47 protein-coding genes and 1 riboswitch are annotated in these 51,504 nt (G+C 73.2%); of the genes, 16 read left to right on the plus strand and 31 right to left on the minus strand.

Annotated elements, in window-relative coordinates; genetic code table 11:
- Positions 1 to 67: 67 nt before the first annotated feature.
- The 3 genes from AB0C78_RS40485 to AB0C78_RS40495 all read right to left on the minus strand — a co-directional run bounded on the left by AB0C78_RS40485 (position 68) and on the right by AB0C78_RS40495 (position 2,423).
- Entirely contained in the window at positions 68 to 730 is a 663-nt protein-coding gene (locus tag AB0C78_RS40485) for a choice-of-anchor P family protein (RefSeq protein ID WP_360758804.1), read from the minus strand.
- 122 nt (positions 731 to 852) lie between these two features.
- A complete protein-coding gene (locus tag AB0C78_RS40490) occupies positions 853 to 1,695 on the minus strand; it encodes a L,D-transpeptidase (RefSeq protein WP_360758806.1) in 843 nt (280 codons plus the stop codon).
- 254 nt (positions 1,696 to 1,949) lie between these two features.
- On the minus strand, positions 1,950 to 2,423 hold the full coding sequence (locus tag AB0C78_RS40495) for a MarR family transcriptional regulator (protein ID WP_360758807.1): 474 nt from the start codon (positions 2,421 to 2,423) through the stop codon (positions 1,950 to 1,952).
- A gap of 75 nt (positions 2,424 to 2,498) precedes the next feature.
- On the opposite strand from AB0C78_RS40495, the gene AB0C78_RS40500 reads away from it, so the two are divergent.
- A complete protein-coding gene (locus AB0C78_RS40500) occupies positions 2,499 to 3,782 on the plus strand; it encodes a PP2C family protein-serine/threonine phosphatase (RefSeq protein WP_360758809.1) in 1,284 nt (427 codons plus the stop codon).
- On the opposite strand, the gene AB0C78_RS40505 is transcribed toward AB0C78_RS40500, so the two are convergent.
- The 3 genes from AB0C78_RS40505 to AB0C78_RS40515 are packed head-to-tail and all read right to left on the minus strand — an operon-like array spanning position 3,766 to position 7,050.
- Positions 3,766 to 4,203 (minus strand): response regulator, encoded by a 438-nt coding sequence (locus AB0C78_RS40505; protein WP_151544042.1) that lies wholly within the window; start codon positions 4,201 to 4,203, stop codon positions 3,766 to 3,768. The two genes, AB0C78_RS40500 and AB0C78_RS40505, sit on opposite strands and share 17 nt — an antisense overlap.
- Positions 4,196 to 5,851, minus strand: coding sequence for an ATP-binding protein (locus AB0C78_RS40510; protein ID WP_360758812.1), 1,656 nt, complete (start codon positions 5,849 to 5,851; stop codon positions 4,196 to 4,198). The genes AB0C78_RS40505 and AB0C78_RS40510 overlap by 8 nt, the downstream gene beginning before the upstream one ends.
- Positions 5,851 to 7,050 (minus strand): fused response regulator/phosphatase, encoded by a 1,200-nt coding sequence (locus AB0C78_RS40515; protein ID WP_360758814.1) that lies wholly within the window; start codon positions 7,048 to 7,050, stop codon positions 5,851 to 5,853. Before AB0C78_RS40515 ends, AB0C78_RS40510 begins: the two co-directional genes overlap by 1 nt.
- Before the next feature lie 194 nt (positions 7,051 to 7,244).
- Between AB0C78_RS40515 and AB0C78_RS40520 the strand changes: the two genes are divergently transcribed.
- Complete coding sequence (locus AB0C78_RS40520) at positions 7,245 to 7,907, plus strand: sigma-70 family RNA polymerase sigma factor (RefSeq protein ID WP_360758816.1); 663 nt, start codon at positions 7,245 to 7,247, stop codon at positions 7,905 to 7,907.
- Positions 7,904 to 9,076, plus strand: coding sequence for a CU044_5270 family protein (locus AB0C78_RS40525; RefSeq protein WP_360758817.1), 1,173 nt, complete (start codon positions 7,904 to 7,906; stop codon positions 9,074 to 9,076). The genes AB0C78_RS40520 and AB0C78_RS40525 overlap by 4 nt, the downstream gene beginning before the upstream one ends.
- Positions 9,077 to 9,202: 126 nt before the next feature.
- Here AB0C78_RS40525 and AB0C78_RS40530 read toward each other — a convergent pair whose 3' ends face one another.
- Both AB0C78_RS40530 and AB0C78_RS40535 read right to left on the minus strand, forming a co-directional pair.
- Positions 9,203 to 9,424, minus strand: coding sequence for a hypothetical protein (locus tag AB0C78_RS40530; protein ID WP_360758819.1), 222 nt, complete (start codon positions 9,422 to 9,424; stop codon positions 9,203 to 9,205).
- Positions 9,425 to 9,647: 223 nt separating this feature from the next.
- Positions 9,648 to 11,198, minus strand: a complete 1,551-nt coding sequence (locus AB0C78_RS40535; RefSeq protein WP_360758821.1) for a pentapeptide repeat-containing protein — start codon at positions 11,196 to 11,198, stop codon at positions 9,648 to 9,650.
- Positions 11,199 to 11,391: 193 nt separating this feature from the next.
- On the opposite strand from AB0C78_RS40535, the gene AB0C78_RS40540 reads away from it, so the two are divergent.
- From AB0C78_RS40540 to AB0C78_RS40550, 3 genes are all read left to right on the plus strand, one after another.
- On the plus strand, positions 11,392 to 11,940 hold the full coding sequence (locus AB0C78_RS40540; RefSeq protein ID WP_360758823.1) for a hypothetical protein: 549 nt from the start codon (positions 11,392 to 11,394) through the stop codon (positions 11,938 to 11,940).
- A 114-nt stretch (positions 11,941 to 12,054) separates the two neighbouring features.
- The gene (locus tag AB0C78_RS40545; RefSeq protein WP_360758825.1) at positions 12,055 to 14,139 is read left to right on the plus strand and encodes an RNA degradosome polyphosphate kinase; all 2,085 of its coding nucleotides are present in this window, start codon (positions 12,055 to 12,057) and stop codon (positions 14,137 to 14,139) included.
- On the plus strand, positions 14,132 to 15,025 hold the full coding sequence (locus AB0C78_RS40550; protein ID WP_360758827.1) for an NUDIX domain-containing protein: 894 nt from the start codon (positions 14,132 to 14,134) through the stop codon (positions 15,023 to 15,025). Before AB0C78_RS40545 ends, AB0C78_RS40550 begins: the two co-directional genes overlap by 8 nt.
- Before the next feature lie 58 nt (positions 15,026 to 15,083).
- On the opposite strand, the gene AB0C78_RS40555 is transcribed toward AB0C78_RS40550, so the two are convergent.
- Positions 15,084 to 16,661 carry a CYTH and CHAD domain-containing protein gene (locus AB0C78_RS40555; protein ID WP_360758829.1) on the minus strand — a complete coding sequence of 526 codons (1,578 nt, stop codon included), beginning with the start codon at positions 16,659 to 16,661 and terminating at the stop codon, positions 15,084 to 15,086.
- Between the two features lie 109 nt (positions 16,662 to 16,770).
- Between AB0C78_RS40555 and AB0C78_RS40560 the strand changes: the two genes are divergently transcribed.
- The gene (locus AB0C78_RS40560; protein ID WP_360758830.1) at positions 16,771 to 17,469 is read left to right on the plus strand and encodes a haloacid dehalogenase-like hydrolase; all 699 of its coding nucleotides are present in this window, start codon (positions 16,771 to 16,773) and stop codon (positions 17,467 to 17,469) included.
- Here AB0C78_RS40560 and AB0C78_RS40565 read toward each other — a convergent pair.
- Positions 17,466 to 18,098, minus strand: a complete 633-nt coding sequence (locus AB0C78_RS40565; RefSeq protein ID WP_360758832.1) for a TetR/AcrR family transcriptional regulator — start codon at positions 18,096 to 18,098, stop codon at positions 17,466 to 17,468. The two genes, AB0C78_RS40560 and AB0C78_RS40565, sit on opposite strands and share 4 nt — an antisense overlap.
- 95 nt (positions 18,099 to 18,193) lie before the next feature.
- Here AB0C78_RS40565 and AB0C78_RS40570 point away from each other — a divergent pair, with 95 nt between their 5' ends.
- Together AB0C78_RS40570 and AB0C78_RS40575 are read left to right on the plus strand one after the other, a co-directional pair.
- Positions 18,194 to 19,123, plus strand: coding sequence for a zinc-binding dehydrogenase (locus AB0C78_RS40570; RefSeq protein ID WP_360758834.1), 930 nt, complete (start codon positions 18,194 to 18,196; stop codon positions 19,121 to 19,123).
- A 60-nt stretch (positions 19,124 to 19,183) separates the two neighbouring features.
- The gene (locus AB0C78_RS40575) at positions 19,184 to 19,585 is read left to right on the plus strand and encodes an ester cyclase (RefSeq protein WP_360758836.1); all 402 of its coding nucleotides are present in this window, start codon (positions 19,184 to 19,186) and stop codon (positions 19,583 to 19,585) included.
- Positions 19,586 to 19,594: 9 nt separating this feature from the next.
- Here the strand turns inward: AB0C78_RS40575 and AB0C78_RS40580 are convergent, their stop codons facing one another.
- Positions 19,595 to 20,059: a GNAT family N-acetyltransferase gene (locus AB0C78_RS40580; RefSeq protein WP_360758838.1), complete on the minus strand. Its 465-nt coding sequence runs from the start codon at positions 20,057 to 20,059 to the stop codon at positions 19,595 to 19,597.
- A gap of 108 nt (positions 20,060 to 20,167) precedes the next feature.
- Here AB0C78_RS40580 and AB0C78_RS40585 point away from each other — a divergent pair, with 108 nt between their 5' ends.
- Positions 20,168 to 20,494, plus strand: coding sequence for a hypothetical protein (locus AB0C78_RS40585; RefSeq protein WP_360758840.1), 327 nt, complete (start codon positions 20,168 to 20,170; stop codon positions 20,492 to 20,494).
- Positions 20,495 to 20,540: 46 nt separating this feature from the next.
- Here the strand turns inward: AB0C78_RS40585 and AB0C78_RS40590 are convergent, their stop codons facing one another.
- From AB0C78_RS40590 to AB0C78_RS40600, 3 genes are all read right to left on the minus strand, one after another.
- Positions 20,541 to 21,170, minus strand: a complete 630-nt coding sequence (locus AB0C78_RS40590) for an HNH endonuclease family protein (RefSeq protein WP_360758842.1) — start codon at positions 21,168 to 21,170, stop codon at positions 20,541 to 20,543.
- Positions 21,171 to 21,432: 262 nt separating this feature from the next.
- A complete protein-coding gene (locus AB0C78_RS40595) occupies positions 21,433 to 22,533 on the minus strand; it encodes an ATP-binding protein (protein ID WP_360758844.1) in 1,101 nt (366 codons plus the stop codon).
- A gap of 2 nt (positions 22,534 to 22,535) precedes the next feature.
- Complete coding sequence (locus tag AB0C78_RS40600; protein ID WP_360758846.1) at positions 22,536 to 23,189, minus strand: response regulator transcription factor; 654 nt, start codon at positions 23,187 to 23,189, stop codon at positions 22,536 to 22,538.
- A gap of 90 nt (positions 23,190 to 23,279) precedes the next feature.
- Between AB0C78_RS40600 and AB0C78_RS40605 the strand changes: the two genes are divergently transcribed.
- Entirely contained in the window at positions 23,280 to 24,044 is a 765-nt protein-coding gene (locus tag AB0C78_RS40605; protein ID WP_360758848.1) for an ABC transporter ATP-binding protein, read from the plus strand.
- Positions 24,041 to 25,072 (plus strand): ABC transporter permease subunit, encoded by a 1,032-nt coding sequence (locus AB0C78_RS40610; protein ID WP_360758850.1) that lies wholly within the window; start codon positions 24,041 to 24,043, stop codon positions 25,070 to 25,072. Before AB0C78_RS40605 ends, AB0C78_RS40610 begins: the two co-directional genes overlap by 4 nt.
- A 184-nt stretch (positions 25,073 to 25,256) precedes the next feature.
- Here the strand turns inward: AB0C78_RS40610 and AB0C78_RS40615 are convergent, their stop codons facing one another.
- The gene (locus AB0C78_RS40615) at positions 25,257 to 25,706 is read right to left on the minus strand and encodes a GNAT family N-acetyltransferase (RefSeq protein ID WP_360758883.1); all 450 of its coding nucleotides are present in this window, start codon (positions 25,704 to 25,706) and stop codon (positions 25,257 to 25,259) included.
- Between the two features lie 159 nt (positions 25,707 to 25,865).
- Between AB0C78_RS40615 and AB0C78_RS40620 the strand changes: the two genes are divergently transcribed.
- Positions 25,866 to 26,195, plus strand: coding sequence for a WhiB family transcriptional regulator (locus tag AB0C78_RS40620; RefSeq protein WP_151543281.1), 330 nt, complete (start codon positions 25,866 to 25,868; stop codon positions 26,193 to 26,195).
- On the opposite strand, the gene AB0C78_RS40625 is transcribed toward AB0C78_RS40620, so the two are convergent.
- A complete protein-coding gene (locus AB0C78_RS40625) occupies positions 26,192 to 27,118 on the minus strand; it encodes an NADPH:quinone oxidoreductase family protein (protein ID WP_360758852.1) in 927 nt (308 codons plus the stop codon). The genes AB0C78_RS40620 and AB0C78_RS40625 overlap by 4 nt on opposite strands.
- 106 nt (positions 27,119 to 27,224) lie before the next feature.
- On the opposite strand from AB0C78_RS40625, the gene AB0C78_RS40630 reads away from it, so the two are divergent.
- Complete coding sequence (locus tag AB0C78_RS40630) at positions 27,225 to 27,845, plus strand: rhomboid family intramembrane serine protease (protein WP_360758854.1); 621 nt, start codon at positions 27,225 to 27,227, stop codon at positions 27,843 to 27,845.
- Between the two features lie 51 nt (positions 27,846 to 27,896).
- Here the strand turns inward: AB0C78_RS40630 and AB0C78_RS40635 are convergent, their stop codons facing one another.
- The 11 genes from AB0C78_RS40635 to AB0C78_RS40685 all read right to left on the minus strand — a co-directional run bounded on the left by AB0C78_RS40635 (position 27,897) and on the right by AB0C78_RS40685 (position 42,403).
- Positions 27,897 to 29,300 (minus strand): hypothetical protein, encoded by a 1,404-nt coding sequence (locus AB0C78_RS40635; protein ID WP_360758856.1) that lies wholly within the window; start codon positions 29,298 to 29,300, stop codon positions 27,897 to 27,899.
- A 100-nt stretch (positions 29,301 to 29,400) separates the two neighbouring features.
- Positions 29,401 to 30,156, minus strand: a complete 756-nt coding sequence (locus tag AB0C78_RS40640) for an SDR family oxidoreductase (protein WP_360758858.1) — start codon at positions 30,154 to 30,156, stop codon at positions 29,401 to 29,403.
- A 53-nt stretch (positions 30,157 to 30,209) separates the two neighbouring features.
- Positions 30,210 to 31,679 carry a hypothetical protein gene (locus AB0C78_RS40645; RefSeq protein WP_360758860.1) on the minus strand — a complete coding sequence of 490 codons (1,470 nt, stop codon included), beginning with the start codon at positions 31,677 to 31,679 and terminating at the stop codon, positions 30,210 to 30,212.
- Between the two features lie 78 nt (positions 31,680 to 31,757).
- A complete protein-coding gene (locus AB0C78_RS40650; RefSeq protein WP_151543299.1) occupies positions 31,758 to 32,543 on the minus strand; it encodes a sporulation protein in 786 nt (261 codons plus the stop codon).
- A 98-nt stretch (positions 32,544 to 32,641) separates the two neighbouring features.
- Positions 32,642 to 32,965 carry a multidrug efflux SMR transporter gene (locus AB0C78_RS40655; RefSeq protein WP_151543275.1) on the minus strand — a complete coding sequence of 108 codons (324 nt, stop codon included), beginning with the start codon at positions 32,963 to 32,965 and terminating at the stop codon, positions 32,642 to 32,644.
- A 30-nt stretch (positions 32,966 to 32,995) separates the two neighbouring features.
- Positions 32,996 to 33,062: riboswitch (guanidine-III (ykkC-III) riboswitch) on the minus strand.
- An 85-nt stretch (positions 33,063 to 33,147) separates the two neighbouring features.
- Positions 33,148 to 34,476, minus strand: coding sequence for a UDP-glucose/GDP-mannose dehydrogenase family protein (locus tag AB0C78_RS40660; RefSeq protein WP_151543274.1), 1,329 nt, complete (start codon positions 34,474 to 34,476; stop codon positions 33,148 to 33,150).
- 50 nt (positions 34,477 to 34,526) lie between these two features.
- Positions 34,527 to 35,678 (minus strand): right-handed parallel beta-helix repeat-containing protein, encoded by a 1,152-nt coding sequence (locus tag AB0C78_RS40665; protein ID WP_360758863.1) that lies wholly within the window; start codon positions 35,676 to 35,678, stop codon positions 34,527 to 34,529.
- Positions 35,679 to 35,714: 36 nt separating this feature from the next.
- Positions 35,715 to 36,869 (minus strand): right-handed parallel beta-helix repeat-containing protein, encoded by a 1,155-nt coding sequence (locus tag AB0C78_RS40670; RefSeq protein WP_360758865.1) that lies wholly within the window; start codon positions 36,867 to 36,869, stop codon positions 35,715 to 35,717.
- A 57-nt stretch (positions 36,870 to 36,926) separates the two neighbouring features.
- Positions 36,927 to 38,912, minus strand: coding sequence for a right-handed parallel beta-helix repeat-containing protein (locus AB0C78_RS40675; RefSeq protein WP_360758867.1), 1,986 nt, complete (start codon positions 38,910 to 38,912; stop codon positions 36,927 to 36,929).
- Between the two features lies 1 nt (position 38,913).
- Entirely contained in the window at positions 38,914 to 41,133 is a 2,220-nt protein-coding gene (locus tag AB0C78_RS40680) for a right-handed parallel beta-helix repeat-containing protein (protein ID WP_360758869.1), read from the minus strand.
- Between the two features lies 1 nt (position 41,134).
- Positions 41,135 to 42,403, minus strand: a complete 1,269-nt coding sequence (locus tag AB0C78_RS40685; protein WP_151546779.1) for a glycosyltransferase family 2 protein — start codon at positions 42,401 to 42,403, stop codon at positions 41,135 to 41,137.
- 502 nt (positions 42,404 to 42,905) lie between these two features.
- On the opposite strand from AB0C78_RS40685, the gene AB0C78_RS40690 reads away from it, so the two are divergent.
- Positions 42,906 to 44,741, plus strand: coding sequence for an acyl-CoA dehydrogenase (locus tag AB0C78_RS40690; RefSeq protein ID WP_360758871.1), 1,836 nt, complete (start codon positions 42,906 to 42,908; stop codon positions 44,739 to 44,741).
- 155 nt (positions 44,742 to 44,896) lie between these two features.
- Entirely contained in the window at positions 44,897 to 46,375 is a 1,479-nt protein-coding gene (locus AB0C78_RS40695; RefSeq protein WP_360758873.1) for an OmpA family protein, read from the plus strand.
- Positions 46,376 to 46,387: 12 nt separating this feature from the next.
- Here the strand turns inward: AB0C78_RS40695 and AB0C78_RS40700 are convergent, their stop codons facing one another.
- The 4 genes from AB0C78_RS40700 to AB0C78_RS40715 form a co-directional block, all read right to left on the minus strand.
- Positions 46,388 to 48,274 (minus strand): serine/threonine-protein kinase, encoded by a 1,887-nt coding sequence (locus AB0C78_RS40700; RefSeq protein WP_360758875.1) that lies wholly within the window; start codon positions 48,272 to 48,274, stop codon positions 46,388 to 46,390.
- Positions 48,275 to 48,753: 479 nt separating this feature from the next.
- Entirely contained in the window at positions 48,754 to 48,972 is a 219-nt protein-coding gene (gene infA / locus AB0C78_RS40705) for a translation initiation factor IF-1 (RefSeq protein ID WP_360758877.1), read from the minus strand.
- A complete protein-coding gene (locus AB0C78_RS40710) occupies positions 48,969 to 49,745 on the minus strand; it encodes a GNAT family N-acetyltransferase (protein WP_360758879.1) in 777 nt (258 codons plus the stop codon). Before AB0C78_RS40710 ends, infA begins: the two co-directional genes overlap by 4 nt.
- Before the next feature lie 189 nt (positions 49,746 to 49,934).
- Entirely contained in the window at positions 49,935 to 51,281 is a 1,347-nt protein-coding gene (locus AB0C78_RS40715; RefSeq protein ID WP_360758881.1) for a lipase family protein, read from the minus strand.
- Positions 51,282 to 51,504 lie beyond the last annotated feature (223 nt).

Consider the following 51,504-nt stretch of genomic DNA (forward strand, 5'->3'; position numbering starts at 1 on the left):
CTACGCCCCCGCCCCGCCCCCCCCCCGGGGCGCCCCCCCCCCCCCCCCCCGTCGCCGTTGTAGGCCGTCAGCCGGTGACCGGCAGGTCGTGGTGCTTGACCGGCTTCGGCGCGGGCGCCTCGGCGGGACGCTGCGCGGGTTCGCGGCCGCAGGTGGCGGACGCGACGCGGAGCGCGCCCTTGCCGCCGGGCAGGTTCAGCTGCATGGCGGTGACGGCGAGCCGGCCGTTCGGCAGGCGCTGCTGCTTGTTGAGGACGAGCGAGGTGCGTCCGACGCCCTCGACGTCCACGGGGACGGTGGTGTTGGGCGGCGGGGTCGCGTCGAGGCGCTTGCCCGCGACGGTGGCCCGCGTCAGGTGCGCGCCGCCCTGGGCGTCGCGGCAGGTGGCGGTGACGGCGCCCGCCTTCAGCTTCGCGGTGGGGACGGCCAGGTCCGCGACGTTGGAGCGGGCGTTCGCGGGCGCCGCGGCGACGTTCAGCGCGGACGCGCTGACCGCCTTGAGCCGGTCCTCGTTGAGCAGGCTCTTGCGCGCGGGGCCGGCGTCGGACGAGACGGCGGGCACCGGCGGGACGGCGCCGAGCGGCCCGCCGCTGGACGCGAGCCCGAACGCGGAGCCGGAGCCGGCGGGATCGGGCGGGGCGGCGAGCGCGGGGCCGGTGGCCGCGGCGGCGCCGGCGGTGAGGCCGGCGGCGAGCAGGCCGGCGGCGGTCAGGCGGGTGAAGGCGTGCATGGATCGTCTCCGATCGTGTGGGTCTTGGGTGAAGGGACGGCGGAGCGCCGTCGAGCGGGGTTCGTGACGTCCCGGAAGCGCGGGCGGACGAGGGCGCCGGGCGCGGGCGGCCCGGCGCGGGCTCAGTCGTCGATGAACACGAGGCTTCCGAGCGGGACCTTGGCGAGGGCCTGCAGCGCGTCCGGGGGCACGCGCACGCAGCCGTGCGTGACGGCCTTGCCGAACACGGAGCGGTCGGGCCAGCCGTGCAGGGCGACCGTTCCGGGGCCGCCGCCGAAGGTGTCCAGGGTGGCCGAGTGCGTGCCGAGCGGCAGCACCAGCGGGCTGGGCGTCTTCTTGGCGGGGGCGAGGTTGGCCAGCATGAACGTGCGGCCGGTGGGGGTCGGGGTCTTGGCGCCGCCGACCGCGACGGGCCAGGCGCCGGCGGGCTTGCCCGCCTTGAGCAGGGTGAGCCGGCGGCGCGACAGGTCGACCTTGACGGTGTAGGGCGTGTGGGCGGTGAGCAGGCCGTCGGCGGTGCCGGCGATCCAGCCGGTGGCGCCGTTGGGGCGGCTGGGCAGCAGGACGCGCCGCCAGTCGCCGGAGCTCTCCACGACGGGCACCCAGGTGGGGCCGCCGAGTTCCTGGGCGGGGAGCGTGGCGACGGTCCGTCCGCCGGGCTTGTCGAGGACGGGGACGGCCTTGGCCGGGTGGACGACGAGGCCGCCGGTGGCGCCGCCCGGGGCGTCGTCGCGCGGGACGCCCTTGAGCCGCGCGTACGTGGTGGCCTCGGGCGCGCCGGCGGTGCCGGCGGGTGCCTGCGCCTGCGGCGGCCGCTTGGTGCCGCCGGCGGACGCGGTGTTGGCGGGCGAGGCTCCGCAGCCGCCGAGCACGATCCCCGCGCCGGCGAGCAGGGTGCCCGCCGCGAGGACGGCCGGGACGCGCGCCCGCGCGGCGGTGCCGGAGCGGGGACGGCGGGCGGTCATCGGGGCGCCCCCGCGGGTCTCCCGGCGGTCCGGCCGCGGTGATCGGGAAAGGCATTGTCAGTCGCCATGGAGCCGGATGCTAGTAGTGGTGGAGGCGTCCGTTCGGTAAACGGCGAAAATGAGCGCGGCGTGTCCGGGAAAGCGCCCGAATAATTGCCGTCTGATTTCCGTTTAGCGGGAGATTCGGCAAATACTCGGTTTTGTGGGACTGAAAGGATGTTTCGCGGGATGATGGAGCCGGGGGGGAAGGGGCATCAGGCCAGCATGGGGAACGAGCCGCCGCCGGTGTCGCGGCCGGACGCCGCCTCGTGGAACTCCGCGAGGCCCCACAGCAGCGCCGCGCGCGCGGGCGCCGGCATCGCGTCCAGCACGTCGGCGAGTTCCGCGCGCCGCCGCACGCGCAGCCGGTCCAGCAGCGCCTGCCCGTCCGCGGTGAGCCGGACGGTCACCTCGCGGCGGTCCCGGCCGGGGTCGCGGATCAGCAGCCCCGCCGCCTCCAGGCGGTCGCACAGCCGGCTCGCCGAGGACACCAGCGCGTCCAGGCCGGCGGCCAGGCTGCTGATGTTGACCGGCCCGCGCTCCAGGATGAACAGCGCCCGCAGCTGCGTGGACGGCACCGGGACGTCCGGCGCGTTGTGCGCGTGCGACCATACGCTCATCAGCGTGAACGCGGCGGCGTCGAGGGCGGCAGCGGATCGGGCCGCGTCCTCACCCGACGTGTCCACCATGCCCTCCACTGTTACACACGACGTCTTCTGCGGCATCCCGGGCCGGTTCCGTCCCGGAACGAGATGAGGGAACCTGTGCCTTCCCGTCCAGAGCGCGGCGATGCGTTCGCCTCGCTGGAGAAAGCGATCTGGTCGGCCCGGCCGGACGAGCTGGTCGCCGCGGCGACCGCGGAGCTGGCCCGGCACTGGCCGGGCGCGCGCGCCGAGGTGCTCCTGATCGACTACCGGCAGGCGTTCCTCGTCCCGGCCGTCCGCGGCGCCGCGGAGACGTTCGGCCGCGACCCCGCGACCGAGGACGTCCCGCTCGACAACACCGGGCCCGGGCGGGCGTTCGCCGGGCAGCGCCCCGACCGGGAGCGGTCCGGGCGGATCGGCGGCCGCCTCCTCCACCTCCCGCTCACCGTGCAGGGCGAGCGGCTCGGGGTGCTGACCGTCCGCGTCCCCGGGGAGGCGGGCGCGGAGGAGGCGGGCGCGGAGGAGGCGGAACCGGCGTGGCTGGTCCCGGCGGCGGAGGCCCTCGCCCGCGCGATGAAGATCGCCGAGTCGGCGACGGACCTGTTCCGGCGGATCCGGCGGCGGACGCGCCTGACCGTCGCCGCCGAGATGCAGTGGGACCTGCTGCCGCCGCTGTCCCGCCACACCACCGGGTTCAGCCTGGCCGGGCAGCTGGAGCCCGCGTACGCGGTGTGGGGCGACAACTTCGACTGGACCGCGTCCCGCGACCGGCTGACGCTGACCGTCAGCAACGGGATGGGGACGGGCACGTCCGCGGCGGCGCTCACCCACCTCGCGGTCAGCGCGCTGCGCAACGCGCGCCGGTCCGGCGCCGACATCGCCGAGCAGGCCGTCCTGGCCGACCAGTCGGTGTACGCGCTGCACCGCGGCGAGCTGAGCGTCGGGACGCTGCTGATGGAGTTCGAGCTGGCCACCGGACGGGTCCGGGCGGTCGACGCGGGCTCCCCGAAGCTGTACCGGATGCGCGGCAACCTCACCGAGGCGATCGAGTTCGACGAGCAGCTGCCGCTCGGCATGTTCGGCGACAGCCGCTACGTCGTCGAGGAGTTCGCGGTGGAGCGCGGCGACCGGCTGGTCATCGTCAGCGACGGGGTGCACCAGGCGCTGTCCCCGGACGGGCAGCCGTACGGGGCGGTCGCGCTGCTGCACGCGCTGCGCGACACCCGGCTGCAGAGCCCGCCCGAGGCCGTCCGCGCGCTGATCCGGCACTACCTCGCGTACTACGAGGGCGGCGAGCCGGCCGACGACGCGGTGATCGTCTGCGTCGACTGGGACGGCCCCGCCGCCGATGGCCCCGAAGCCGACGCCGACCCCGACCCGGGGCGCGTCAGCGGGGGAGCTTGACGACCGTCACGAAGAAGTCGTCGATCCGGCGGACCACCGACACGAACTGCTCGAAGTCGACCGGCTTGGTGACGTAGGCGTTCGCGTGCAGGTGGTAGCTGCGCAGGATGTCCTCGTCGGCCTCCGACGTCGTCAGCACCACGACCGGGATGCTGCGCAGGTCCTCGTCGGCCTTGACCTCGCCGAGCACCTCCCGGCCGTCCTTGCGCGGCAGGTTCAGGTCGAGCAGCATCAGGTCGGGACGCGGCGCGCCCTCGTACTCGCCCTCGCGGCGCAGGAACGCCATCGCCTGCTCGCCGTCGTTCACCACGTGCAGCTTGTTGGCGACCTTGTTGTGCTCGAAGGCCTCGGTGGTCAGCAGGACGTCGCCGGGGTCGTCCTCGACCAGCAGCACCTCGATGGGGCGCGCGCCGTCATTCATCGCCGTCTCCGATGGGAAGGGTCCAGTGGAAGGTGGTGCCGGGGTCGTCCTCGCCGCGCTCCTCGCCGGCCAGCCAGATCCGGCCCCCGTGGTACTCGACGATCTTCTTGCACAGCGCCAGCCCGATGCCGGTGCCGGTGTACTCGTCCCGCGCGTGCAGCCGCTGGAAGATCAGGAAGATCCGGTCGGCGTAGCGGGGCTCGATACCGATCCCGTTGTCGGCGCAGGTGAACTCCCATTCGTCGCCGTCGCGGCGGACGCCGATGGCGACCCGCGGCGGGGCGTCGGGGCGGCGGAACTTGATCGCGTTGCCGACGAGGTTCTGGAACAGCTGGGTCAGCTGGGTGCGCTCGCCCGGCACCACCGGCAGGTCGGCCACCTCGACCTCGGCGCCGGTCTCCTCGATCAGCGCGGCGAGGTTGTCGAGCGCCTGGCGGGCGACCTCGTTCAGGTCGATCGCGTCCTCGGGACGGGCCATCCGGCCGACGCGGGAGAAGCCGAGCAGGTCGTTGATGAGCGCCTGCATCCGCTTGGCGCCGTCCACCGCGAACTGGACGTACTGCCGCCCGCGCTCGTCGAGCTGGTCGCCGTAGCGGCGTTCGAGCATCTGGCAGAAGCTCGCCACCTTGCGCAGCGGCTCCTGCAGGTCGTGGCTGGCGACGTAGGCGAACTGCTCCAGCTCGGCGTTGGAGCGGCGCAGCTCCCCGGCCTGGTCGTCCAGCAGCGCCGCCCGCTCGGTGCTGGTCCGCCACTCGTCGATGATCCGGCGCCGCATCGCGTCGATGATCATGGCGAGCTCGTTGATCTCGGCGGGGCCGGACACGTCGAGGCGGTGCGCGAAGTCGCCCTGCGCGACCTCGCGGACCTGCTCGCCGAGCGACGCGACGGGCCGCACGACCGTCCGGCGGATCACCAGCGCCAGCGCGATCACCGCGACCGCGGCGATCACCAGCGCGGCGCCCACCGACCACAGCGCCGCGTTCGCGCGGTCCCGCAGCCGGCCGGACGCGTGGTCGTGCAGGGTGGTGATGCCGCTCTGCAGCGGGGTCATGCCCTGCCGGGCGCGGTCGAACAGCCCGCCCGCCTGCCGGCTCTGGCCGCCGCTGAGCCCGGCGCCGCCCCCGCCGGCCGCGATCCGGTCGGCGAACCGCGCCCGCCACTCCCGCGACCCCGCGGTCACCTGGTCGAGGAGGCGGATCACCCGGGCGCCGTCCGGCACGCCCGCCAGCAGCCGGCGCATCGTCGCGGCGGACGTCCCCTCCTGCGCGACGGCCGCCCGGTACTCGGTGATCCGGTCCGCGCCGCCCTCCTCGGTGTACCGGCGGATCGCGGTGTCCTGCGCGGCGATCGCCGAGGACAGCTTGTACTGCTCCAGCGCGACCGGGTCGACCCGGTCGACGAGCGTCTCGCGGGCCTTCCCCGCCTGGTACAGCGCCGTCCCGGCGACCGCGAACGCCGCGATCAGCAGGACGCCGAGGACCACGGACCCGATCCGGTAGATCTGGACGAGCCGGACGCGGCCGATCCCGTGCGGGGCGGGCAGCTCGGCGCCCTCCGGCAGGACCGGCGGCGCGAGCGCCTCGGGCGCCGCGTCCTCCGCCTCTTCGGGCGCTTCCTCCGGAGCCTGCCCGGGCTCGCCGTCCGCCATCACAGATCACCCCGGCTCAGCAGCAGCACCGCCAGGTCGTCGGACAGCACGTCCCCGTTCAGCCGCTCCGCCTCCGCGATCAGTCCGTCGACCAGCACGTCCCCGCGTTCGCCGCGGCCATGCGCGGCCCGCGCCAGCTCCTCAAGGCCGTCGAGGTCGAGGCGCTCGCCGCCCTCCCCGACGCAGCCCTCGATCAGCCCGTCGGTGAACAGCATCAGCCCCCACGCGTCGCCGAGCTCCACGTCGACGGCCGGCCAGTCCGCGCCTGGGATCAGCCCGAGCGCCGGGCCGTGCGGCCCCTCGGGGAGCGCCCGCACGCCCGACGGCCCGAACAGCAGCGGGCACGGGTGCCCGGCCCGGTACAGCCGGGCGGAGCGGCGGTCGGGCGCGATGGCGGCCATGCAGAGCGTCGTGAAGATCTCCTCGCCCCACCGCTCGTGCTCCAGGACGGCGTCGAGCGTGGACAGCAGCCGCTCGCCGGTGTGCCCGGCCAGCACCAGCGTCCGCCATGCCATGCGCAGCCGCACCCCGAGGGACGCCTCGTCCGCGCCGTGCCCGCTGACGTCGCCGATCACCGCGTGGACGGTGCCGTCCTCGGTCTGCACCGTGTCGTGGAAGTCGCCGCCGAGCAGCGCCCGGTCGCGTCCCGGCCGGTACCGGGTGAGGTGCCGCAGCGAGCCGTCGGCGAGGATCGGGACGGGCAGCAGCCCGCGCTCCAGCCGCGCGTTCTCCCGGCCGACCGCGCGCGCCTCGACCAGCTGCCGCTCCGACTCGTCGGCGCGCTTGCGCTCGATCGCGTAGCTGATGGCGCGGCCGAGCAGGGCGCCGTCGACGTCCTGCTTGACGAGGTAGTCCTGGGCGCCGGCGGCGACCGCCTGGACGCCGACGTGCGCGTCGGCGAGGCCGGTGAGCACCAGCACGGCGGTGGTGGGGGCGCGGGCGATCACCTGGCGCAGCGCGTCCAGCCCGGACGCGTCCGGCAGGGACAGGTCGACGATCACGCACTGGACCTCGGGGCGCAGCGACGCCAGCGCCTCGGCGAGCGTCGAGGCGACCGTGATCTGCACGTTCGGCTGGACCTCGGTGAGCAGCTCCTCGAACAGGAACGCGTCGCCGGGGTCGTCCTCGACGAGCAGGAGATGAGGGGAGCCGGCGACCCCCGGCAGACGCTCGGCACCGCGACTGTGCATCGCGGTCATAGCTCAGCTCCTTCGCCCCGGGAGGCCCCCGCAGGTGGGGGCGGCGTTGGTTGCCATCGAGCAAATGTTACGGGCAGTCCAGTAGTGGCACGACCGGCGCGGACACAATGGACACCCCATTGAGACGGTAACGATCGTCCTCCCCGGGCCACTTCCTGGTGATGGACACACCAGGACGGACGGAGGAGCACGCGGTGGCAGACCCAGCCCCCCGTGAGAGGGCCCCCGACGAGAGACGCTTCACCGCGATGTACGACGCCTGCCGGCAGCGCGTGTGGGCGTACGCCGCCGCGCGCGCGGGGCGGCAGATCGCGGACGAGGTGGTGAGCGAGACGTTCGCGGTGGCGTGGCGGCGGTTCGCGGACGTCCCCGATCCGGCGCTGCCGTGGCTGCTCGGCGTCGCGCGGAACGTGCTGCGCGACGGGTACCGCGCGGAGGCGCGCCGCGACGCGTGCACGGCCGAGCTGGCCCGCTGGGCGCCGCGGCCGTCCGGCGACATCGCCGAGGACGTCGCGGAGCGGCTCGCCGTGCTCCGCGCGATGGCGGCGATCCCCGAGGGCGACCGGGAGATCCTGATCCTCGTCGCCTGGCAGGGGCTCAGCCCGCGGGAGGCGGCGCGGGTCGTCGGCTGCTCGCCGGCGGCGCTGCGGGTCCGCCTGCACCGCGCCCGCAAGCGCCTGCTGCGCGCCGCCGACGCGGGCGCCGACGCGGCCGGCGGCGCCGCGACCGCCGGTGCCGACGTCGAAGCCGAGGTCGGCCCGGTGCGCGGCATGGCGCCCGTGGCGCCCGCGGCGGCCGAGGCGGCGGGACGTCCGGTGCGTCCGCAGATGGGAATCGTCAGGGAGGAGAGGGCATGAACGACGTGCTGCGGACGCTGCGCGAGGCGAGGCCGGCGGAGCTGAACCCGGACGCGCCGGTGGGCGACGAGGTCCGGCGGGCGGAGCTGGCGCGGGCGATGGCGGCGCCGGCGGGCTCGGGCGCGCGGGAGGCGCGGGCGCCGCGCCGGTCCCGGGTCCGGCCGATGTGGGGGCTCGGCCTGGCCGGTGCGGTCGCGGCGGCCTCGGTCGGCGTCGTGGCGGTGACGTCCGGCGGGGGCGGCGGCGGCCCGAAGGCACCGGGTCACCACCCGCAGGCCGGTCCGGTGCAGCCGCTCGACGCCCAGACGGTGCTGCTCGCCGCCGCCGAGAAGCTGGACGCCGCGTCCGAGCCGACCGGGCGGTACTGGCACAAGTCGACGATCGGCACCAGCTCGTGGCTGGCCCAGGGGCAGGGCGGGGAGCGCTACACCGTCCTGCTGATGGAGAAGTCGGACGAGTGGGCGCCCGGCGGGCCGGGCGGGAAGATGATCGGCAGCCAGCAGCGGCTCGGCGCGAAGCCCGCGTCCCCGGCGGACGCGGCGGCATACCGGCGGGCCGGGTCGCCGGCGACGCTGTCGCTACAGGTGCCGATCCAGCCGAGCGGCAAGGGCGGCTACAAGGCCATGAAGGTGCCGACCGGGCCGGGGCCGGTGGAGACGAGCAGCACCCCGCTCGTCGACGGGAACAAGGTCTACTGGCTCGGCCGTAACGTGACCATGAAGCAGCTGCAGAGCCTCCCGGACGACCCGAAGCGGCTGAAGAAGGAGGTCCTGCGCTGGTACGGCGGGCACGACACCGAGTCGTCGAGCGTGCCGATGGCGGCGGACGCGTGGCTGTTCCGGGTCGCGGGGAGCCTGGTCACCGAGCTGCCCGTGCGGCCGAAGGTGCGGGCGGCGGCGTTCCGGATGCTGGCCGGGCTGAAGACGGTCGACTCCGCCGGCCGGGTCACCGATCCGCGGGGCCGCACCGGCGACGCGATCGGGATGAAGGAGAAGGACGCGAGCGGGGTGGTCCGGCATCTGCTGGTGATCGACCCGGCGACCGGAAAGGCGCTCGCCGACGAAAGGGTGCTGGTGACCCCGTCGGCGAAGGAGCCGCGGCCCGCCGGAACGGTGCTCAGCTCCAGCTCCGTGATGACCATGGAATGGACGGATTCCGCGCCGGAGTGACGCGTTGACGATGGCGCGCGCCGGTATCGGGCGCGCGTTCGGGGAGGGACGGTGCGGTGGCCTTCGCGGGCCGTGCGCCGTCCCTTCCGCCGCTTCGGGAATCGGGCCGCCGTGATCGGGACGTGATCAGGCGCTTTTCGGGGTCCGGCGGGCGGTTCTCTGCGCGGCCCGGCGCTGCGCGGCGGCGGTGCGGGCGCGGTTCAGGCTGTCGCGGACGCGGGCGGCGCCGCGCATTGCGGTGGCGGAGTCCTTGACGCGTCCGGCATAGGCGGCGAGGACCTCCGCGACGGGCGGCGGCTGCCATTCCTCCTTGGCGGCGACCGGCGGCACGGACGCCGGAGCGGGCACTGGTGCGGGCGATGCTGTGGGCGGTGCTGCGGGCGGTGGAGAGGGCACCGCCGCGGGGGCGGTATTTCCGGGCACGGGGACGAGCGCGAGATGGGAATGGCAGTGCGGGCACTGCACCCCCGGATGGCTGTCTCTGCTCATAACAAGAATCATTACCCAAAGCACTGACAAAACAGTGGCGCGCCCTTTTGACGATCATCCGGGGGCGGTGGGCGCGCCGCCGTCAGCGGGCGAGGGGCCGCACGCCCTTGCGCGGGGCGGGATGCGCGGAGCGCCGTCCGAACGAGGAGAACGGCTGGTGGGGACGGGTGCGGCCGGACGCCACCGGGTGCTGGTGGCGGACGAGCAGCAGCCCGCAGCACACCAGCGCGATCGCCACCGCGAGCCACACCGCCATCCGGCCGGCGCGCAGCCCGTACCCGCTGGTGATCCACAGCAGGTGCAGGAGCCAGCGCCGCCACTGGTGCGGCTCGCTGCGGCGCCGCATCTCCAGCGCGCTGTAGCGGAAGTCGCGGGCGAGGCGGGCGCGGTCGGAGCCCGCCGTCGCGCGGGCCAGCTCCCGGTAGAGGGCCTCCAGCCGGTCCTCGCCGCACGCCGCGTCGTCGGCGTTGCGGGCCAGGTCGTCGGCCAGCACGGCGCGCCCGGCGCCGCCGTGCCCCCAGGGCCGCCAGCGGCGCCGGTCCGGGACGGTCGCGAACGGGCAGTCGCCGCTGATCCGCAGCCGGTCGGGGTGGACGAGCCCGAGGAAGCTGCACCCGCTGAGGTCGACGTCGGCGAGGTGCAGGTGCGCCGCGTCCACCCGGCGCAGCGACACCAGCCGGACCGCCGCGGGACCGGTCCACGACTCCGGCTCGGCGAGCCCCTGGATCGGGTTCGGCAGCGACCGGACGTTCACCGCCGCGTCGAAGCAGGCGCCCTCCAGGTCGAGTTCGGCGCGGCGCAGCCGGAACTCGGCCTCGCCGCGGACCGTGACGGCGCGGGCGTCCACCAGCGGCGCCGCCGCGTGTACGCGCAGCCCGCCGCGCGCCGCGGCGTCCGCGAGGCCGATCCGGCCGCCGGCGACGAGCGGGCCGAGCCACAGCCCGCGCCGGAACCGGGTGCGCTCGAACCGGGCGTGCCGGGCGACGCGGACCCGCCGGAACGAGACCGCCGCGCCGAAGCACGCGCCCTGCATCGCCGCGTCCCGGCCGAACTCGGCGCGGTCGAAGCAGGCGGCGCCGAAGAACACCGCCTTGGGGAAGGCGGCGTCGGCGTGCCAGACGGCCTCGCCGAACAGCGCGTCGCCGGTGAAGACGGCCTCCTCGAACGAGGCGTGCCGGTGGAACCGCGCCTCGTGGAAGGACGCGTTGCCGCCGAACCGGGCGCCGCGGAAGGAGACGTGGCCGAAGAACCGGGCGTCGAAGAACGAGGCGCCGCCGAGGAAGCAGGCGCCGTCGAACGAGCTGTCGCCCTCGACGCACACGCCGCGCAGCACCGCGTGGGACGGCAGCACGGCGCCGTCGAAGCGGGCGCGGCCGAGGTGGGGGCGCCCGTCGGGGCCGGTGACCGCGTCGAGCACCGCGTCCAGCAGCCACGGCGGGACGGTGACGCCGCGCAGGTCGAGGTCGCCTCCGGGGCGCAGCCCGGCCGCGAACCGCTCGAACTCGGCGGGCCGCAGGTGGGCGGGGCAGCCCGCGAATCCGCCGGCGGCGCGCCCGCTGCATCCGTGGACGGCCGAGCACCGCGGCCACAGGACCGCGGTGGAGGACGGATGGGAAGGCTCGTGAGGGGTCACGGTCCCGTTCTACCTACAGCGGGTTCCGCCGGGAAGCTCTCCCGGCGGTCAGGTCGTTACTTCCGCATGGTTACTGTACGCATGGGAACGGCCACACTAGGACGTTGATTGGCTGTTTACCTCGTCTGTCACCGGTTTCGCGCAAGTCCCTCGTTCTTCTTCGGGTTTGTCCGCGTCGTCGTACTGTGAGCGCATGGGGGAACGGAGCCGCTGGATCGCCGACCTCGACGCCCTTCCGGACGAGGCGCCGGACCTCGCGGACCGGATCCTGACCCGCCTCGTGGACGCCGGGATCGTGCTGGCCGAGCGGACCGACTGCGTCCTCGGCGACGTCCCCGGCGGGTACGCGCCCGGCCCGGCCGCCGCGTCGGCGGCGATGGGCGACCCGGCCGGCTTCCCGGACGTGTGGCCGAACGGCCTGGAGATCGACGTCGGCCGCGGCGCCTACTACGGGACGATGCGCGAGGACGACCGGGTGCGGTGCCCGCGCTGCGGGGCGTGGCTGCCGTTCGAGACCGTCCTGGACGCGGTGGAGGAGTGGCTGGAGGGCGGCCCGGACGCGCTGGTCTGCGCGCGCTGCGGCGAGCGGACGGGGTTCAACGGCTGGCGGTGGCCGGTGCCGTGCGCGTTCGCGGAGCTGGGCCTGCGCTTCTGGAACTGGCCGCCGCTGGCCGACGGGTTCGTGGCGTCCGTGGCGTCCGCGCTGGACCACCGGGTGGTGGCGGGCTCCTGCGGAACCTGACGTCCGAACCGTCGAGTGATCAACGGGAACCGCGGGCATGATCGACGTATCTGACTCTTCGCCGAAACACCGGCGTTCCACCGTTGTTCACCTTGGTCAGGGAAAATTGGGGACATGACCGTCAATCCAGGACATCTTCCTCGTGCCACCGAAGCGCTGCCCGACGACCGCTTCCTCGACCGCGAAGAGAGCTGGCTGCGCTTCAACCAGCGCGTCCTGGAGCTGGCGGAGGATCCGGAGCTGCCGCTGCTGGAGCGCGTCCGGTTCCTGTCGATCTTCGCGAGCAACCTCGACGAGTTCTTCATGGTCCGCGTCGCCGGCCTCGCCCGCCGGATGGCGACCGGCCTCGCCGTCCAGTCCGCCAGCGGCCGGCAGCCCCGCGAGGTGCTGGAACGCACCGGCGAGGTCGCCCACCAGCTGATGCGCCGGCACGCCGCCGTCTTCCGCGAGGAGGTCCTGCCCGACCTCGCCAAGGAGGGCATCGACATCCTGCGCTGGGACGAGCTGGCCGAGACCGAGCAGGAGCGGCTGCGCCGGCTGTTCCGCGACCGGATCTACCCCGTCCTCACCCCGCTCGTCGTCGACTCCGCGCACCCCTTCCCCTACATCTCCGGCCTCTCGCTGAACCTCGCCGTGATCGTCCGCGACCCGGAGACGGACGCGACGATGTTCGCCCGGGTCAAGGTGCCGCCGCTGCTGCCGCGCTTCATCGAGGCGTCCCCCGACCGGTTCACCCCGCTCGAGGACGTGATCGCCGCGCACCTCGGGCAGCTGTTCGTCGGGATGGAGGTCGTCGAGCACCACGCGTTCCGCGTCACCCGCAACCAGGACCTGGAGATCGACGACGACATCAGCGAGGGGCTGCTCCAGGCCCTGGAGCGCGAGCTGCTGCGCCGCCGGTTCGGCCCCGTCGTCCGGCTGGAGGTCGAGGAGTCGATCTCCGAGGGCGTGCTGGAGCTGCTCACCACCGAGCTCGCCATCGAGGAGCGGCAGATCTACCGGCTCGTCGGGCCGCTCGACCTCGCCGGGCTCGGCGCCATCGCCGACCTCGACCGGCCCGAGCTGAAGTACCCGCCGTTCGTCCCGTCGAAGGAGGCGCTGCCCGAGGACGTGGACATCTTCTCCGCGATCCGGGAGGGCGACGTCCTCGTCCACCACCCCTACGACTCGTTCACCACCACCGTGCAGCGGCTGATCGAGGACGCCGCGACCGACCCCGGCGTCCTCGCGATCAAGCAGACGCTGTACCGGACGAGCGGCGACTCCCCGATCGTGGACGCGCTGATGAGCGCCGCCGAGGCGGGCAAGCAGGTCGTGGTCGTCGTCGAGCTGAAGGCCCGCTTCGACGAGCGCGCCAACATCGCGTGGGCGCGCAAGCTGGAGACGGCCGGATGCCACGTCGTGTACGGGTTCGTCGGGCTGAAGACGCACTGCAAGCTCGCCCTGATCGTGCGCGAGGACCCGGACGGCTCGCTGCGCCGCTACTGCCACATCGGCACCGGCAACTACCACCCGAAGACGGCCCGCCTCTACGAGGACTTCGGCCTGCTGACCTGCGCGCCCGACGTCGGCGAGGACGTCAGCGCGCTGTTCAACCACCTCACCGGCTACTCCCGGCAGGGCTCCTACAACCGGCTGCTGGTCGCGCCGAACAGCCTGCGGTCCGGGCTCGTCCAGCGGATCGAGCACGAGATCGACAACCACCGCGCCGGGCACCGCGCGCGGGTCCGGATCAAGTGCAACTCGCTGGTCGACGAGGTGATCATCGACGCGCTGTACCGGGCGTCGCGGGCCGGGGTGCCGGTGGACGTGTGGGTGCGCGGCATCTGCGCGCTGCGGCCGGGCGTGCCGGGGCTGTCGGAGACGATCCGGGTCCGCAGCGTCCTCGGCCGGTTCCTGGAGCACTCCCGGGTGTTCGCGTTCGAGAACGGCGGCGAGCCGGAGGTGTGGCTCGGCAGCGCCGACCTGATGCACCGCAACCTCGACCGGCGCGTCGAGGCGCTCGTCACCGTCACCGACCGGACCCAGCGCGACGAGCTGATCGCGCTGCTCGACCGGGCGATGGACGCGGGCACGCACGCCTGGACGCTCGCCGGCGACGGCGCCTGGACGCGCGGCGAGCCCGGCCCCGGCGAGACCCTGCTGGACATCCAGACCCACCTGGTCCGGAGCCGCCGGTGGAGGACCGTCGATGACTGACGCCGGTGAGCCCGCCCGCCCGATCCGCGCGGCGGGCGCGCTGCTGTGGCGCGACGGCCCGGACGGCCCCGAGTTCGCGGTCGCGCACCGCCCCCGGTACGACGACTGGTCGTTCCCGAAGGGCAAGCTCGACCGGGGCGAGCACGCGCTGCGCGCCGCCGTCCGGGAAGTCGAGGAGGAGACGGGCCTGGTGCCGCGCCTCGGCCGGCGCCTGCCGACCGCGAAGTACCAGGACGGCGACCGGCCCAAGCGGGTCGACTACTGGGCGGCGCGGCCCGTCGCGGAGGCCGCGTTCACGCCGAACGAGGAGGTCGACGAGCTGGCGTGGCTGCCGGCCCGCGAGGCGGAGGCGCGGCTGAGCTACCGGCACGACGCCGACCTGCTCCGCGCGTTCCTGGACGGCCCGTCCCGCACCTGGCCGCTGATGATCGTCCGGCACGGGTCGGCGGGGGAGAAGCACGCGTGGCGCGAGCCCGACGAGCTGCGCCCGCTGGACGCGCGGGGCCGGGCGGAGGCGGCGGCGCTCGCCGCGCTGCTGCACGCCTACGGCCCGGCGCGGGTGCTCAGCTCGGCGACGGCCCGCTGCCTGGAGACCGTCCTGCCGTACGCGCGCCGCGTCCGCGCCGGCGTCGTCACCGACGCCGCGTTCACGGTCGGCGAGACCGGCCCTGACCGGGCCCGGGAGCGGCTGCTCGGCCTGCTGGGCGACGGCGTCCCGACGGTCGTGTGCACGCACGGCGAGAACGTGTCCGAGCTGGTCACGGGCCTGTGCCGGGAGCTGGGCGAGAAGGTCCCGGACGACCCGAGCCTTCGCAAGGGCGAGTTCTGGGTGGCCCACATCGGCGAGGGGTCGCTCGCCTCCCTGGAGCGCCACACCCCTCGTTGAGGCGCGGCGCGTCGCCGTTATCGGTGGCTCATAACGGCAACACGTCGCGACTCGATGTTCAGAAGGCGGGGCCGAGGGTCTGCGACCAGGTCACCGACAGGCGGTCGCGTGCGGTCTCCGCCTCGCAGCGCTCCCAGCCGTACAGGACGCCGAGGTCGAACGCCTCGGAGGTGTTCCGTGTGCGCGCGGCGGCGGTCTTGAGGTGCTCCATCGCGATGACGCCGTCCTGGTAGCCGCCCAGCACTTCCTGGATGCGCTTGGCGTCCTTCGCCACCCGCTTGGCCGCCACCCCTAGCACGGGCATGGCGAGCTCGGCGGCGTACCGCGCGCGCTTGGCCGCCTTACGGGTCTCGTGACGCGCGACCTCCGCGTCTTCGGCGATCGCAATGGACGCGTACGCGCGCGCCATCCGGTCCCACGATCGGGTCACCAGGTCGGGCAGATCCTTGCGCGCCTTGCGGTCGGCGGCCCGCCCTAGCGGCGGCTCCGCGATGAGACGGTCCAGCTCGTCCAGCAACGCGAAATACCGGGGCTCCTTGAGCGCCGCGTTCATCCGCCTGTAGGCGGTGCGCTCCTGGCGGGCCAGGTCGTCCAGCCAGGCGGGAGCGGCACCGCCGAGCCGCTCCTGGAACCGCATCCGCAGCACCTCCAGGTCGCGGACCTCGCCGAGCACCGCCGCGAGCCATCGCAGCTCCGGCCCGAGCGGCTCCGTGCGCTCATCCTCCAGGACGGGCCGGTACGCCTTCAGCGTGCTGCGGATTCTGCGGACCGCCACGCGCATCCGGTGCACGGCGTCCTCCTCGCCCAGCCGTGCCTTCGGATCGAACCTCACGACCGCCTCGACCTGCTCCGCGAGGTACGCCATCACCGCGTCGCCCGTCGTCGCCGGGCCCTTCCCGTTGTCGATCGCCGCCACCAGCCGCGCCTTGCACGCCGCCCGCGCGCGCGCCGCCTTCGGCGGCTCGATCGCCCCGCCCAGCAGCCGGCCCAGCTTCGACGACGACTTCGACCGCCGCGCCCCCGCCTTCCGCAGCCGCTTGCCCGCCGCCTTCAGCAGCTCGGCCGCCCCGTCCCCGAGCTCGACCTCGATTTCCCGCCAGCGCCGCGCCGGGGCGTCCGCCGCCGGGGTGCTCGCCGCCGGGGTGCTCGCCGCCGGGTCGTTCGCCGCCGGGTCGTTCGCCGCCGGGGCGTCCCGGACGTCCCGGCCCGTCACCAGGTCGTCGGCGACCTCGGCGAGCATCGCGCCGTCGCCCGCGTACAGCCGGACGACGGTCCGCCGCGTCTCCAGCGTCGCCACCGGGCGCAGCGGCTCGCCGCGCGTGTACGCCGCGACCAGCGCCGCCAGCCGCGCGGGCACGATCGCCGGTCGTCCGAGGGGAGCCCGCAGCTCCTCCTTGCCGTCCGGGCCGGCGGGCATCTTCAGATGCCAGCCCGCGTCCGTCCCGCCGCGCCGCCGCCGCAGGGTGATCCCGTGCGCGGCGAGCCGCAGGTCGGCCGTGTCGAAATAGCTCGCATGGAGGTCGAAGGCCTCGGGTTCGCCCGCCGACGCCACGCCCGGCAGCCCGCCGAGCTCCGGAAGGACGAAATCGGCCCGGGCGTCGTACTTCTGCTCGATCTCCAGCTGCCTTTCGGCCACGACCAGCTCCTTCGGGGGACGGTGTTGTCGGCGGCGGGCACACCCAGATGACCACCATTTCACGCGAAGATGAACGGAAGCGGAAATGTCGGCGGCCTACGATGCGTCCGTGCGCACCCTGGTCCTCTGGGACATCGACCACACCCTCCTTAACGCGGGCGGCCTGTCCGTGGACATCTACGCGCAGGTGTTCCACCGGGTCGTCGGGCGCCCGGCGGAACGCGTCGCGCCGATGGCCGGACGCACCGACCGGGCCATCACGACCGACACGCTCCGCCACCACGGCATCGACCCGACGCCCGACGTCCTCGCCGCCTTCACCGACGCGCTCGCCCTGGCCTTCGAGGCGCGCGCGCACGAGCTGCCTTCCCGAGGCCGGACGCACGACGGCGCGCGCGCTGTGCTGGAGGCCCTCGCGGCCCGTCCGGACGTGATCCAGTCCGTCCTGACGGGGAACATGGAGCGGATCGCCGCCTGCAAGCTGAAGGCGTTCGGTCTCGACGCGTACCTCGACCTGGAGATCGGCGCCTACGGGATGGACGGCGTCGAGCGGCCGCCGCTGGTGGAGCTCGCCCGCGAGCGCACCGCCGCGAAGTACGGGGAGCGGTTCGGGCCGTCGAGCACCGTGCTGATCGGCGACACCCCGCACGACGTCCGCGCGGGCCACGAGGGCGGCGCCCGGGTCGTCGCGGTGGCGACGGGCGCCACGTCCGCCGCGGACCTGCGGCTGTCCGGCGCCGACACCGTCCTGCCGGACCTGACCGACACCGCCCAGGTCGTCGCCCTGATCCTCGGCGCCGGAGGCTAGAGCGCGCGGGCCGTGGCGGGGAGCGTGAGGCTGCCGGGCAGGGCGGCCATGGCCTCGCGGACGCGGGCGGCGAGGTCGGCCACCGAAGGCGGGTCGTCCGCCTCGGCGGCCCATCCGCCGAGGGCGTGCCGCCACGCCGCGACCAGCATGTCGCCGGCGAGCCGGGGCCGCGCGTCGTCCGGCAGGTCGAGCCGCCGGTGCAGGATCTCCAGGACGGACCGGAGGGTGTCCTCGCAGAAGTGCAGGCCGTGCGCGTCCATCGACGGCGTCACCTGCAGCAGCCGGTAGCTGCGCAGCGCCCGGCTCGCCCACGTCCCGTCCGCCACCCGGTCCAGGGCCGTGAGCAGCACCGATTCCAGCAGGTCGAGCAGCGGGCGGCCGTCGGCCGGGCACGTCTCCAGCCCGTCGAGGAAGGCGCGCCACATGTCCTCCAGCGGCGCCATCGCGACGGCCTCCTTGCCGGTGAAGTACCGGAAGAACGTGCGCTTGGAGACCTCGACCTCGGCGCACACCTCGTCCAGCGTGACCCCGCCGAAGCCGTGCTCGCCGAACAGGGCCAGCGCCGTGTCGATCAGCGCCTGGCGGGTGCGCTCCTTCTTGCGCTCGCGCAGCGACGGTGCCGTGGTCATGCCCTGGAGTGTATCCGGGCGGCGAACGCCACTTGCAGGCTTATGCCACTGAGTGGCATAAATGGGGGATCGCTCTCTCCCGGAAGGCGGCACCCATGCGTGCTCTGCTCATCGACCCTTCGACCGCGTCCGGCCTGCGCCTCGGCGAGACCGCCGCCCCCGACCCCGCGCCGCACCAGGCGCTCGTCCGGGTCACCGCGACCTCGCTCAACTACGGCGAGGTCGCGCACGGCATCGCCGGAGCACCGGGCGGCGCCGTGCTCGGCTGGGACGCCGCCGGCGTGGTCGAGCGCGCGGCCGCCGACGGCTCCGGCCCGGCCGCCGGCACCCCCGTCGTCACGCTCGGCGCGGACGGCGCGTGGGCGGAACTGCGGGCCGTCGACACCGCGCTGCTCGGCGCCGTCCCGGCGGGCGCCGACCTCGGCGCGATCAGCACCGTCCCGGTGGCGGCGGCGAGCGCGCTCCGCGCACTGCGGCGCATCGGGCCGCTGCTGGGCAAACGCGTCCTGGTGCTGGGCGCCACCGGAGGCGTCGGCCGGTACGCCGTGCAACTCGCCCGCCTAGGCGGAGCCCAGGTCGTCGCCTCCACCGGAAATCCCGCCGCACACGGCGACGCGCTGCGCGCGCTCGGCGCCCACGAAGTGGTCGCCCACCCCGAGCAGGTCACCGACCCCGTCGACGGGGTCGTGGACAACGTCGGCGGCGCCCAGCTCGTCGCCGCGTTCGGCAGGCTCGCGCCGCACGGCACCCTGATCGCGGTCGGCCACGGAACCGGCGAGGCGGAGACGTTCCCGTTCGGCGACCTCTTCGGCAACGACGGCCGGCACGACCGCTCCCTCGTCACCTTCTACCTCCTCGACGGCGCCGACCTCGCCGCCGACCTGACCTGGCTGGCCGCCGAGGTCGCCGCCGGGCGCCTCGACCCCGGGATCTCCTGGCGCGGCGGCTGGGAGCGGGCGGACGAGGCCGTCGCCGCCCTGCTCGAACGCCGCCTGCACGGCAAGGCCGTCCTCGAGATCGGCTGACCGCCCGGCGCGGGCACGGCCGCCCGGCGGCCGTGCCCGCGCACGTTGCACCATGGGCTCATGGATGCGAACACTCTGTACCGGCGCTGGCTGTTCGACGCGTGGTCCGGCGACTACGGCGTCCTCGACGAGATCCTCACACCCGGCTTCGCCGGCCACTGGCCCCGCATGGACGTCCACGGACCGGACGGCGCCGCCGAGCAGATCCGCCAGTCCCGCGACTACTTCGCCGACATCGCGAACACCCTGGACGTCGGCCCGCTCGTCGACGGCGACCTGGTGGCCGCGCGCTGGACCTTCCACGGCTCCTACCAGGGCGGGATTCCCGGCGCCACCGCCGAACCCGGCACCCGGATCTCCTTCGCCGGCCACGACCTCTTCCGCATGGAGAACGGCCGCTTCGCCGAGTACTGGCCCGTCTCCGACGCCCTGGGCATGATGCAATCCCTAGGCGCCCTCTGACCTGCGCCGCTACCGGGTTCCTGCGGGGTGAAGGGGGAGTTTGAAGCCTTCGTGGCTGGGGGTGAAGCCCAGGGACGCGTAGAAGCGGTGCGCGTCGCCACGCCTCTTGGCGCTGGTCAGCTGGACGAGCGCGCAGCCCCGGGCGCGGGCCCGTTCGATCGCGCTCTCCATCAGCGTCCGGCCGAGGCCGCCGCCCCGACGGTCCGCCCGGACCCGCACCGCCTCGATCAGCGCCCGCTCGGCGCCGCCCTTGCCGAGCCCCGGAATGTAGGTCGCCTGGAGGCAGCCCACGACCGTCCCGCCGTCGTCCAGCACCAGGATCTCGTTGCGCGGGTCGCGGTCGATCGACGTGAACGCCCGCTCGTAGGCGGCCGTCACCACGACCGACGCCGGATCCACGACCTTCTCCTCGTCCGCGAGCAGGGCCAGGACCGCGGGCAGGTCGGCGCGCGTCGCCGGGCGCATATGGGGCATGGCGCCGACGGTAGCGAGGCGCGCGGAAAGTCGCCGCCCCCAGGCCGGTCACTTCGCCGGGTCCGCCGTGTCAGTACAGGTGACAGCGACCCGAAGAAGGGACCACCGATGCAGAAGATCAACATCGTGCGGTACCAGGCCCGTCCCGAGCGGGCCGACGAGAACCAGCGGCTCATCGAGGACGTCATGGCCGAGCTCGGCCGCGACGACCCCGGCGGCGTCCGCTACGCCGCGTTCCGCCTGGACGGCGACACGTTCCTGCACATCGTGGTGAGCGAGGACGGCCGCGACGTCCTGCCGTCCGTCCCCGCCTTCCAGGAGTTCCAGCGGGAGCTCGGCGACCGTCTCGTCCCCGGCACCCTCAGCCGCACCCCGGCGACCCAGGTGGGCGCCTACGGTTTCGCCGCCGCCGAGGCGACGGCCACCGCCGGCTGACCGCGGGGTGCGGGCCTCCCCGGCGGAGGCCCGCACCCCCGTGCGGTCAGCAGGTGTTGAGCATCGAGGTGAGCGCGCTCTTCTCCGCGCTGTCCACGGTGAGGTCGTAGTACCACTTCACCTGGACCCAGGCGCGCGCGTACGTGCAGCGGAAGGCGGTGCGGGACGGCTGCCACTCGGCGGGGTCCTTGTCGCCCTTGGCCTGGTTGACGTTGTCGGTGACGGCCCACAGCTGGGGGCCGCCGAGGTCGTTGGCGAAGTCCTGGCGGTGCGCGGTCGTCCAGGCCCAGGCGCCGGACGCCCACGCCTCGGCCAGCGGCACCATGTGGTCGATGTCCACGTCGGCCGGCGACGTCCAGGTGGCGCCGTCGTACGGCGAGTACCAGGACCCGGACGTCGGGTAGCAGGCGGAGTCGGTGCTCACGTTCGTGCCGTCCCGCTTGAGCACCATCTCCCGCGTGTTGCAGGTGCCGGAGACGGTGATCCAGTGGGGGAACAGCGAGCGGTCGTAGGTGCTCGCGTGCGATTCGGCGGCCACGGTCAGCTCGCCGAGCCGGGTGCGGGCGGTGCTGGCGGACGGGATGTTCGGCGGGGTCGCGGACGCCGGTGCCTGCACGGCGACGAGCAGTGCGCCGAGCAGCGCCGCCGGCAGCAGGAACAGGAGCAGACGTCGCATCGAGGATGCCCTTCTGCGGCCGCCCGCCGGCGGGGATCGGACTCCCCGAACAGGGCACGGGGACGACAGCCCCGATACCGTGACATTCAGGACAACTCAGCGAAATATCACTGATTGCCCAGACGTCACCCTCGCCTTGGTCGGAACCTGTCGACGGTCCCGCCCCACCTGCGGCGCGCGGCGGCGTCCTGCGAGCGCCGCCGCGAAGTGTTCACCGGAAACAACCGCGCATTAACCGGACGGCGCGGGATCGCCTGAACGGCTATTCGCCCTGAGGCGTGGTGAAGGTGATCTGGACGGTGAGGCCGCCGTGGGGGCGGGCGCGGGCGGTTAGCGTGGCGCCATGGGCGGTGGCGATGGCCCGCACGATGGACAGCCCCAGCCCCTGGTGACCGTCGTCGGCCGTGCGGTGCAGGCGCTGGAAGGGCTCGAAGAGCCCGTCCACCTTCTCCGGCGGCACCACCGGGCCCGTGTTGGTGATACGCAGCACGGACGTGTCGCCGCTGCGTCCTGTGCTGATCTCCACTCGGCCTTGGGGCACGTTGTAGTGGAGAGCGTTGTCGCACAGGTTGGCCACGAGACGGTCGATCAGGGCCGGGTCGCCGGCGACCGGCGCCGGATCGAGCACCGCGTCGATCTCCACGTCCTCGCGGCCGCGGCCCTCCAGCGTCCGCGCCGCCACCGACGCCAGGTCGAACGGCTCGTCGCCGGCGCGCACCTCGGCGCTCCCGGCCAGGGTCAGCAGCGACTCCAGCAGCCGGGTGCGCTGCTCGTTGACGGCCAGCAGCCGTTCGAAGTTCGCGCGGAACGCCGCCGCGTCCGCGTCCGGGTCGATGAGCGGCTCCTCCAGCAGCGCGTGCTCGACGGTCAGCGGCGTGCGCAGCTCGTGGGCGGCGTTGGCGACGAACCGCTTGTGGGCGTCCAGCGCCGCTTCGAGGCGGCCGAGCAGCCCGTCGACGGTGTCGGCGAGGTTCTTCAGCTCGTCCTGCGGACCGGTGAGCGAGAGCCGCTCGTGGACGTTGTGGTCGGAGATCCGCCGCAGCCGCTCGGTCATGGTGCGCACCGGGCGCAGCGTCCGGCCGGCGACCAGCCAGCCCAGGGCCAGCGAGGCGAGCCCCACGATGAGCAGCGCGAAGGTCGGCAGGGCCAGGTCGATCCGGTCGCCGGCCGTCTGGGGCCCGACGCGCACCGGTGCTCCGGGCTCGGGCGCGAAAGGACCGATCGGGCCGGGGCGGGTGGCGTAGCCGAGGTGGCCCGGCAGCTGCCGCGCGAGCCCGTACATGACCAGCAGGAGGAGCGTCCCCGAGGCGACCGCCATCAGGCAGTGCAGGAGGGTGAGCCGCAGGCGCAGGCGGTACGGCATGGTCAGATCCGGTAGCCGGCGCGCGGCACGGTCTCGATGAGCGGGGGATCGCCGAGCTTGGCGCGCAGCCGGTTGATCGTCGCCTTGACGGTCGTGGTGAACGGGTCGGCCGCCTCGTCCCAGACCCGGTCGAGCAGCTCCTCCGCCGAGACCGCGCGGTCCCGGTTGGCCAGCAGGTACTCCAGCACGGCGAGCTCCTTCGGGCTCAGCGGAAGGCGCGCGCCCGCCCGGGTGGCGGTGCGCTGGGCCGGGTCGACCCTGAGCTCGCCGTGGACGAGCACGGGCGGCGTCGCCCGCCGGGTGCGCCGGCCGACCGCGCGGACGCGCGCCACCAGCTCGGCGTACGCGAACGGCTTGGGCAGGTAGTCGTCGGCGCCGAGGCCCAGGCCCTCGACCCGCTCGGCGACGGTCCCGGACGCGGTGAGCATCAGCACGCGGGCCGGCGGCTCCGCCGCGACGAGCGCGCGGCACACCTGGTCGCCGTGGACCACCGGCAGGTCGCGGTCGAGCACGACGACGTCGTACTCGACGACCGCGGCGCGCTCCAGCGCGTCGCCGCCGTCGTAGGCGACGTCGACGGCCATGCCCTCGCGGCGCAGCACCCGCGCCACCGAGTCGGCGAGGTCCCGCTGATCTTCGACAACCAGTACCCGCATCGGCTTCGAGGGTAGCCCGGCCGCCCGTCACAGCCCGGTCACAGCGGCGCGGACCCCGGCGTGACCGCCGGCCGGTTAGAAACGGTCGCCATGACACCGGTCATCGAAACCGAGGGGCTCGGCATGCGGTACGGCCGCCGGGTCGCCCTCACCGACTGCACCCTGCGCGTCCCGGCCGGGAAGGTCGCGGGCTTCGTCGGGCCGAACGGCGCCGGCAAGTCCACGTTCCTCGGCATGGTCGCCGGCCTGCTCGCCCCGACATCCGGGCGGATCGCCGTGCTCGGCCACCGGCCCGGTGGCGGTGCGGCCCGGCTCGCCGACGTCGCGTTCGTCGCCCAGGACGCGCCGCTGTACCCGTACATGACCGTCGCCGATCACCTGCGCTTCGGCGCCCGGCTGAACCCGCGATGGGACGGGCCGTACGCGCGGGCGCGGATCGATCGGCTCGGCCTCGACCCGGCGCAGAAGGCCGGACGGCTCTCCGGCGGGCAGCGCGCCCAGCTCGCCCTGACCCTGGCCGCGGCCAAGCGCGCGCGGCTGCTGGTCCTCGACGAGCCGGTCGCGTCCCTCGACCCGCTGGCCCGCCGGACGTTCCTGGAGGACCTGCAGGAGACCGTCGCCGAGGTGGAGGTGAGCGTGATGCTGTCCTCGCACCTGCTCGGCGACCTGCAGCGGGTCTGCGACCACCTCATCGTGCTGTCCGCCGGGCGCGTGCAACTGGCCGGGGACGTGCCCGCGCTGCTGGCCGGGCACTCGCGAAGCGACGGCGAACGCATCGTCCCCCGGCCGGACGGACGGCCGGTGGACCTGGAGGACCTGGTGCTCGCCTACATGGCCGGGGAGGTCGTCCGATGATCTGGGTGACGTGGCGGCAGTTCCGCACGCCGGCGCTGGTCATGCTCGCGGGATGCGCGGCGTACGCCCTGGCCCTCGGCTGGCTGGGCTACTCGACGCGCCACGCCTACGACAAGGAGATCCTGGGCTGCAGCCTGGCGGACGGCTGCCGGCTCACCGATCAGAAGAGGGCGTTCCTCAGCGAGTTCACCCCCACGGTGAGCGCGGCGCAGGCGGTCCTGCTCCTGCTGCCGGCCCTCATCGGCGCGTTCTGGGGCGCGCCCCTGCTGGGTCGCGAGTTCGAGGCCGGGACGCAGCGGCTGGCCTGGACCCAGAGCGTCACCCGGCGGCGCTGGCTGGCGGCGAAACTGCTGCTGCCCGGCCTCGCGACGGTGCTGCTGACCGCCGCGCTCAGCTTCCTGCTGACCTGGGCCGCCGACCGTTTCGACGAGGTGGAGGGCACCCGCTTCACCGCGCTGTCGTTCGCCTCGCGCGACGTCGTGCCGGTCGGCTACGCGCTCTTCGCGTTCGCGGCCGGCACCGCGGCCGGGCTGTTCCTACGCCGCACCCTGCCGGCGATGGCGGCGACGCTGGCGGTGGTCGCGGCGGTGCTGTTCCTGTGGCCGAGCCTCGTCCGCCCCCACCTGCGCCCGCCGGTGACCGAATCGGTCGCCTTCGACCAGAGCGTCCGCGACCACGACGCGAACGTGTCGTTCGGCCACGACCGTCCCGCCTTCGTCGCCGGCTACCAGGTGCCCGGCGCCCTCATGCTGAGCAAGGTCACGTACCTGCGGACCTCGTCCGGTGCGCTCGTGCAGCCGTCGACCGTCCAGGACTGCCTCGCCAAGCCCCCCGCACCGATGCCCGGAACCGACGGCGCGGGCACCGTCGACCAGTGCATGACCTCCAAGCACCTGCACTTCGACGTGACCATGCAACCGGCGGACCGGTACTGGTCCTTCCAATGGATCGAACTCGGCGCCTACACACTCCTGGCCGCCCTCCTGGCCACCCTCGCTTACCACCACATAACCCAAGCCCGCGCCTGACCCCACAGCGCGGCGGGCGGGACGTGCGGCGCAGAAGCTCAGCCGTCGCGCGGGCGCGTTGTCTGAGCGGCGGGGCGAAGCCGGAGGCGAGCCCCGCCGCGAAGCTCGCGAAGCGAGGCCGCGCCCGCCCAAGACCGGTCAAGGGCCGAGCCGCCAGGCGAGCCCTCTGGGCCGGGCTTGCAACCTACAGGTGGTACTTCATGCCCATGTGGGAGGGGCGGAAGCCGATCTTCTGGTAGAAGCGGATCGCGTCGGGGCGCTGGCGGTCGGTGGTGAGCTGGACGACGCGGCAGCCGCGGGCGCGGGCCTGGTCGATCGCCCAGGTGATCATGGTCTGGCCGAGCCCGCGGCCGCGCTCGTCGGCGGCGACGCGGACGCCCTCGATCTGGGCGCGCTCGCCGCCGGTGTAGGTGAGGCCGGGGATGTAGGTGAGCTGCAGCGTGCCGGCGACGGTGCCCGCGACGTCCGCCACGACGAGGTGGTTGTTGGGGTCCTTCTCGATGGCGGTGAAGGCGGCGAAGTAGGCCTCGGGGATTTCCTCGGCGAGTGTTTCGCGGGTCGCGCCCAGGGGATCGTCGGCCAGGAGCCGGACGATCTGGGGCAGATCGTCGACCGTCGCCTCGCGAAAGGTCACTTCTTGATCACGCTGCACGTCACAAGGTTATCCGGGCGCTAAGTTGCAATGCTCACAACGACTTGTAGTACTACCGCACGTAGTACTACGTTGAGTGGAGACCACCCCAGAGCGAACCGCCGGTGGCCTCCTCACCCCATGCCCCGCAGGGAGAAAGCCATGCACAACGACGAGAACGAGGAACACTGGACCGACCACGCCATCTGCCGCGGCGCCGACCCTGATCTGTTCTTCCCGATCGGCTACTCCGCGCCGGTGCTCCAGGCTCAGATGGACGCGGCGAAGGCGATCTGCGCGAACTGCCCGGTGAAGGCGGAGTGCCTCGCGTGGGCGCTGCGGGTGGGCGAGCCCGACGGCATCTGGGGCGGGACGACCCCGGAGGAGCGGCGCTACCTGCGCCGGACGGCCGAGGCCCCCGCGCGGCGGCGGCTGCCGGTGATCGTGGTCCGCGGCGACGCGTCCGAGTCGGAGCACGCCTCCGCCGCCTAGGGCAGCAGGGCGACCTTGCCCACGACGCGCCGGTTGAGGAGGTCGTCCAGGACCCGCGGCGCGGACGCGAGGGGCTCCGTGCGCGGGGCCACTGGGTCGAGCCGGTCCTCGGCCACCATCGCGAGCAGCTCGTCGAGGAGCGCGCGCTGCTCGGCGGGGTGCGTCATGGACCAGGCTCCCCAGTCGACCCCGACGACGGAGCGGTTGCGCAGCAGGACCTGGTTGAGCGGGAGGGACGGGATGTCCCCGGACGCGAAGCCGATCACGACGTAGCGGCCGCGCTCGCGCAGGGCGCGCAGCGCGGGGTCGGCGAGGGCGCCGCCGACCGGGTCGTAGACGAGGTCGACGCCGCCGTCCGACCAGGCGCGGGCCGCGGCCTTGACGTCGGTGGGGCCGGCGGCGGAGTCGGCGCCCGCGGCGAGGGCGGCCCGGCGCTTCTCCTCGGACGAGGCGACCGCCAGGACGCGGGCGCCGAGGGCCGTCGCGACCTGGACGGCGGCGAGGCCGACGCCGCCGCCGGCGCCGAGGACGAGGACGGTCTCGCCGGCGGCGAGGGCGGCGCGGTCGCGGAGCGCGAAGAGCGCGGTGCAGTAGCTCTGGGTGAAGGTCGCGGCGCGCGGGGCGTCCAGCTTGTCGGGGATCGGGACCGCGGCGGCGGCGGGGACGGCGACGTGGGACGCGAACCCGCCGAGCCCGCACATCGCGAGGACGCGCGTCCCGTCGGGGAGGGTGCCGGCGACCTCGCTGCCCGGGACGAACGGGAGCGGCGGCTTGATCTGGTACCGGCCCTGGACGAACAGGGCGTCGACGTAGTTGACGCCTGCCGCCTCGACGGTGAGCAGGACCTGGCCGGGCCCGGGTTCGGCGGGGGCGGTGTCCTTGACGACGACGGAGCCGAGCTCCTCGCAGATCGCAGCGCGCATCCGTCCACTATGCCGGAAACCGAATCGGGTTCACCATCGGGCACCTTCCCGGGGGCGCGCGCGTTGACCCGGTGACGGCAGGATCGATCGGTCATACGGTGGCGACATGAGCTACACCCCCGACAGGCAACGCTCCGACGGGCTCGTCAAGGCCGGCACGCGCGCGCTGTCGGCGGCGGTGCTCATCGGCTCGGTGACGGTCGTGATGTGGATTCTCGAGGGCATCGACGTGCTCGACAACGGCGCGCTCGACCAGTTCGGCATCCAGCCCCACGACGTCGACGACCTTCCGGACATCTTCACCGCGCCGTTCATGCACGCGGGCTTCCCGCACCTGATGGCCAACACGATCCCGTTCGTGATCCTCGGGTTCATCGCGGCGGCGCGCGGCATCGCGAAGTTCCTCGCCGCGAGCCTGATCATCATCGTGGTCGGCGGGCTCGGCGTGTGGTTCTTCAGCTCGGCGAACACGCTCGGCTCCAGCATCCTGATCTTCGGGTTCTTCGGCTACCTGGTCGGGCGCGGGATCTTCGAGCGGCGGGTGCTGGACGTGGTGATCGCGGTGCTGGTGGTCGCGGTCTACGGGACGATGCTGGTCGGCGTGGTCCCGAACGACCCGACGATCTCGTGGCAGGGCCACCTGTTCGGGCTGATCGGCGGCGTGCTGGGCGCGTGGTTCCTGCGCCGGGGCCGGGTCGAGCCGCCGGCGGTCACCCGCGGCATCTGAGGCCCGCGGTCACCACTGCCCGCGGTCACCGGCCGGGAGCGAGCGCCGCGGTCACCGGCCGGGGGTGAGGTCGGCGGTCTCCGCCTCGACGCGCCGGGGCCGGGCGGCGACGGGCTCGTCGAGCCGTTCGGCGGCGGCCGGGGCGGTGAGGGCGGCCAGGCCGAAGGCGACGGGGATCCACGCCGCCACGGCAAGCCGCGGCATCTCGTCGACGAGCGGGTGCATCGACGCGACGGCCGCGCCCGTGAGTCCCGCGGCGGCGAGCGGCCAGGCGGCGTCCCAGCGGACGCGGGCGACCAGCCCGGCGGCGGCGAAGAGGAACGCGGCCGGGATCAGCGGGTTCTCGAGCATCGCCGGGCCGATGTCGCCGCTCCACAGGTCCCCGGCGGCGTCGGAGAGCCGGTGCCACGGGTCGGGCACGTCCGGATGCCGGAAATGCCGGGTGAAGGTGTCCTGGAGCGTCTCGTGGACGCCCGGCAGGTGCAGGGCGGAGCTGATCCACAGGTTGCCCACCAGCACGACTGCCGCGACGCCGGCGACGGCCAGGAACGTCCGCCGCGACGCGAAGACCGGGAGCAGGAGCACGGCGCCCGCGGCGAGCGCGGCGGCCAGCGCGACGCCGTTGGCGGGCTTGACGACGCACAGCAGCGCGAGCGCGCAGGCCAGCAGCGCCGATCCCGCGATGACGGCGCGTCCGCGCAGCACCAGCACGGCGCCCGCCAGCGCGGCCGTCACGCAGAGCAGCATGGGCGCCTCGGCCAGCAGGCGGCTGGCCCAGAAACCTGTCGGCAGCAGGTAGAACAGGGCCTCCGCCGCCAGGGCCTGGACGGGCCGCAGCCCGATGGCGAGCGCCAGCAGGACGGCCGCGACCCCGCACGCCACCCCCAGCGCGGCCGTCCCGGCGGCGACCCCGGACAGCCCCATCATCCGCACGAACGGGGCCGTGAGCAGCGGGTATCCGGGACGCGAGGTGAAGATCCGCTGGAAGCGGTCCGGTGCGACGCCGGGCAGCGCGGTCCGGTACTCGACGCAGTCGGCGCGGCTCCCCGCCGGGCGCGGGGTGCCCCGCATGAGGGCGTCGCAGGTGATCTCCGCGGCGCCGCGGTCGGCGGCGGGTGCGGACCAGCCCGCGTACCGGAGCGCGTCGCGCGCGTACCAGAAGGTGTCCGGTGTGGCGGTGGCGGCGCTCCCCGACCAGCGCAGCAGCCACAGGCCGGAGCCGAGCAGCACCGCGACGGCGATGAGCAGCGTCATCCGCGTCCGGGGCCGGTCGAGCGGGCGCGGCGCGGCGACGTCCGCGAACCGCACCCGCCGGGACGGCCACACCGCCGGGAGCCATCGGCGGCGCCAGGTCCGCGGCATGCGGGGCGGCGGCAGGTGCGTCCCGCCGGGTTCGGGGCCGTCGCCGGGGATCCGGCGGTCGGCGTCCTCTGGCCGTGAGTAACTCTGCGTCACGACCCGAGCACTGCCCGCCCGCCCGCACGGCAAGCGAGTTATGCGGATCTATCGGAAATAATTGGACATCCCTATAGGTCCCGGGTCGTCCGGAAAACCGCTAGTTCGGCCGGACGGTCACGTCCGACACGACCGCGTCCCGCGGCGTCTCCAGCGCGGCGACCAGCACGCGCGCCACGGTGCCCGGCGCGGCGAAGTCGTCCTCGGCGTACGGGTGGCCCTCCTGCGCGCGCACCTTCCGCTGCATCTCCGTGGCCGTCCGCCCCGGGTAGACCGTCGTGACGCGCAGCGACGGCTCCTCCGCCCGCAGCGAGTCGGCGAGCGCGCGCAGCCCGAACTTGCTCGCCGCGTACGCCGACCACTCCGGATTGGCGCGCAGCCCCGCGGTCGAGTTGACGAACACCACGTGCCCCCCGGCCGCGCGCAGCGCGGGCAGCAGCAGCCGCGTCACCTCGGCGGCGGACACCAGGTTCACCGACAGGTGGTCCATCCACTCGTCCGCCTCCAGCTCGGCGACCGGCGACAGATGCACGACCCCCGCCGCGTGGATCACGCCGTCGAGCCGCCCCGGCAGCTCCGCGCCCGCGAGCACCGCCTCGATCCGCCGCGGCTCGGTGAGGTCCAGCGGGACCGTCGTGATGGACGCGCCCGACGCGGCGGCGGGCGGCGCGCCCGGCGCGATCGCGATGGACTGGGTGGCGGCGTGCGCGGCGCCGGTGCGCAGCTTCCCGGCCAGCTCGCCCAGCCGGTCGGCGGAGCGGCCGGTCAGGACCAGGTCGTGCCCGCGCTCGCGCAGCAGCTCCGCGACCGCGGTCCCGATGCCGCCGGTCGCCCCCGTGATCAGATACGTGCCCATGGGGCCCCATTCTCCTCGATCTCCCTACCCCGATGGACGCGCGGGGCGGGGCGTCAGTTCGGGCGGAGGACGCGGGTGACGCCGGCGATGAGCGCGGTCGCGAGCACCCACCCGGTCGCGATCAGCGCGTAGGCGACCCACCGGGACCAGTTCTGCGGGTCGAACGCCTGCTGCTGCCCGAACGTGTCGATCGGGATCAGCAGGTCGAGGCTGTAGACCAGCGCGTGGAAATGCGGCTGCTCCGCCGGCTGCTTGATGCCCTTCGGATGGTCGAGGGAGAACACGACCGTCCCGACGGCGAGCAGCACCGCGAACCACGCGAACGCCAGCCACGGCCGGTACCCGTAGCCGACCGTCCAGTCCAGGACGTGGTTCCACACCCGCCCGACCGGGTTCGCCTTGCGGCGGCGGGCGCGCAGCTTCGCGAGCTGCACCCGGCGCGCCAGGTCGTCGTGGCCGATGCCGTGGTACCAGGCGGCGAGCTGCTCGTACGGCTGGAGATGGAACTCCGGGTCGCGGGACACCCAGCTCAGCCGGTCCTTGAACTCCCCGCCGCGCAGCGTCTGGTACGTCGTCCCGTTGAGGTACAGCTCGTCCGGCCAGATCGACGGATGGTCCATGATCAGGTCGATCCGGGAGAACGACAGCGACACCCGGCCCCTGATCTTCTCCGCCGGCCACAGCAGCAGCTCGTCGCAGACCATGTGGCTGGCGTGCAGCGCCATCCGCCCCGGGTCGGCCGAGTCGAGGACCGCCTTGGAGAACGACAGGATGCCGTTGAACCTCGCGCTGCGCAGCCGGACCGTCCCGACCGCGTGGAAGCCGGCGCTGAACTCGGCGGTGTTCTCGACCACCATGTTCTGCGCGTCCAGCGCGATCCGCCCCGGGTTGGACAGCGTCGTGCCCTGCATGAACAGCCCGCCGTTCATCTTCGCGCCGACGAGCCGGACCCCGCCGGTGATGTGCGCGTGCTGCGCGAACATCCCGACGTCGACGACGAGCCCGCCGCTGAACAGCGCCCACTTGTCCGGCGCGGACGCGGTGATGCGGGTCCCGTTCATCCGGAAGCCGCCGAGCAGCTGCGCGCGCGGCAGCCGCACCTCGCCCTCGATCTCCGAGCCGGACAGGCTGAGGTACCCGTCGGCCTGCAGCCCGCCGCCGTCGAAGCCCGGCATCCGGCAGTCGCCGAACCGCAGCTGCCGGGTGCGGGCGTTGGCGAACCGCGGCTCCTCGACGAGCCGGCACCGCTCCAGCCGCAGCTCGTGCTCGACGGTGCCGCCGGACACGTCCAGCCGGCCGGTGACGTACGCGCCGCGCAGCCGGACCGCCGCGACGGCCCCGGACCGCGTCTCGCCCGCGCCCAGCAGCAGCCGGTTGATGACCTCCGCCCGGACGATCCGCTCGGGCAGCGGCCCGGCGGGACGGTCGTCGCCGAGGACGACCCGCGCGCCGGTCGGGAACGCGGCCCACAACCGCCGCTCGGCGGCGCTGAGGCCGGGAGGTTCGCTGGGGGGCTGGGGCACGGGAACCCTTTCTACGCGGAGACCCCCTCCGCGATCAACACCGCGGAGGGGGCCCGCGTCGTCCCCCCAGCTCAGGGCCTAGAAGAAGCCGCGGCGGCGGCCGGCCTCCTGGAGGAAGCCGTCCAGCTCGCGCTCCCAGTCGGTGTGCTCGACGGTCGCGTAGTCGACGGTGAAGCGGCTGAACGCGTCGTGGCCCTCGGTGAAGACGCCGCCGCGCTTGTCCAGCTCCAGGACGACCTCCATCGACTGCGGGTACGACACGAACGTCACTTCGAGCTGCTTGATGCCGTGCCCGTACTGGTGCGGCGGGTGGAACTCGATCTCCTGGTAGAACGGCAGCTCCTGGTGCACGCCCCAGATGCGGCCCTTCTCGCAGTCGGCGTTGCGGAAGTGGAAGCCGAGGTTCGAGAACGCCGCGAGGATGCGCTCCTGCGCGGGCAGCGGGTGCACGGCGATCGGGTCGAGGTCGCCCGGGTCGAGCGCGCCCGCGACCTCCAGCTCGGTGGCGATGCCGACCGTGGTGCCGTGCAGCGGATGCCCGTACATGTGGGTGAGCGGCGCCTCCCACGGGATCGGGAACTGGAACGGGACGCTGTGCCGCATCCCCTCCTCCAGCTTGAACCCGCCCGCGACCGGCATCTTCGCGTACTCGATGTTGGAGGTGTACTCGCTGTCGTCGGTCTCGACCTCGACCCGGGTGCGCAGCGCGAGGTTCACCGACTTGATGTCGGAGTTGTACTGGCCGCCGATGATGACGACCTCGCCCGTCACGACCCCGCCCGGGGTGGTGTTCGGGTCGTGCAGCGTCGTCTCGATCGAGGGCCCGCCGATGCCCATCGCCTGCCGCAGCTTCTTGAAGACCAAGGTCCGTCCTCCTGTGTCCGAGCACCCCCGGTGCTCCCGTCGTCCCATAGACGCGCTTACGGGAGAGTACGTTCCTTAATGGCAGGTCGTAAGGCGAATCAGTGGCCCCCACCGGCCAGGTTCAGGCCGACGACGCCGACGATGATGCAGAGCAGCGCGCCGATCTTCACCGCGGACACCTGGTCGCCCATCACCAGCATGCCGAGCGCCGCGGTGCCGACGGCGCCGATCCCGACCCAGACGGCGTACGCGGTGCCGACGTCCAGCGTCCTCAGCGCATGGCTGAGCAGGCCGAAACTGGTCACGGCGAACACGAGGAACCCGGCGGACGGCAGCCACTCGGAGAAATTCTTACTGGCCTTCAGGCACAGCGCCATCGCGACCTCGAACAGGCCCGCGAGGATGACGAGGATCCACGCCATGGTGACTCCCGGATGCGTAGACGGCACGGTCACGCGTCGTCTTCGCTTTCCGGGTACGGCGCACCTCGTCCGGGAGGGCCCGCTCGGGGGCCCTCGTCCGCGTCAACGGCCCCGCGGTGCGGGGTGTTCCCGCCGGTGGCCCATGTCACCGGCGGGAACGTGCGGGCGCGCGGAACGCGGCCTCAGGAGCGTCCCAGCGCGCGGTACTCCCAGCCCGCCGAGCGCCACTTCGCGGCGTCCAGCGCGTGCCGGCCGTCCACGATCCGCTTGTGCCGGACGACCTGCGCCAGCGCGTCCGGCTCGATCTCCTTGAAGTCCGACCACTCGGTCAGCAGCACGACCACGTCGGCGTCCTGCGCGACGTCCAGCGCGCTGTCGCCGTAGCGCAGCTCGGGGAACGCGCGCCGCGCGTTGTCGAGCGCCGCCGGGTCGAACACGCGGACGTGCCCGCCGAGCCCGTGCATGGTGCGCGCCACGTCCAGCGCGGGTGCGTCCCGGATGTCGTCGGAGTTCGGCTTGAACGCCGCGCCCCACGCCGCGATCCGCTTGCCGGAGATCCCGCCGAGCATCTCCCGGACGAGGTCGACGGTGCGGGCGCGCCGCCGCCGGTTGATGTCGTCGACCTCGCGCAGGAACGACACGGCCTGCCCGACGCCGAGCTCCTCCGCGCGGTGCGCGAACGCCCGGATGTCCTTCGGCAGGCAGCCGCCGCCGAAGCCGAGGCCCGGCTTCAGGAACTTGCCGCCGATCCGGTCGTCGAGGGCGAGCGAGTCGGCGAGGTGCTTGATGTCGGCGCCGACCGCCTCGCAGACCTCCGCCATCGCGTTGATGTAGGAGATCTTCGTGGCGAGGAAGGAGTTCGCGGCGACCTTCACCAGCTCCGCGGTCGCGAGGTCGGTGCGGACCACCGGGGTGCCGAGGTCCAGGATCGGCTTGAACGCGGCCTCCAGCCGCTCCAGCGCCCAGTCGGACGCGACGCCGAACACCAGCCGGTCCGGGCGCATGGTGTCGTCCACGGCGAAGCCCTCGCGCAGGAACTCGGGGTTCCACGCCAGCTCGACCTCCTCGCCCGCCGGGGCGAGGTCGTGGATGACGCCGGTGATGCGCTTCGCCGTGCCGACCGGGACCGTCGACTTCCCGACGACCAGCGCGCGCCGGGTCAGGTTCGGGGCGAGCGCCCGTACCGCCGCCTCGACGTAGGTGAGGTCGGCGGCGTCCGACCCCGGCTGCTGCGGCGTGCCCACGCACAGGAAGTGGACGTCGCCGAACTCGCCGGCCTCCTCGAAGGAGGTGGTGAAGCGCAGCCGCCCGGACTCCAGCGCCTTGGTGAGCAGCTCCGGCAGGCCGGGCTCGAAGAACGGCACCTCACCGGACGCGAGCCTGTCGACCTTGCGCTGGTCGACGTCCACGCCGAGGACCTCGAAGCCCAGCACGGCCATGCAGATCGCGTGCGTGGCGCCGAGGTAGCCGGTGCCGATGACGGTGAGCCGCGGGGACTCCGTCGGGTTCATTTGCACTTCTCCTTCTTCACAGCTGACGGAAGAGACGACTCCCGATGGCTCTAGGAGCACTTGCCCTTGTTGATCAGTTCGCCGCCGGAGACCCTGTTGTCGCAGGCGACCGTGTTGCCGTCCGAACCGAGGAAGATCCCGACGCCCTTGGCGCCGCCCAGGTCGATGACGTTGCGGCGGAAGACGTTGCCGGTCCCCCAGCCCTTGTACTCCTCGTGGGTCTGGAAACCGTCCTTGACCGTCCTGGTCCCGCGGTTCCCCTCGATGACGTAGCCGTTGCCCTTCGCGTCGACCCACGAGTCGTTGACGCCGCCGCCCGAGAGCTGCGAGCCGTCGAAGACGTTCCCGACGAGGCGCCCGCCGGACGTGCCCTCCTTGATGTCCACCGCCTCCGCGGTGGCGGTGATCCGGTTCCCGGCGACGAGGTTGGCGTCGCTGGCGTCCGGCTTGCCCTGGGTGAGCTGGCCCCAGTTGTTGTGCGACGAACCGAGGTACACGCCCTCGCCGAAGCGCGGGTTGCCGCGGCCCGTGCGGGTGATGGTGTTGTACTGCACCGCGTTTCCGGTGCTGAAGTTGCGCAGGTGGATCGCCTCGTCGCCCACGTCGTGGACGTTCAGCCCCTGCACGACCGTCCCGCTGGTGCCGTCGAGCATGACGCCCTTCTGGCTGCGGGTGACGGTGAAGCCGATGAGCCGCCAGTGCGCGGCGTTCTCCAGGTGGAAGCCGTAGCCCTTGGTGACGGCGCCGCCGTCCAGCACGGACTGCGGCGTCCCGCACACGAAGATCGGCTTGGCCGGGGTGCCGGACTTCTGGCTGGAGTACTGGCCGGCGTACCGGCCGGGGGCCAGCCGGATGACGTCACCGGGCGCGGCCGTGTTCAGCTTCTCCTGCAGCTGGACGGGGCCGTGCACGGTGACCGTCGCCTTCGGGCACGCGATCCGCCGGTACGACGACGGCAGCGGCATCGCCGGCGCGGGCTGCCCGATCCCGCCGCCCGTGCCGGTCCCCGAGCCCGACCCGGCCCCGGCGCCCGCTCCGTTCCCCGTGCCGGCGGGCGTGGCCTGCCCCGTCCCGGGGAACGGGTCGGTCCCCGCGGTGTCCTTGGACTTGCCGCCGCCGCCCTGGGTGGCCAGCACGACCACCGCGCTCGTGGCGACGGCCCCCACGACCAGCACCCCGGCGAACCTCACATCGATCTTCACTGTTCACCCCCGTCCCCGTTCACGCGCCCCCGCGCGTCAGGAGCACTTGCCCTTCTTGGTGAGCTGTCCGCCGGACACCTTGTTGTTGCAGGCGATCGTGTTGCCGCCGACGGTGTCGTTGATCCCGACGCCGTTGCCGCCGTCCAGGTTGATCGTGTTGTTGCGGAACACGTTGCCGGTGCCCCAGCCGTTCATGATCTGGTGCACCTGGAAGCCGTCCGCGGGCGTCTTGTCGCCCTTGTTGCCCTCGATCAGGTAGCCGTTCCCCTTGACGTCCACCCACGAGTCGTTGTGCTTGTCGCCGCCGGTCTTCGACCCGTCGAACACGTTGTTGAGGATCTTGCCGCCCTTCGTGCCCTCCTTGATGTCGATCGCCTCGGCGGTCGCCCGGATGACGTTGCCGCGCACCACGTTGTTGTCGCTGTTGTCGACCTTGCCGCCGGAGACCGACTTCCAGTTGGACTGCGCGGTGCCGAGGTACACGCCCTCGCCGAACTTCTCCCGCCGCAGCCCGGTGTTGAAGATCTTGTTGTACTGGATGGTGTTGCCGGTGGAGAAGTCCCGCACGTGGATGGCCTCGTCACCGATGTCGTGCACCGTCAGGCCCTGCACGATCGACCCGTTCGTGGTGTCGCCGACGACGCCCTTCTGGCTGTTCTGCACGGTGAAGCCGATCAGCCGCCAGTAGTTCGCCTTGTCCAGGTGGAAGCCGTAGCCCTTCTTCACGCCGCCGCCGTCGATGATCGACCCCTGCTCCCCGCACAGGAAGATCGGCTGCTGCTGCGTGCCGGACGCGGTCGCGACGAACTTGCCGACGTACTTGCCGGGGTTCATCTTGATGACGTCGCCGGCCTGCGCGCCCTTGAGCGCCTGCTGGAGCGAGTTCGCGTCGCTGACGGTCTTGGTCGGCTTCGGGCAGGCGACCTTCCCGCCGCCGTCCGGGACGGGCAGCGTCAGCGGCGCGCCGGCCTGCGCGCCGCCGCCCGAGCCGCCGTCGCCGTCCCCGTCGCCCGAGCCCTGGTCGCCGCCCTGGTCGCCGCCGTTCTGCGGGGCGGGGCTGATCTTGCCGTCCGCGGAGGTCTTCTTCGAATCACCCCCGCCGCCGGTGGTGAAGATCAGCACCAGCCCCGCCGCGACCAGCGCGCCGACCGCGAGGCCGATGATGAACTTGACATCGATCTTGATCGTCATTGCCGAACTACTCCTTGGATGACCGCTCTGGTGCGTCGTGCCGCCGTGGACGCCGGGCTACCGCCCCGCGCGCGCACCGACCCGCTGACCGTCCTGGGAGGGGACGGTATCGGCGCGGCGGAGCAGCCGCACGGGCCGTTCCTCGAGCTTGTCCTGCGCCGCGTACGGGTGGGCGCCGAGGCTGCCGATGCGCAGCCGGGTGCCACGGGACCGGAACATGGAGACGGCGACCAGCAGGAACACGCCGCCCCAGATGACGTTCAGCGGCTTGAAGATCCGCTTCAGCCAGGTCGTGAAGCCCGCGGTCTTGTGCCATCCCTTGATGTTGTTGTTGGCGTTCTGGTACTTGCCGGTGGCCCGGTCGACGTCCATCACGCTCGTGCCGGCGCCGCTCAGCGTGTTCCCGGTGATCACGGTGCCGCCGACGTTGCCGCGCAGCGTCAGCCCGTGCCGGTGCGCCGACTGCACCGTGTTGCCGTTGAACGTGCCGTTGGCGTCCCGGAGGTACAGGGCCGTCTTCCCGCCGGTGACGACGTTGCCGGACACCGTCGCGGCCGTCATCCCGTCGCGCACCACGATCCCCTGCCGGGCGAACCCCTTCACCTGGTTCCCGGCGATCTGGATGCGGGTGCCCTTCTCGCGCGCGACGATCCCCATGTCGCCGCCGCTGATCTGGCTGTTCTGCACGGCGACGCTGGTGCCGCCGAGCAGCTCCACCCCGTACCGCTTGTTGTTCCTCGCGACGCTGCTGCTCACCAGGTTGTTGCCGAAGCTGGTGATCGCCTCGCCGGACGCCGACGGCCCCTCGGCGAGCGGCTCCCCGTTCAGCGTGAACCCGTTGCCGCCGTTCCCGTTCGACGTGCAGTTGGTGACGCGGACGCCCTCGGTCCCGCGGGACAGCACGAAGCCGTCGCCGCGGCTGGCGGTGACCGTGGTGTTCTCGATCGTCGCGTTCTTCGCGAAGCGGTGCAGCAGCACCCCGTCGACCAGGCTGTTCTTGATGTCGGTGTTGGTGATCTGCACCTGGTTGGACGCGGTGACGAACACCCCGTAGGCGTTGCCGTCGAAGCTGGAGTGGTCGATCGTCCCGCTGACGAGGCTCGCCGTCGGCACCTCGAACGTGCCGCCCTTGCCGGCCGCGCCCGCCGGGGAGACCTGGACGCGCTGCCGGTCGCCCTGCGTCGCCTCCTGCTGGCCGTCGGGCAGCTGCACCCGGTGCGCGGGCCCGGCGTCGGCCAGCTCGGCGGACGAGTCCGGGCGGTCGGAGCCGGTCAGCGCGACGCCGCCGGTCCGGCCGCTCCAGAAGCCGAGGTTCGACGTCTGGGTGTAGTGCATCTCGAACGTGCCGCCGATGGCGCGGATGTAGGCGCGGCCGTCGGCGACCTGCGTGTCCGGCTTGTTCGTGTCGTCGTTCCAGCTGGTGAAGCGGACCGGGTTCTGCGCCGACCCGTTGATCCGGACGGTGCCGCCCGCGCTGACGATCGAGGTGAACGAGCCGGGCACGCTGCGCATCCGGATCGTCAGCGGCCCGGTCGAGCTCTGCAGGATCAGCTTGCCGCCGGCCGCGACCATGACGTTGACGCTGAGCAGGTACGAGCCGTCGCTCTGCTTCTGGAAGTCCTGCCCGGCGAGCTTCTGCAGCTCGGACACGTAGTAGGGCTGCCGGCGCTGCGGCAGCATCAGCGTCCGGCCGGTGGCGGAGGTCATCAGCCGCGGCTGGCGGGCCGCGGCGGCGGCCGCGCCGCCGCCCGCGAGGTCGGACTCCTGCTTGGCGCGGATCTGCATGACCCGCAGGTCCTCCTGGTCGACCAGCGTCGACTGCTGCCGCGCCGAGCTCGGCGCCACGTCGTCGACGCCGGGCAGCCCGCCGTCCTGCTGGGAGTAGACGCGGTAGGCGTACGTGCCGCCGCCCGCGAGGCCCAGCACCAGCAGCGTCGCGACGACCTTGCCGGCGCCGCCCTTCTTCTTCTCCGGCGCGGCGCCGTGCCGCGGACCCGAGGGCCCGGCAGGTGCCGGCCCGGCGGCCGGTGTCGGCCCGCTCATGTCAGACCCCCCTCTGCGGCTGCGGGACGCCGCCGCGCGGCGTCGGGTGCGGCGGCGTCGCCGGCGGCGGCACCGGGCGCGGGCCGGTCGTCTGCGACGAGTGCGGCGCGACCGGCTGCGGCCCGCGCGGCACCGCGGGACGGCGCACGTTGCCGGGGACCGTCGGCGAGGCGGACGGCCCGCCGGGCGGCGGCGCCACGTGCCGTCCGGCGACCGGCTGCCCGGGCGGAGCGGCGAGCGGGTTCACGCCGCGGCCGCCGGCGCCCGCCATGGCGGGAGCGCCCGGCATCGGGCCCGGCATGGGGCCGGGCCGCGCGGGCATCGGCCGCGGCTGCGGCTGCGCCGACCGCCGCGGCAGGCTCCACACCTGCCGCTTCTCCAGCGGCTGCTGCAGCGTGTACGGGTGCAGGCCGAGCCGGCCGATGCGCTGCCGGTCGTTGCGGGCCCGGATCATCGAGAAGATGACGACCGCGAACACGCACGTCCAGATGACGTTCAGCGGCGTCAGGTACCGCTGGATCTTCATCCACAGCGACGCGGTGTCGTGCCAGCCGTCGTCGTTGTTGTCCTCCTTGACGACCTTCCCGTGCGACCGGGACGTGCTGACCGCGCTGGTGCCGGACCCGCTGAGCGTGTTGTCGCGGATCTCCGAGCCGCCCGCGGAGCCGATCACCGAGATGCCGTGCGCCTTCGCGCCCTTGATCGTGTTGCCGAGCAGCGTCGCCGACGAGCCGCGCATGTAGATGCCGGTGCGGGCGCCGTCCACGGTGTTGCCGGCGAGGTTGGCGTCCCGCACCCCGTCGCGCAGCGAGATGCCCTGCCGGACCTGCCCGGTGAGCTGGTTGCCGGAGATCTGCACGTTGGTGGCGGCGTCCCGCACGACGATGCCCATGTCGCCGCCGATGACCTTGCTGTTCTGCACCGACAGCTTGTCGCCGCCGAGCAGCTCGATCCCGTAGTGGCCGTTGTCCTTGGCGAGGCTGTTGTTGATCGAGCTGTCGCCGAAGCTCTCCAGCGACTCGCCGGACGCGGACGGCCCGTCCGCGAGCGCCTTGCCGTTCAGCGTGAAGCCGTCGTGGCCGTTCCGCTCCGCGGTGCAGTTGGTGACGCGGATCTTCTCGGTGGCCCGCGACAGCACGAACCCGTCGCCCTTGCTGCCCCGCACGGTGGTGTTCGCGATGTTGGCGTTCTTCGCGAACCGGTGCATGACCAGCCCGTTCACCTGGCTGTTCAGGATCTCGTTGTTGGTGATCTGGGTCTGGTTGGAGCCGGAGACGAACAGCCCGAACGCGTCGCCGGTGACGGTGCTGTTGGTGATCGACCCGGTGACGAGGTCGGCGGCCGGGACGTGCGTGGCGGTGCCGCCGGGCGTCTCGGTCTCGATGTCGCCGGGGCCGCCGCCGGTGTTGCCGCCGTTCTGCTGCTGCTCCTGGCGCTTCTTCTTGGCGGCGTGCCGCTGCTCCTTGTTCAGGTGCTTGCTCGCGCTGGACGGGCGGTCGGTGCCGGTCAGCGCGATGCCGCCGGTCCGGCCGCTCCAGAAGCCGAGGTCGGAGACCTTGGTGTAGTCCATCTTGAACTCGCCGCCGACGGCGCGGATGTAGGCGCGGCCGTCGGCGACCTGCCGGTCCGGGGCGTTGGCGCGCGGGTTCCAGCTGGTGATCTGCACCGGGGCGCGCTGGGTGCCCTTGATCTGGACGGTGCCGCCGAAGCTGACGATGGAGCTGAACGCGCCCGGCAGGCTGCCCATCCGCAGCACGAGCGGGCTCGTGCCGCTGGCGAGCAGCAGCTTCGCGCCGTCGGCGACGAACACGTGGATGCCGAGCAGGTACGAGCCGTCGGTCTGGCGGCGGAAGTACTGGCCGCCGAACTTGGCGAGGTCGGCGATGGTGTAGGGGCGTCCGTTGGTGGTCGGCGGCAGGACGAGCGTCTTGCCCTGCGCGGAGCCGAAGATCTGCGGCCGCTTCCACTGCGCGGTCGCCTGCCCGCCGATCATCAGGATCGCCGAGAGCACGGACCGGGTCTGCATGATCCGCTGGTCTTCCTGGTCGACCAGCGCGGCCTGCCGGTTGGCGTCGGCGACGGGGTCGGCGTGCGCGCGCGGCGCCGGCGTCCCGGGCAGCACCCCGAGGGGGACGAGCCCGAGCCCGAGCGCGGCGGCGGCCGTGGCGAGGCCCCGCCCCGCGGCGCCGGGAAGGCGCGGGCGGTGGTTCGGGTGCGTCACCTCAGCCCACTCCCTGGAGCGAGCTGGCGCTCTGCCCGGCGCCGCCGACCTGGTCGGAGGTGCGGGTCAGCCAGCCCTGCTTGTTCATGGTGATGAACGCGTAGAGCTTGATCGGCAGCGAGATGCCGATGACGACGAACACCGTCAGCGGCAGCAGCAGGATCTCGCCGGGGTGCCGCTTGAGGTGCGACCAGCCGCGGATGCCGCGGCCGAGCAGCACCCAGCCGAGCGCGAGCGTGATGCCGATCGGGTTGAAGTTGTCGGCGATCCGGCTGAAGATCAGGTAGCCGAGGGTGACGGCCATGGTGACCGGGGTCAGCAGGATCTGCAGCACGGTGACCTTGGTGACGAACGGCGTCTTCCACAGCCAGCCCTTCCACAGGGCGGTCAGGTAGCAGCGGTAGGAGTTGCGGCTCCACCGGATGCGCTGCTTGAAGAAGGCCCGGAACGAGTCGGGGAACATCGAGATCGCGCGCGCCGACGACTGGTGCACGGTCTTGTAGCCCTGCGACAGGGTGAGCCAGGTGAGCCGGCCGTCGTCGCCGGCGATGCAGCGGCGGCCGAGGAAGAACTCGTTCTCCAGGTTCTCCACCACCGGCAGGATGACCGAGCGGCGGTAGGCGGCGGTGCGGCCGGACAGGCAGGCGACGCCGCCCTTGGAGCCCATCGCGGGGACGTAGTCGTAGTAGCGCAGGTTGACCAGCCAGTCGGCGATGCGGCGCCAGACGCTGGTGGTGCGCTGGTAGACGTTCTGCTGGGTGCCGACGCCGCCGACCTGCGGGTCCTCGAACGGCATCTGGACGGCGTCGAGCAGGCCGGGCTGCCACCAGGTGTCGGAGTCGGCGAACACGATGACCTCGCCGCGGGCGGCGCGGATGCCGACGCCGAGCGCGGAGCGCTTGCCGGAGTGCTCGTAGACGAGCACGTGCAGCCGCGGGTCGGTGACCTGGGCGAGCCGCCGGTGCCCCTCGGTGTCGGCGACGTCGATCACGATGATGACCTCGCTGGGGTTCTGGGCGAGCCAGCTCTCCAGGCAGCGGATGAGGATCTCGGGGTCCTCGCGGTAGGAGGGGACCACGACCGAGACGGTCGTCCGGAAGTTGTTGACCACCGGCTTGTCCATGCGGGACAGGATCACCCGGTAGAGCCAGAGCCCCCAGACGAGCAGCCCGGCGAAGCCCAGCGGGACGAACTTCCGCCAGTCGCCTCCGGCCGTCGCCCCCGCGACCGAACTCCAGGCGTCACTCAGCCACCCCGTGACAGACGACAAAACAGGTCCTCTCTCTCCCGTGGCATCGGGAGCTCCGCCGACTCTTGCGACCCCGTGCCACCTCAAGTAAGAGTGAGCAGACCAGCAATTGGTTCATCTTTGCCAGATGCGGCCACACTTGCCCTATTGGCGGGGCTCTTTATCGTGCCGCATGATCAACTGTCAAGGGATTGCCGGGGATCGTTCGTCGATCGATGCGTCCGTAAGCAGCCGGACGCACGGACGCCATGCTTCGGAAACACCCGACCGGTAGTTAGCTGCCGTGTAGAGGGCTGGAAGTCCGGTTGATTGCCATTTGTCGGCTTTTAGCTACGCGCCAGTAGGCGTGGTGTGATTCGTGTCACGTTTAGTCGCCACCGGGAACGTCTCTGTGGCCTGCGTCCCGCAAGCCGCCCGGTTTTGGGTGGTTGCCACTGGTTACCAGCGGGTAGCATGATGTCGAGTTACTGACCAGTAGAACGTGCGGGGCCGGCCGGCGCCGCCGGACCAGACGGAGTCTCGAATGGGGCACTACAAGAGCAACCTCCGGGACCTGGAGTTCAACCTCTTCGAGGTGTTCAAGCGCCAGGACCTCCTCGGCAGCGGACCGTACGCCGACCTGGACGAGGACACGGTGCGCAGCATCCTCGACGAGGTGAACCGGCTCGCCGAGGGCCCGCTGGCCGACTCCTTCGAGGACGCCGACCGCCACCCGCCGGCGTTCGACCCCGCCACCGGCGCCGTCCAGATGCCGGAGAGCTTCAAGAAGTCGTTCAAGGCGTGGATGGACGCCGAGTGGTACCGCCTCGACCTCGCCCCCGAGTTCGGTGGCAGCGGCGCCCCCCGCTCGCTGACCTGGGCCGTCGCCGAGCAGGTGCTGGGCGCCAACCCCGCCGTCTACATGTTCGCCTCCGGCCCCGGCTTCGCCCAGATCCTCTGGCACATCGGCACCCCGGAGCAGAAGAAGTTCGCCGAGCTGGCGCTGGAGCGGCAGTGGGGCGCCACGATGGTGCTGACCGAGCCGGACGCCGGCTCCGACGTCGGCGCCGGCCGCACCAAGGCCGTCCAGCAGCCCGACGGCACCTGGCACATCGAGGGCGTCAAGCGCTTCATCACCTCGGCCGAGCACGACATGGCCGAGAACATCTTCCACCTGGTGCTCGCCCGCCCCGAGGGCGCCGGCCCCGGCACCAAGGGCCTGTCGATGTTCCTCGTCCCCAAGTACCTCGTGGACGTCGAGACCGGCGAGCTGGGCGAGCGCAACGGCGCCTACGTCACCAACGTCGAGAAGAAGATGGGCCTCAAGGTCTCCACGACCTGCGAGCTCACCCTCGGCGAGAAGCACCCCGCCGTCGGCTACCTCGTCGGCGACGTGCACCAGGGCATCAAGCAGATGTTCCTCGTCATCGAGTACGCCCGGATGATGGTCGGCACCAAGGCGATCGCCACCCTGTCCACCGGCTACCTGAACGCGCTGGAGTACGCCAAGGAGCGCGTCCAGGGCGCCGACATGACGCAGATGACCGACAAGGCCGCCCCGCGCGTCACGATCACCCACCACCCGGACGTCCGCCGCAGCCTCATGACCCAGAAGGCCTACGCCGAGGGCATGCGGGCGCTGGTGCTGCTCACCGCGTCCTACCAGGACGCCGTGCAGGTCGCCGAGCACGAGGGCCGCAAGGACGAGCAGGCCGAGAAGATCAACGACCTGCTGCTGCCGATCGTCAAGGGCTTCGGCTCCGAGCGCGCCTACGCGCTGCTCGGCGCCGAGTCGCTGCAGACCTTCGGGGGCTCCGGCTTCCTGCAGGAGTACCCGATCGAGCAGTACATCCGCGACTCCAAGATCGACACCCTGTACGAGGGCACCACCGCGATCCAGGGCCAGGACCTGTTCTTCCGCAAGATCCTGCGGGACAACGGCGAGGCCCTGAAGGTGCTCGCCGGCGAGATCAAGGCGTTCGCCGAGTCCGAGGCGGGCAACGGCCGGCTGAAGAACGAGCGGGCCCTGCTCGGCCGGGCCCTCGACGACGTGCAGGGCATGCTGAACCCGATGATCGGGTGGGCGCTCGGCTCGATGGAGAACCCGAGGGAGCTGTACCGGGTCGGGCTCAACACCTCCCGGCTGCTGCTCGCCCTCGGCGACCTGATCGTCGCGTGGCTGCTGTGCCGGCAGGCCGAGGTCGCCCTCACCGCCCTCGGCGGCGGGGACGTCTCCGACTCCGACAAGGCCTTCTACACCGGCAAGGTCGCCGCCGCGCAGTTCTTCTGCCAGACCGTCCTGCCGCGCCTCGCGTCCGACCGCGCCGTCACCGAGGCCACCACCCTCGACGTGATGGAGCTGCCCGAAGAGGCGTTCTGACCCGCCGGCACCACCGAGCCCACCGCCCTCCCGCGGACTGGGAACGCGCGGCCCCTGCCACCCTTGTGCGGCAGGGGCCGCTGCGCTTCCCGCGCCGGGGTCACTAGTGTGGGCGCGTCTCCCCCCGCCCCCCCGAAACCGAACCGGAGAACCCGATGCCGGACATCCGACACCGCGTCTCTTTGCGTCTCCCCCTGGCCGTGTCCCTCGCCGGGGTGCTGGTCGCCGCGGGCTGCTCCGACTCCGGCAAGGCGGGCAAGAGCGACCCGCCGACCGCCAAGGCGGGCGGCTCCACCACGCCCACGGCGACCACCGCGGCGGCCGGGTTCACCAAGGAGGGCTGGTTCGGCGGCGCCGACGGCCTGCACGCCCGCCTCCAGATCACCGGCGTCGAGCGGCAGGGCGCCAAGTCCGTCCTGAAGTACAGCCTGACCTCGCTCGACCAGGCGCCGAAGTCGGTGCCGATCGAGATCGCGCTGCTCGACCCCGTGGCCGGGAAGCTGTACAAGCCGACCGCGACCACCAGCGCCGCGCAGCTCGCGCCGAACGCCACCCGGCAGATGCAGGCCGAGTATCCGGCCGTCCCGCAGAACGTCCAGAAGCTCACCGCGATCACCCCCGGCACCGCGGGCGAGTACGCCGGCATCCCCGTGACGGGCGTCGGGGACGCGCCCGCGGCGGGCGCCGCGACGCCCGGCGGGAACCCCGCCGAGCTGTACGACATCACCGAGGGCGAGATCAAGGACGTCACGTCCAGCGGCACCGACGTCACCATGAACCTGCGCACCGACGTGCTGTTCGCGTTCAACTCCGCCAAGCTCTCCGGCCGCGCCAAGTCCGTCCTGGACGAGGCCGCGCAGGAGATCAAGGCGAAGGCCGATCCGGACAAGCGGCCGCTGACCTTCGACGGCCACACCGACAGCAAGGGCAGCGACTCCTACAACCTCAAGCTGTCCCGCCAGCGCGCCGAAGCCGTCATGAACGAGATGAAGAAGCGGCTCGGCGGCTCCTTCAAGTACTCGGCGCACGGCAAGGGCGAGGCCGAGCCGGTCGCGAAGGAGGGCGGCAAGGACGACGCGCAGGCCCGCGCCCGCAACCGCCGCGTCGAGATCTCCTACGTCGTCCGGCAGCAGACCGACGGCACCACCGGCTCCAGCACCGCCGCCGCGGACGGCCGCGGCGGCACCGTCGCGCCCGCCGCCTTCCACGGCCAGGACGGCAACACCGTCGCGAGCCGGTACGGCCGCTTCGGCGCCGACAAGCGCCGCCTGGACGTCAAGCCGTTCTACCGGGACGGCGCCTACATCGTCTGCGTCTTCACCATCACCGACGAAGGCCCCGGCACCACCCCGCCCGACGCGAACTACGCGCACAAGGACTACCCGGGCGGCGCGTTCACGTCGTTCTCCGTCCTCGCGCAGGGCGGCAAGGACGTGTACCGGGCCGTCCGCGTCGGCCCCGGCGACCCCGGCAAGCCCGCCGTCTACGTCGACCCGGGCCGCGCCACCTTCCTCACCGCCGTGAACCAGCCGCAGCGCGGGTTCATCTACGTCCCGGCCCCGCCCGGCAACATCTCGTCCGTGGTGTTCGACGGCGGCCCCTTCGGCAAGGTCCTCAACGTCCCGGTCCAGTGACCCCGCGCGGCGTCACTGCTTGGCGGACGCCACGAACGTCTTGATGCGCTGGGCCGCCCGGTCCAGGTCGGCCTTGGGGACGTGTGCCTTTTCGGCGGCCTGCACGAACGCGTAGGTGAGGGCGGCCGTGCAGAGGTCGGCCTGCGACCACGGCTTGGTGCAGCCGATCACCGTCGGCCACCCGTTCGCGTCCATCGTCGCGAACGACACGGCCACGTACGGGCTCGGCGGGCCGCCGTTCGTCAGTTCGTCCTTCCGGATGGACGCCCGCATGGTGCGCACTCCGGTCGGGATGGCCTGCACGGGCAGCGGGGGCTGGCAGCCGCCCTCCTGCTGCTGCGCCTGCGGCGAATCGGGGAAGTAGTCGCAGTCCATCTGGTATTTCGAGCTGACCCCTCCCGGCAGCACCTGGGTGATCGTCCCGGTCAGGCCCGCGCCCCCGGTTCCGTTGCGGGGCGGGACGTCGGTCTCCCCGCCGCCGTCCACGCCCATGGACCCCGCGCACCGCTCGGCGGCCGGAGCGATCAGGTACTGCCCGATCTGGGTGCGGAAGACGGCCGCGCCCTTCGGGAGCGTGACCTGCTCGGGCAGCCGCACCTTCGCGGGCCCGGCGGACGGCGTCATCGTCGTCATCGTCGGGCCGGCGTAGGTGGTGGTCGTGCAGTCCCGGACGGCGGCGACGGTGACGGCGGGCGGCGCGCCGGTGTCGTGCTTGCCGCCCGATCCGTGCCCGGTCGTGGTCGCGACGATGACGGCGCCGGCGGCGACGACCGCCGCCGTCCCGGCCGCGGCCGCCGCGATCCCGCCCGCTCCCTTCAGCCCGCCGGCGGCCCCCTTCGCGCCCGCCGCGGCGCCCTTCCCGGCCCCTGCGGCGTGGCCCGCGCCGTGCCGGGCGCCTTCCGCGGCGAGGCGACCGGCCGTGTCGCTCGCCGCCTGCCCCGCCGCATGACCGGTGGCCTGCCCGGCGGCGTGCCCGGCGGCTTGGCCCGCGACCTGCCCGGCGGCGTGGCCCGCGGCTTGGCCGCCGGGGAGCAGCCAGGCGGCGAGCGGGAACAGCGCGGCGAGCGCCGCGGCGGCCGCCGCGAGCGTGCGGACGCCCCGCTCCTCCCAGTCCGGCCCGTACGCCTCCCGGGCGACCCCTTCCAGGTCCGCGACGAAGGCGGCGGCGCTCGCCGGCCGGTCGTCCGGCGACTTCGCCATCCCGGCCGCCACCAGCGGGCGCAGCGGCTCGGGGACGGCCTCGACCGGCACCGGCGCCGTGAGATGCGCCCGCCTCAACTCCCGCCGGTCCCCGCCGAAGGGTCGCCGCCCGCTGACGCATTCGACGAACACGCAGGTCGCCGAGTACACGTCGCCGGCGGGCCGGGCGACGTGCCGGTCCCACTGCTCGGGCGCCATGTAGTACGCGGTCCCCGAGCCGCCCGCCTCCCGTCCCGCCGGAACGGCGATGCCGAAGTCGACCAGCCGGCTCTTCCCGTCCGCCGGAACCACCACGTTGGCGGGCTTGTAATCGCGATGCACGACGCCCAGCGCGTGCGCGGCGGCCAATCCCAGCAGCGAACCCTTCAGCACCGTCAGGGACGCCTCGGGCCCGAGCGCCCCGTTCCGCTCGAGAAGCTTCTTCAGCGACACCCCGTCGACCGCCTCCATGACGATCGCGACGCCGTCCGCGCCCTCCACCAGGCGGTGCAGGCGCGCGACATGCGGGCTGTCGGCCCGGGCGAGCATCCGCGCCTCGTGGCGCATCCGCTCCCGCTCCGCCTCGTCCGCGCCTCCGGCCAGGTACTTGATCGCCACGGGCGCGCCCGACGCGTCGTCCCGGGCCAGGACGACCCGTCCCTGACCGCCGCGCCCGAGTTCCCGGATCTCGGTGTACCCGTCGACGTGCCACTCGTCCATGTCTCCGCCTACTCGCTCGGCGCCTGCCGGCCGGTCGCCGCCCACGCCAGAGCATCCGACGACGCTCTGCCGGTGAGCCGGATGAAGGCGAGCCGCGCATTCACGGCAACAAGAGATCGACCCTGCCCACGACTCCGCCGCCGAGGCGGGACCGCAGCGTGTGTCCCGCGACCGTCCTCGGATCATCGGTGCTCAACGGCATGAACCTGGCCAAGGCGATCCTCCCGCCGCGCGTTCTGCGGGGATCTTAATGTCGCCGCCATATCCGAGGAAGGCGCGCGCGCCCGGCGGGCCGTGGCCGCCGGCGTTGATGTGCGGATTTCTGCTCGCGGCCATTTCCGGCGGGCGATTTTGTGATCATCTCGGCCGCGTTATCCGCCGGTCCGAAAACAGGATCCGGTGCCGGTGAACGTCCGCGGTGCGGGGGAGGGCGCGCGCCGGGTGGGCGCGCGCCCTCGTGTCCGCGGACGGCCGCGCGGCTAGTTCCGGTAGCGGAACACGATGCGGCCGCGCATCGGGTCGTACGGGGTGAGCTCCACCAGGACCCGGTCCTCCAGGACGATCTTGATGAAGTGCTTGCGCATCTTCCCGCTGAGATGCGCGAGGACCCGGTGGCCGTTCACCAGCTCCACGGTGAACGTGGCGCTGCGCAGGCACTCGACGACCCGGCCTTCGAGTTCGATGCCGCTCTTCGTCATCGGACCAGCTCCAGGTTGCCGCCGGCCGGCCGCGCGCCGAGGCCCTCGAACAGGGCCGATGCCGCGTGGTTGGACTCGTGGACCTCGGCCCAGGCCACGTCGGACCCGGAGCGGTGGAGCGTCCCCAGGGTGTGGGCGAGCAGGGCGCGGGCGATGCCGCGCCGCTGCTCGCCGGCCCGGACCGCGACCAGGCCGATGCGCGGCCGGTGCACCGTCGCCACCCGGACCAGGCCCAGGTAGCGGTCCGGTGCCGCGGCCACCGTGCAGCGGGACGGGTCGATGCCGCCGGGGCGGGGGACCACCTCGGCGGGCATCGACTGCCAGCCGGCGGTCGCCTCGACCTCGGCACGGATCGCACCGTCCAGCGCCCGCAGCAGGTCCTGGTCCGCCCGGCCGGCGGGCAGGATCGTCACGCCCTCGGGCGGCGGGACGTCGCCGAGGCCGGTGACCCGCGGGTCCGTCGGGACGGCGTACTCCCGCTCGCGGCGCCGGATCGTGAAACCGGCCCGCAGCCAGCGGGCCGTCAGGTCGGTGTCGGCTTCGTCGACGACCGTGTACAGCGGCGCCGGCAGGTCCGCCAGCATCGCCTCGGCGAGACGGTCGAAGGTCGCGTCGCGCCAGGCGTCGATGCAGACGAACAGGCGTCCGTCGGGCCGGTGCTCCGCGTAGCCTCGGCCGGCCACGCGGTCGTCGTCGAGTGCGTGCCAGTGCCTGTCCGCGACGCGCGTGACCGCGCCGCCGGCGAGGCCGGACGTGAAGGGTTGCGTGTTCATTCGGAGTCTCCTTCAGGAGCGCCTCGATCTCAGGTGCTCCCGGCGACACCGAACGTCAGCCGCCGGACCGTGACGGGCGGAGGGAGCACCCATGGGTGACTGTGTTCACGGGGCCTCACCTCCTTGCACGACTTCACGGTCCGGCCACGACGGTAGCCACGGCCCGCCGCCCGCTCAACTGCTTTTCGGTCAGGGCCGGGCGGGGACGGATGCGCAGGTGGACGGGGACGGCTTGCCGGTCAGGCGGTCGATCAGCCACGAGACCGCGTCGGGCTGGTCGAGGAGGAGCGGCGCGAAGTGGTTCAGGAGGGTCTTGTCGCCGAGGTTCGGCAGGTCGACGGGGACGTAGCTGACGTTGCCGCCGCGACGGCACCAGTCGACGGCGAGCTGCCGCGCCTGGGCGTGCGGGACGATGTCGTCCTTCACGCCGGTCGTCAGCCGGACGGGACCGGCGGGCTTGAGCCGGCCGATGCGCTGCTTGTCCAGGACGGCCTGCGCCGCCGGGATGGCGGGGAGGATGTCGGCGATCGGCTTGCCGCTGACGCTCCACTTGGTGCTGGAGGTGAAGCCGTACCTGAACAGGACGTCGCCCACGCACATGGTGGACATGTCCTTGAGCGCGGCCTTGCCCGCCGCGTTGATGTTGGCGTCGACGAGGCGGCGCAGGGCGGGGTCGGACTGGGCGAAACCGTTGATCGACCAGCCCAGCGCGCCGACGAGCGCGCTGCCGTCGATGCCCTTCATGACCGCGGTCAGGTCGGCGGGCGGCGCGCCCGCGTACGTGCCGGCGAGGTGGACGTCGGGCGCGTAGGCCGGCTGGAGTTCGGCGGCCGCGGCGCTGGCGCCGCCGCCCTGGCTGTAGCCGTACAGCCCGACCTTCGACTTCGCCGTGATGGACGCTCCCGGTACGGCGCGCGCCGCGCGCGCGGCGTCGAGGAGGGCGTGCCCTTCGTCGAGGCGGTTCACGTAGGTGTGGAGCCGGTCGGTGGCGCCGAGGCCGACGTAGTCGGTGACGACGACGGCGGCGCCGGTGGACAGAACCCGGTAGATCGCGAGGTCCTCGTAGGACACGGACATCGTGTCGCCGGTGAGCGTCAGCGGGTTCTGCAGGGCGTACGAGGGGGCGCACTGGTCGCCTTGCCCCATCGTCCCGGAGGCCAGCGCGACGAGCGGGCGGGGCCCGGGGCCCTTCCAGGCGGCGGAGGGTTCGATGTAGGCGCCGGTCACCGCGACGGGCTTCCCGTTGGAGTCGGTCGACTTGTACATCAGCCGCGTCGCGGTGCCGGGCAGCGGACGGCCGTCCAGCCCCGGCAGGCTCAGCCCGAGCGGCAGCGGCTCGGTCCGGACGAGCGCGCCGTTGGCCGGCGGCAGGGTGGCGGGCGGGTTGTAGAAGACCGGGATCGTGACGCCTCGGGACACGACGGCCGCCGGGTCCGAGGGGGCCGCCAGGACGGGTCCGGCCTGGGCGGTCGCCGCCAGGACGGCGGCCGACGCCACGGCCGATGCCCGGCGCGCCAGGGGTCCGGTTCTTCTCATGCTCGCTCCAGGTGCCGCTGATAAGGACGCGCTTACTCTGCCACCTGTTGACATCGCGTCCTATAAGCGGGGTGCGCAATCGGAGCGCTCCAATCCACCCCCGGCTGACATGGCGAAGGCGCGCGCCGGGAACGGCGCGGGGGGCCCGGGGCGCGCCGCGAGGGCCACGCGCCCACGCGCCGCGGGGCGGCGGGGCGGTGGCCCCCCGCGGCCCGCACCCCGG

Origin of the sequence: Actinomadura sp. NPDC048394 (assembly GCF_040651755.1) — a bacterium.
Lineage (GTDB): Bacteria > Actinomycetota > Actinomycetes > Streptosporangiales > Streptosporangiaceae > Spirillospora > Spirillospora montaniterrae.

Coding starts and splice junctions, on each gene's coding strand:
- AB0C78_RS40550 (WP_360758827.1), top strand. CDS start 14,132: ATGACTGACGCCGGTGAGCCCGCCCGCCCGATCCGCGCGGCGGGCGCG.
- AB0C78_RS40620 (WP_151543281.1), top strand. CDS start 25,866: ATGCACAACGACGAGAACGAGGAACACTGGACCGACCACGCCATCTGC.
- AB0C78_RS40600 (WP_360758846.1), bottom strand. CDS start 23,189: ATGCGGGTACTGGTTGTCGAAGATCAGCGGGACCTCGCCGACTCGGTG.
- AB0C78_RS40690 (WP_360758871.1), top strand. CDS start 42,906: ATGGGGCACTACAAGAGCAACCTCCGGGACCTGGAGTTCAACCTCTTC.
- AB0C78_RS40610 (WP_360758850.1), top strand. CDS start 24,041: ATGATCTGGGTGACGTGGCGGCAGTTCCGCACGCCGGCGCTGGTCATG.
- AB0C78_RS40490 (WP_360758806.1), bottom strand. CDS start 1,695: ATGACCGCCCGCCGTCCCCGCTCCGGCACCGCCGCGCGGGCGCGCGTC.
- AB0C78_RS40660 (WP_151543274.1), bottom strand. CDS start 34,476: ATGAACCCGACGGAGTCCCCGCGGCTCACCGTCATCGGCACCGGCTAC.
- AB0C78_RS40570 (WP_360758834.1), top strand. CDS start 18,194: ATGCGTGCTCTGCTCATCGACCCTTCGACCGCGTCCGGCCTGCGCCTC.
- AB0C78_RS40540 (WP_360758823.1), top strand. CDS start 11,392: ATGGGGGAACGGAGCCGCTGGATCGCCGACCTCGACGCCCTTCCGGAC.
- AB0C78_RS40525 (WP_360758817.1), top strand. CDS start 7,904: ATGAACGACGTGCTGCGGACGCTGCGCGAGGCGAGGCCGGCGGAGCTG.
- AB0C78_RS40640 (WP_360758858.1), bottom strand. CDS start 30,156: ATGGGCACGTATCTGATCACGGGGGCGACCGGCGGCATCGGGACCGCG.
- AB0C78_RS40585 (WP_360758840.1), top strand. CDS start 20,168: ATGCAGAAGATCAACATCGTGCGGTACCAGGCCCGTCCCGAGCGGGCC.
- AB0C78_RS40595 (WP_360758844.1), bottom strand. CDS start 22,533: ATGCCGTACCGCCTGCGCCTGCGGCTCACCCTCCTGCACTGCCTGATG.
- AB0C78_RS40605 (WP_360758848.1), top strand. CDS start 23,280: ATGACACCGGTCATCGAAACCGAGGGGCTCGGCATGCGGTACGGCCGC.
- AB0C78_RS40510 (WP_360758812.1), bottom strand. CDS start 5,851: ATGGCGGACGGCGAGCCCGGGCAGGCTCCGGAGGAAGCGCCCGAAGAG.
- AB0C78_RS40625 (WP_360758852.1), bottom strand. CDS start 27,118: ATGCGCGCTGCGATCTGCGAGGAGCTCGGCTCCGTCGTCGTCAAGGAC.
- AB0C78_RS40565 (WP_360758832.1), bottom strand. CDS start 18,098: ATGACCACGGCACCGTCGCTGCGCGAGCGCAAGAAGGAGCGCACCCGC.
- AB0C78_RS40655 (WP_151543275.1), bottom strand. CDS start 32,965: ATGGCGTGGATCCTCGTCATCCTCGCGGGCCTGTTCGAGGTCGCGATG.
- AB0C78_RS40715 (WP_360758881.1), bottom strand. CDS start 51,281: ATGAGAAGAACCGGACCCCTGGCGCGCCGGGCATCGGCCGTGGCGTCG.
- AB0C78_RS40630 (WP_360758854.1), top strand. CDS start 27,225: ATGAGCTACACCCCCGACAGGCAACGCTCCGACGGGCTCGTCAAGGCC.
- AB0C78_RS40700 (WP_360758875.1), bottom strand. CDS start 48,274: ATGGACGAGTGGCACGTCGACGGGTACACCGAGATCCGGGAACTCGGG.
- AB0C78_RS40575 (WP_360758836.1), top strand. CDS start 19,184: ATGGATGCGAACACTCTGTACCGGCGCTGGCTGTTCGACGCGTGGTCC.
- AB0C78_RS40495 (WP_360758807.1), bottom strand. CDS start 2,423: ATGGTGGACACGTCGGGTGAGGACGCGGCCCGATCCGCTGCCGCCCTC.
- AB0C78_RS40485 (WP_360758804.1), bottom strand. CDS start 730: ATGCACGCCTTCACCCGCCTGACCGCCGCCGGCCTGCTCGCCGCCGGC.
- AB0C78_RS40580 (WP_360758838.1), bottom strand. CDS start 20,059: ATGCCCCATATGCGCCCGGCGACGCGCGCCGACCTGCCCGCGGTCCTG.
- AB0C78_RS40695 (WP_360758873.1), top strand. CDS start 44,897: ATGCCGGACATCCGACACCGCGTCTCTTTGCGTCTCCCCCTGGCCGTG.
- infA (WP_360758877.1), bottom strand. CDS start 48,972: ATGACGAAGAGCGGCATCGAACTCGAAGGCCGGGTCGTCGAGTGCCTG.
- AB0C78_RS40670 (WP_360758865.1), bottom strand. CDS start 36,869: ATGACGATCAAGATCGATGTCAAGTTCATCATCGGCCTCGCGGTCGGC.
- AB0C78_RS40590 (WP_360758842.1), bottom strand. CDS start 21,170: ATGCGACGTCTGCTCCTGTTCCTGCTGCCGGCGGCGCTGCTCGGCGCA.
- AB0C78_RS40675 (WP_360758867.1), bottom strand. CDS start 38,912: ATGAGCGGGCCGACACCGGCCGCCGGGCCGGCACCTGCCGGGCCCTCG.
- AB0C78_RS40515 (WP_360758814.1), bottom strand. CDS start 7,050: ATGACCGCGATGCACAGTCGCGGTGCCGAGCGTCTGCCGGGGGTCGCC.
- AB0C78_RS40710 (WP_360758879.1), bottom strand. CDS start 49,745: ATGAACACGCAACCCTTCACGTCCGGCCTCGCCGGCGGCGCGGTCACG.
- AB0C78_RS40505 (WP_151544042.1), bottom strand. CDS start 4,203: ATGAATGACGGCGCGCGCCCCATCGAGGTGCTGCTGGTCGAGGACGAC.
- AB0C78_RS40545 (WP_360758825.1), top strand. CDS start 12,055: ATGACCGTCAATCCAGGACATCTTCCTCGTGCCACCGAAGCGCTGCCC.